This is a genomic window from Nocardia asteroides, assembly GCA_019930625.1.
Classification (GTDB): domain Bacteria; phylum Actinomycetota; class Actinomycetes; order Mycobacteriales; family Mycobacteriaceae; genus Nocardia; species Nocardia sputi.
On the sequence record CP082844.1, the window covers coordinates 5,343,660 to 5,401,330 of the forward strand.

51 protein-coding genes and 5 pseudogenes (2 of these 56 cut by a window edge) are annotated in these 57,671 nt (G+C 67.0%); 28 read left to right on the forward strand and 28 right to left on the reverse strand.

What is annotated here, in order from left to right; translation table 11 throughout:
- From K8O92_24520 to K8O92_24535, 4 genes are all read right to left on the reverse strand, one after another.
- Positions 1-432: the 5' portion of a TIGR03943 family protein gene (locus tag K8O92_24520; protein UAK31000.1), read on the reverse strand. It extends 330 nt beyond the left edge of the window; 432 of the gene's 762 nt are visible here — the first part of the coding sequence; it begins with the start codon at positions 430-432; its stop codon lies beyond the left edge, outside the window.
- Positions 429-1,343: a permease gene (locus tag K8O92_24525; GenBank protein ID UAK35927.1), complete on the reverse strand. Its 915-nt coding sequence runs from the start codon at positions 1,341-1,343 to the stop codon at positions 429-431. Before K8O92_24525 ends, K8O92_24520 begins: the two co-directional genes overlap by 4 nt.
- 279 nt (positions 1,344-1,622) lie before the next feature.
- Positions 1,623-2,237, reverse strand: coding sequence for a class I SAM-dependent methyltransferase (locus K8O92_24530; GenBank protein ID UAK31001.1), 615 nt, complete (start codon positions 2,235-2,237; stop codon positions 1,623-1,625).
- A gap of 32 nt (positions 2,238-2,269) precedes the next feature.
- The gene (locus K8O92_24535) at positions 2,270-3,355 is read right to left on the reverse strand and encodes an aldo/keto reductase (GenBank protein ID UAK31002.1); all 1,086 of its coding nucleotides are present in this window, start codon (positions 3,353-3,355) and stop codon (positions 2,270-2,272) included.
- 46 nt (positions 3,356-3,401) lie between these two features.
- Between K8O92_24535 and K8O92_24540 the strand changes: the two genes are divergently transcribed.
- The 9 genes from K8O92_24540 (at position 3,402) to K8O92_24580 (ending at position 21,943) form a co-directional block, all read left to right on the forward strand.
- Positions 3,402-7,319 carry an amino acid adenylation domain-containing protein gene (locus tag K8O92_24540; GenBank protein ID UAK31003.1) on the forward strand — a complete coding sequence of 1,306 codons (3,918 nt, stop codon included), beginning with the start codon at positions 3,402-3,404 and terminating at the stop codon, positions 7,317-7,319.
- Positions 7,306-7,803 carry an OsmC family protein gene (locus tag K8O92_24545; protein ID UAK31004.1) on the forward strand — a complete coding sequence of 166 codons (498 nt, stop codon included), beginning with the start codon at positions 7,306-7,308 and terminating at the stop codon, positions 7,801-7,803. The genes K8O92_24540 and K8O92_24545 overlap by 14 nt, the downstream gene beginning before the upstream one ends.
- Positions 7,800-15,098 (forward strand): acyltransferase domain-containing protein, encoded by a 7,299-nt coding sequence (locus tag K8O92_24550; protein UAK31005.1) that lies wholly within the window; start codon positions 7,800-7,802, stop codon positions 15,096-15,098. Before K8O92_24545 ends, K8O92_24550 begins: the two co-directional genes overlap by 4 nt.
- Positions 15,095-15,817, forward strand: coding sequence for a class I SAM-dependent methyltransferase (locus K8O92_24555; GenBank protein ID UAK31006.1), 723 nt, complete (start codon positions 15,095-15,097; stop codon positions 15,815-15,817). The genes K8O92_24550 and K8O92_24555 overlap by 4 nt, the downstream gene beginning before the upstream one ends.
- A gap of 73 nt (positions 15,818-15,890) precedes the next feature.
- Positions 15,891-17,096: a flavin-dependent monooxygenase gene (locus K8O92_24560; GenBank protein ID UAK31007.1), complete on the forward strand. Its 1,206-nt coding sequence runs from the start codon at positions 15,891-15,893 to the stop codon at positions 17,094-17,096.
- A complete protein-coding gene (locus tag K8O92_24565; protein UAK31008.1) occupies positions 17,093-18,436 on the forward strand; it encodes a class I SAM-dependent methyltransferase in 1,344 nt (447 codons plus the stop codon). Before K8O92_24560 ends, K8O92_24565 begins: the two co-directional genes overlap by 4 nt.
- A complete protein-coding gene (locus K8O92_24570) occupies positions 18,433-19,824 on the forward strand; it encodes an FAD-binding oxidoreductase (GenBank protein ID UAK31009.1) in 1,392 nt (463 codons plus the stop codon). The genes K8O92_24565 and K8O92_24570 overlap by 4 nt, the downstream gene beginning before the upstream one ends.
- A complete protein-coding gene (locus K8O92_24575) occupies positions 19,821-20,942 on the forward strand; it encodes a class I SAM-dependent methyltransferase (GenBank protein ID UAK31010.1) in 1,122 nt (373 codons plus the stop codon). Before K8O92_24570 ends, K8O92_24575 begins: the two co-directional genes overlap by 4 nt.
- A 17-nt stretch (positions 20,943-20,959) precedes the next feature.
- Positions 20,960-21,943 (forward strand): MaoC family dehydratase N-terminal domain-containing protein, encoded by a 984-nt coding sequence (locus tag K8O92_24580; protein ID UAK31011.1) that lies wholly within the window; start codon positions 20,960-20,962, stop codon positions 21,941-21,943.
- A gap of 560 nt (positions 21,944-22,503) precedes the next feature.
- On the opposite strand, the gene K8O92_24585 is transcribed toward K8O92_24580, so the two are convergent.
- Positions 22,504-22,824 (reverse strand): hypothetical protein, encoded by a 321-nt coding sequence (locus K8O92_24585; protein UAK31012.1) that lies wholly within the window; start codon positions 22,822-22,824, stop codon positions 22,504-22,506.
- 1,086 nt (positions 22,825-23,910) lie between these two features.
- Complete coding sequence (locus K8O92_24590; GenBank protein UAK31013.1) at positions 23,911-24,723, reverse strand: alpha/beta fold hydrolase; 813 nt, start codon at positions 24,721-24,723, stop codon at positions 23,911-23,913.
- Between K8O92_24590 and K8O92_24595 the strand changes: the two genes are divergently transcribed.
- The 3 genes and pseudogenes from K8O92_24595 (at position 24,722) to K8O92_24605 (ending at position 27,093) form a co-directional block, all read left to right on the forward strand.
- Positions 24,722-25,186 (forward strand): hypothetical protein, encoded by a 465-nt coding sequence (locus tag K8O92_24595; GenBank protein UAK31014.1) that lies wholly within the window; start codon positions 24,722-24,724, stop codon positions 25,184-25,186. The genes K8O92_24590 and K8O92_24595 overlap by 2 nt on opposite strands.
- A 524-nt stretch (positions 25,187-25,710) precedes the next feature.
- Positions 25,711-26,295 (forward strand): H-type lectin domain-containing protein, encoded by a 585-nt coding sequence (locus tag K8O92_24600; protein ID UAK31015.1) that lies wholly within the window; start codon positions 25,711-25,713, stop codon positions 26,293-26,295.
- Between the two features lie 211 nt (positions 26,296-26,506).
- Positions 26,507-27,093, forward strand: a pseudogene (locus K8O92_24605) (aldehyde dehydrogenase family protein).
- Between the two features lie 422 nt (positions 27,094-27,515).
- On the opposite strand, the gene K8O92_24610 reads toward K8O92_24605, so the two are convergent.
- The 3 genes from K8O92_24610 to K8O92_24620 form a co-directional block, all read right to left on the reverse strand.
- A complete protein-coding gene (locus K8O92_24610) occupies positions 27,516-28,346 on the reverse strand; it encodes an LLM class F420-dependent oxidoreductase (protein ID UAK31016.1) in 831 nt (276 codons plus the stop codon).
- Positions 28,347-28,684: 338 nt separating this feature from the next.
- On the reverse strand, positions 28,685-30,013 hold the full coding sequence (locus tag K8O92_24615; GenBank protein ID UAK31017.1) for a cytochrome P450: 1,329 nt from the start codon (positions 30,011-30,013) through the stop codon (positions 28,685-28,687).
- Between the two features lie 176 nt (positions 30,014-30,189).
- Positions 30,190-30,618, reverse strand: coding sequence for a DUF4345 domain-containing protein (locus K8O92_24620; GenBank protein ID UAK31018.1), 429 nt, complete (start codon positions 30,616-30,618; stop codon positions 30,190-30,192).
- 145 nt (positions 30,619-30,763) lie between these two features.
- Between K8O92_24620 and K8O92_24625 the strand changes: the two genes are divergently transcribed.
- The 3 genes from K8O92_24625 to K8O92_24635 are packed head-to-tail and all read left to right on the forward strand — an operon-like array spanning position 30,764 to position 32,261.
- Complete coding sequence (locus K8O92_24625) at positions 30,764-31,417, forward strand: TetR/AcrR family transcriptional regulator (GenBank protein ID UAK31019.1); 654 nt, start codon at positions 30,764-30,766, stop codon at positions 31,415-31,417.
- On the forward strand, positions 31,326-32,003 hold the full coding sequence (locus K8O92_24630) for a phosphotransferase family protein (protein UAK35928.1): 678 nt from the start codon (positions 31,326-31,328) through the stop codon (positions 32,001-32,003). Before K8O92_24625 ends, K8O92_24630 begins: the two co-directional genes overlap by 92 nt.
- Before the next feature lie 54 nt (positions 32,004-32,057).
- Positions 32,058-32,261, forward strand: a complete 204-nt coding sequence (locus K8O92_24635; GenBank protein UAK31020.1) for a cold-shock protein — start codon at positions 32,058-32,060, stop codon at positions 32,259-32,261.
- Positions 32,262-32,422: 161 nt separating this feature from the next.
- Here the strand turns inward: K8O92_24635 and K8O92_24640 are convergent, their stop codons facing one another.
- Together K8O92_24640 and K8O92_24645 are read right to left on the reverse strand one after the other, a co-directional pair.
- The gene (locus K8O92_24640) at positions 32,423-32,788 is read right to left on the reverse strand and encodes a hypothetical protein (GenBank protein UAK31021.1); all 366 of its coding nucleotides are present in this window, start codon (positions 32,786-32,788) and stop codon (positions 32,423-32,425) included.
- A gap of 3 nt (positions 32,789-32,791) precedes the next feature.
- Positions 32,792-33,445, reverse strand: a complete 654-nt coding sequence (locus tag K8O92_24645) for a hypothetical protein (GenBank protein UAK31022.1) — start codon at positions 33,443-33,445, stop codon at positions 32,792-32,794.
- A 308-nt stretch (positions 33,446-33,753) separates the two neighbouring features.
- Here K8O92_24645 and K8O92_24650 point away from each other — a divergent pair, with 308 nt between their 5' ends.
- Complete coding sequence (locus K8O92_24650) at positions 33,754-34,155, forward strand: nuclear transport factor 2 family protein (GenBank protein ID UAK31023.1); 402 nt, start codon at positions 33,754-33,756, stop codon at positions 34,153-34,155.
- Positions 34,156-34,354: 199 nt separating this feature from the next.
- On the opposite strand, the gene K8O92_24655 is transcribed toward K8O92_24650, so the two are convergent.
- Complete coding sequence (locus K8O92_24655) at positions 34,355-35,716, reverse strand: FAD-dependent oxidoreductase (protein UAK31024.1); 1,362 nt, start codon at positions 35,714-35,716, stop codon at positions 34,355-34,357.
- Between the two features lie 55 nt (positions 35,717-35,771).
- Here K8O92_24655 and K8O92_24660 point away from each other — a divergent pair, with 55 nt between their 5' ends.
- Positions 35,772-36,371: a TetR family transcriptional regulator gene (locus tag K8O92_24660; protein UAK31025.1), complete on the forward strand. Its 600-nt coding sequence runs from the start codon at positions 35,772-35,774 to the stop codon at positions 36,369-36,371.
- 62 nt (positions 36,372-36,433) lie between these two features.
- On the opposite strand, the pseudogene K8O92_24665 reads toward K8O92_24660, so the two are convergent.
- A pseudogene (locus tag K8O92_24665) lies at positions 36,434-36,838 on the reverse strand (VOC family protein).
- A 68-nt stretch (positions 36,839-36,906) separates the two neighbouring features.
- Here K8O92_24665 and K8O92_24670 point away from each other — a divergent pair.
- On the forward strand, positions 36,907-37,185 hold the full coding sequence (locus tag K8O92_24670) for a hypothetical protein (GenBank protein ID UAK31026.1): 279 nt from the start codon (positions 36,907-36,909) through the stop codon (positions 37,183-37,185).
- Positions 37,186-37,402: 217 nt separating this feature from the next.
- Here the strand turns inward: K8O92_24670 and K8O92_24675 are convergent, their stop codons facing one another.
- Positions 37,403-37,633 (reverse strand): DUF6400 family protein, encoded by a 231-nt coding sequence (locus tag K8O92_24675; protein ID UAK31027.1) that lies wholly within the window; start codon positions 37,631-37,633, stop codon positions 37,403-37,405.
- 102 nt (positions 37,634-37,735) lie between these two features.
- Positions 37,736-37,933 carry a hypothetical protein gene (locus tag K8O92_24680; GenBank protein ID UAK31028.1) on the reverse strand — a complete coding sequence of 66 codons (198 nt, stop codon included), beginning with the start codon at positions 37,931-37,933 and terminating at the stop codon, positions 37,736-37,738.
- Here K8O92_24680 and K8O92_24685 point away from each other — a divergent pair.
- Positions 37,926-38,162 carry a hypothetical protein gene (locus K8O92_24685; GenBank protein UAK31029.1) on the forward strand — a complete coding sequence of 79 codons (237 nt, stop codon included), beginning with the start codon at positions 37,926-37,928 and terminating at the stop codon, positions 38,160-38,162. The two genes, K8O92_24680 and K8O92_24685, sit on opposite strands and share 8 nt — an antisense overlap.
- Positions 38,163-38,180: 18 nt before the next feature.
- On the opposite strand, the gene K8O92_24690 is transcribed toward K8O92_24685, so the two are convergent.
- Positions 38,181-38,873, reverse strand: coding sequence for a TetR/AcrR family transcriptional regulator (locus tag K8O92_24690; GenBank protein ID UAK31030.1), 693 nt, complete (start codon positions 38,871-38,873; stop codon positions 38,181-38,183).
- Between the two features lie 83 nt (positions 38,874-38,956).
- Between K8O92_24690 and K8O92_24695 the strand changes: the two genes are divergently transcribed.
- On the forward strand, positions 38,957-39,883 hold the full coding sequence (locus K8O92_24695) for an alpha/beta fold hydrolase (protein ID UAK31031.1): 927 nt from the start codon (positions 38,957-38,959) through the stop codon (positions 39,881-39,883).
- 19 nt (positions 39,884-39,902) lie between these two features.
- Here the strand turns inward: K8O92_24695 and K8O92_24700 are convergent, their stop codons facing one another.
- The gene (locus K8O92_24700) at positions 39,903-40,307 is read right to left on the reverse strand and encodes a DUF6463 family protein (protein UAK31032.1); all 405 of its coding nucleotides are present in this window, start codon (positions 40,305-40,307) and stop codon (positions 39,903-39,905) included.
- A gap of 182 nt (positions 40,308-40,489) precedes the next feature.
- Between K8O92_24700 and K8O92_24705 the strand changes: the two genes are divergently transcribed.
- The gene (locus K8O92_24705; protein UAK31033.1) at positions 40,490-41,080 is read left to right on the forward strand and encodes a TetR/AcrR family transcriptional regulator; all 591 of its coding nucleotides are present in this window, start codon (positions 40,490-40,492) and stop codon (positions 41,078-41,080) included.
- Positions 41,081-41,252: 172 nt separating this feature from the next.
- On the opposite strand, the pseudogene K8O92_24710 reads toward K8O92_24705, so the two are convergent.
- A pseudogene (locus K8O92_24710) lies at positions 41,253-41,354 on the reverse strand (XRE family transcriptional regulator).
- A 72-nt stretch (positions 41,355-41,426) separates the two neighbouring features.
- Between K8O92_24710 and K8O92_24715 the strand changes: the two are divergent.
- From K8O92_24715 to K8O92_24740, 6 genes and pseudogenes are all read left to right on the forward strand, one after another.
- Complete coding sequence (locus tag K8O92_24715; GenBank protein UAK31034.1) at positions 41,427-42,458, forward strand: NADP-dependent oxidoreductase; 1,032 nt, start codon at positions 41,427-41,429, stop codon at positions 42,456-42,458.
- Between the two features lie 331 nt (positions 42,459-42,789).
- A complete protein-coding gene (locus tag K8O92_24720) occupies positions 42,790-43,173 on the forward strand; it encodes a DUF488 family protein (protein ID UAK35929.1) in 384 nt (127 codons plus the stop codon).
- A gap of 151 nt (positions 43,174-43,324) precedes the next feature.
- Entirely contained in the window at positions 43,325-44,848 is a 1,524-nt protein-coding gene (locus K8O92_24725) for a helix-turn-helix domain-containing protein (protein ID UAK31035.1), read from the forward strand.
- 220 nt (positions 44,849-45,068) lie between these two features.
- Positions 45,069-45,611, forward strand: a complete 543-nt coding sequence (locus tag K8O92_24730; GenBank protein UAK31036.1) for a CBS domain-containing protein — start codon at positions 45,069-45,071, stop codon at positions 45,609-45,611.
- 271 nt (positions 45,612-45,882) lie between these two features.
- Positions 45,883-46,338 (forward strand): hypothetical protein, encoded by a 456-nt coding sequence (locus K8O92_24735; protein UAK31037.1) that lies wholly within the window; start codon positions 45,883-45,885, stop codon positions 46,336-46,338.
- A 6-nt stretch (positions 46,339-46,344) separates the two neighbouring features.
- Positions 46,345-46,857: pseudogene (locus K8O92_24740) on the forward strand (peptidase S15).
- Positions 46,858-46,871: 14 nt separating this feature from the next.
- On the opposite strand, the gene K8O92_24745 reads toward K8O92_24740, so the two are convergent.
- The 3 genes from K8O92_24745 to K8O92_24755 all read right to left on the reverse strand — a co-directional run bounded on the left by K8O92_24745 (position 46,872) and on the right by K8O92_24755 (position 49,134).
- The gene (locus K8O92_24745; GenBank protein UAK31038.1) at positions 46,872-47,573 is read right to left on the reverse strand and encodes an alpha/beta hydrolase; all 702 of its coding nucleotides are present in this window, start codon (positions 47,571-47,573) and stop codon (positions 46,872-46,874) included.
- A gap of 109 nt (positions 47,574-47,682) precedes the next feature.
- A complete protein-coding gene (locus tag K8O92_24750; GenBank protein UAK31039.1) occupies positions 47,683-48,309 on the reverse strand; it encodes a hypothetical protein in 627 nt (208 codons plus the stop codon).
- A gap of 357 nt (positions 48,310-48,666) precedes the next feature.
- Positions 48,667-49,134, reverse strand: a complete 468-nt coding sequence (locus tag K8O92_24755) for a VOC family protein (GenBank protein UAK31040.1) — start codon at positions 49,132-49,134, stop codon at positions 48,667-48,669.
- A 111-nt stretch (positions 49,135-49,245) separates the two neighbouring features.
- Here K8O92_24755 and K8O92_24760 point away from each other — a divergent pair, with 111 nt between their 5' ends.
- Positions 49,246-50,244: a WYL domain-containing protein gene (locus K8O92_24760; GenBank protein ID UAK31041.1), complete on the forward strand. Its 999-nt coding sequence runs from the start codon at positions 49,246-49,248 to the stop codon at positions 50,242-50,244.
- 26 nt (positions 50,245-50,270) lie between these two features.
- Here K8O92_24760 and K8O92_24765 read toward each other — a convergent pair whose 3' ends face one another.
- The 7 genes and pseudogenes from K8O92_24765 to K8O92_24795 form a co-directional block, all read right to left on the reverse strand.
- Positions 50,271-50,633, reverse strand: a complete 363-nt coding sequence (locus K8O92_24765; GenBank protein ID UAK31042.1) for a methyltransferase domain-containing protein — start codon at positions 50,631-50,633, stop codon at positions 50,271-50,273.
- Between the two features lie 80 nt (positions 50,634-50,713).
- Positions 50,714-52,003 (reverse strand): cytochrome P450, encoded by a 1,290-nt coding sequence (locus tag K8O92_24770; protein ID UAK31043.1) that lies wholly within the window; start codon positions 52,001-52,003, stop codon positions 50,714-50,716.
- Positions 52,004-52,448: 445 nt separating this feature from the next.
- A pseudogene (locus K8O92_24775) lies at positions 52,449-53,331 on the reverse strand (IS5 family transposase).
- A 72-nt stretch (positions 53,332-53,403) separates the two neighbouring features.
- A complete protein-coding gene (locus tag K8O92_24780; GenBank protein ID UAK31044.1) occupies positions 53,404-54,051 on the reverse strand; it encodes a hypothetical protein in 648 nt (215 codons plus the stop codon).
- A 54-nt stretch (positions 54,052-54,105) separates the two neighbouring features.
- A complete protein-coding gene (locus K8O92_24785) occupies positions 54,106-55,596 on the reverse strand; it encodes an FAD-dependent oxidoreductase (protein ID UAK31045.1) in 1,491 nt (496 codons plus the stop codon).
- A gap of 382 nt (positions 55,597-55,978) precedes the next feature.
- Positions 55,979-57,088 carry a hypothetical protein gene (locus K8O92_24790; GenBank protein UAK31046.1) on the reverse strand — a complete coding sequence of 370 codons (1,110 nt, stop codon included), beginning with the start codon at positions 57,086-57,088 and terminating at the stop codon, positions 55,979-55,981.
- Between the two features lie 561 nt (positions 57,089-57,649).
- Positions 57,650-57,671: the 3' end of a hypothetical protein gene (locus K8O92_24795; GenBank protein UAK31047.1), read on the reverse strand. The gene runs 221 nt beyond the window's last position; 22 of the gene's 243 nt are visible here — the last part of the coding sequence; its start codon lies off the right edge, out of view — the gene reads right to left on this strand; the stop codon is at positions 57,650-57,652.

Sequence of the window (57,671 nt, forward strand, 5' to 3'; positions counted from 1 at the left end):
CGCCCGATCCACCAGATCGACAACCCGCAACGTCGGTGCGGAATCCGTCGGCAGGGGCGGAAACGGCCATCGCTCCGGTTGCGCCGAGGGCGAATCGCCTGCCACGACCTGTACCCGAGGGCTCGTCACGGCGGCGTCGGCGCCCAGCGCGGGCGGGGCGATCAGCAGCAGTGCGGCGGCCGGAAGCAGCAGGAGCCAATGGGCCCGGCCGGTGCCGTGCCCATGGTCGTGCTCGTCGCTCGAGGTGGCCGCGCCGCGCCGGATGTCGCGCACGATCGCGATCAGCCCGAGCAGAATGAAACCCGCGCCGCTGATCAGCAGGAACGGATAGAGGCCGGGTTTCACGTAGCGCAGGTAGGAGCCATCGAGCGCGATCCACAAGACCGCGCCGCCGATCAGCAGCAACAGCAGATTCTGGGTCTCCCGTCTCACCGGGCACCTCCGAGAAAGACATATCCGGCGAGGGTGCCGCACACCACGGCCACCACGAACGTCACCGGCGCGAATCGCATCGCGAACGCTCGTCCGAACGTACCCGCCTGCATGGCGAACAGTTTCACATCGACTGCGGGCCCGACCACCAGGAACACCAGCCGCGGCAGCAACGGCAGCGTCGACATGCTCGCAGCGACGAACGCGTCGGCCTCCGAGCACAGCGCCAGCACGATCGCCAAGACGGCCAGAACAACGATGGCTATCACCATCTGGCCGGCCAGATGTTCAAACCAGGAGGACGGGACCAGCACATGGAGCGCGGCGGCCGCCCCCGCGCCGAGTACGAGAAAAGCGCTGGCCTGTAATAGATCGTGGCGCGCGGCCTCGGTGAAGACCTCCCAGCGGGTGCGGCCCGCCACGCAGTGACCATGCCCGGCCCTCGGCAACAGCCACGCCGGACGGCCGAACATCGACCAGATGAAGCCCATCGCGACCGCGGTGGCCAGCGAACCGGTGAACCGCGCCGCGACCATACCCGGCTCGCCGGGAAAAGCCACCGCGGTGGAGATCAGCACGACCGGGTTGGTCGCGGGCGCGGACAGCATGAAAGCCAGCGCTACCGAGCCCGGCGCGCCCTGATCGGTCAACCGTCGCGCCACCGGCACGACACCGCACTCACATCCAGGCAACGCCATGCCCGCCAGCCCGGCTACGCCGATCGCCGCGGACTCGTTGCGCGGCAGCACCTTTCGCAGCACGGCAGGGGAGACGAACGCCGCGATGCAACCACTGACCAGTACGCCGAGTACCAGAAAGGGCACCGCCTGCACGAAGACGCCGGAGAATATCGTCACCGCGGTCTGCAACCGTGCCGACGCATCGACCGCGCGCACCAGCGGCGCCTGCATGACCAGCCCGAGGGCGATCAGCGCGACCAGTGCGTACGTCGAGGGCACTTTCGTCCGAATCGAGGTCGGAGTGTTCTGCGCGAGCACGCTCACATCCTGTCAGCACGAGCCGCCGAACCCGTCGACCGACCCTGATCGATGAGGAACGGCTTCGTTCCCGTGACCGTCATCCGAACAGGATCGCGGTCGTCGCTTCCAATAGAACCCGCGTGTGGGGCGGCGGAGGAGGTCCGCAGGGGCGGGGCGTACGCGTCCATGGTGCGCGCCCGCCCGTGCCGATCAGGCCGGCCGCGTGGCGGTGGCTATTTGGAACACGCTGTCTACCCGTCGGATTTTCGGCTCACGCAGGCCGGCTTCTTCGAGCATGGCGACGAGTTCGGCGTCGGAGTGGAAGCGGGCGCGCTTGGCGACCGGCGGTGGCATGAGCGACCGTGGGGGATCGGGCGCGACGGTGTGCAGGACCAGGCGACCGTTCGGTGCGAGGACTCGGTGCAGTTCGGACAGCATGGCGGGCGCCTCGACGAAGAACAGGATGTTCATCGCGGTCGCGCTGCTGAAGCGTCCGTCCGGCAGGGGCAATGCTTCCGCCGCGGCCTCGATGACCTTGAGCCTGCCCTCTCGGACGGCGGTTTCGTTTCTCGACCTGGTGAGCGCCACCATATCGGCGCTGTGATCCACGGCTGTTACGCGGCAACCGGTTTCCAGCGCACTGGCGGCGAAAGTGCCGCCTCCGCAGCCCACCTCGAGGAGGTGGTCGTTGTCGGTGAGGTGAAGCTCTGCCAGCGTGTCGCGGAAGATCGGGTGGTGGGATTTCATGTCCCGCCACATCAACCGTGCCAGCGGTCCGCGAGGTCTGCGCAGCAGTCGGTCGGTGAACAGATCGAAAAGAGCCAAGGCGAATTCCTGTCGTGATCGTCCGAAGGTGGTCAGCTGTGGGAGCTCAGCTGAATCCGCATGTCTCCGTGCACGCTGCGGTGAGCCAATGGGCGAGCGAGTACGGTGTGCGGATATCCCGGCGTGATGGCGGACGCACTGCTGAGGCGCTCGAGATGGTGGCCGTCGAAGGCGAGGTCCAAGGCGTCGAGGTTGTCCTCGAGCTGCGCGCGTGTTCGGGCACCGAGAACGGGTGCGGTAAGGCCGGGTTGGCGCAGCAGCCAGGCGAGGGCCACCTGCGCCGGCGACCGGCCGAGTTGCCGGGCCACCTGGCGTACGGTCTCGGCGATGGTCAGCGACCGTTCGGTGAGACCGTCGTTGGCGACGATCAGGTCTTTGCGGGTGGTTCCCACCACCGGACGCCGCGCATCCGACGGGAGATCCGCATCGGTGTACTTACCGGCGAGCACGCCTCCCGCCAGTGGCGACCAGGCAACCACGCCGAGGCCCATTTCGCGGGCCATCGGCAGCATGTCGTGTTCGGCCGTGCGTTCGGTCAGGTTGTACTCCAGTTGAACCGCGATGAGCGGCGTCCATCCCCGCAAGTCGGCCATCGTCTGCATGCGTGCGATCTGCCAGACGGGGGTGTTCGAAATGCCCAGGTACAGCACTTTGCCCGCGCGCACCAGATCGTCCATCGCGCGCAGGATCTCTTCGGGCGGCGTGAGGCCGTCCCACATGTGCAGGTACAGCAGGTCGAGATAGTCGGTGCCCAGGCGGCGTAGGCTCGCCTCGACCGAGGCGACCATGTTCTTGCGATGGTTGCCGCCGGAATTCGGATCGGTGAGCCGTCGCAGCAGGGTGTACTTGGTGGACAGGACCAGAGCCTCGCGGTCGGCCGCGGCGAACTCGCCGAGCCATTTCTCGGCGTTGCCGTTGGTGTAATTGCCTGCCGTGTCGAGGAAGTTGCCGCCGCGTGTGACGTAGGCGTCGAAGATGCGCCGAGCCTCGTTCTTGTCGGCGCCCCATCCCCAGTCGGTTCCGAAGGTCATGGTGCCCAAGGCCATCGGTGATACACGCAGGCCCGACCGTCCAAGCAGCCGGTAGCAGTCCAGGGCATTGTTGAAAAACGTTGTCATTATCGTCTAGTGTAGGCCCACTGAGTTTGCCGAGCAAGGGCTGGAGATGGCGACAATCGATACAGAAGTTCGGCGTTGCGCCGCAACGGTTCTCGGAATCGATGCGGGCGGGATCGACGCACGGCGCCCCTTGCAGGAACACGGGCTGGATTCCTTTCTCGCCGCCCGTCTGCACCTGCGTCTGGCCGAACGCACCGGGGTGCGCGTGCCACTGGAAGCCTTCGTCGGAGCCACGCTCGACTCGTTGGTCGCGGAGATCGAAAAGCGCAGGGAATCAGTCGATTCGACGCGTCGAGAGACCGTCTCGCCGACGCCGCCCGTCGCGGCGTCCGAGATCGTCGTCGAAGAAGAACTGACCCCCATCCAGGCGTCCTACTGGGTGGGCCGCGAGGCCGGCATGCCGCTCGGGGGGGTGGCCACGTTCTACTACTTCGAATTCGACCGCGATCCGGAACGATTCGTGGCAGCCGACGCGCGGGCCGAAGTCGGCGCGCTGGAGACGGCGTGGAACACGGTGGTTGCCCGCCACGACATGCTGCGGGCCATCGTAACCGACGACGGCCGTCAACGGGTGCTGCCGCCGGGGCGGCGCTACCGCATCGAGGTCACCGACCTGCGGGATCCCGCAGGCGATGCCGCCGCGGCCTTGGCGCGGCTGCGCCACGAGAAGTCACATCAGGTGCGCGATACCGCGACAGGACCGTTGTTCGACATCCACGCCGCGCTTCTGCCGTCCGGCGCGCTGCGGCTGTTCGTCGGATTCGACATCATCGTGCTGGATATGGCTAGCTGGATTCAGCTCATGCGGGAGTGGGGTGAGTTGGTCGCCGATCCGGACGCGGCGCTGCCACCGCCGCCGACCTCGTTCCTCAGTATCGTGCGCGCCCGCCGGGCGGCCGAGGCGGGCCGCCGGGAACGGGATCGCGCCTACTGGCAGGAGCGGCTGGCCGGCCTGCCGCCCGGCCCTCGGCTGCCCTATGCGGTCGCACCCGAAACGATTCGCACCGCCCGATTCCGGCGCCACGAGGCGCGGCTCGCACCGGAACACTGGACGGCTCTCGGCTCTCGCGCCGCGCAGCGTGGCCTCAGCCCTACCGCGGTGCTGCTCGCGGCTTTCGGACTCACCTTGTCACGGTGGGGAGCCACCGACGCGTTCTGCCTCAACGCCACCCTGTTCGACCGATCCGACGAAGGCGGGGACAACGAGGGCGTCGTCGGGGATTTCAGCACCACCGCGCTGGTCGAGATGCCGGCCCCGAACCCGGGCGATTGGCTCGGGTTCGCCGACTACGCTCGCCGCGTCAACACGCGGTTCTGGGCCGACCTGGAACACCGCTCCTACAGCGGCGTCGAGGTGCAGCGCGAGCAGACCGCCGACCTCGCGCCGCGTTACCCGGTGGTGTTCACCAGCGGGGTCGGTCTCGGCCAGGCCGACGGCCCGGCCGCGGGCTGGTTGGGCGACGAGGTGTTCGGAGTCTCGCAGACACCGCAGGTGACCCTCGACCACATCGTCTGGGACGAGGCCGGGGGATTACGGCTGGCGTGGGATGCCGTCGAGGAAGTCTTCCCGCCCGAGTTCGTGGATCGGATGCTCGCCGCCCACGCCCGCCTGCTGCGGCGGCTGGCCCAGGACGAGACCGCCTGGGACACCGCGGAACTGGGTTGGAACCCGTATTTCGAGACGGTGCGACCGCTTCCATCCGGACTCGGTGCCGGGTTGCTCACGGACCTGCAGCGCCACCAGGTGGCCGAGCGGCCGGAGTCCGCGGCTGTGCTCTCCACCGCAGGACTGCTCACGCACAGCGAGGTGTCTACACGGGCGCGCGCGATCGCCGGGCGGCTGATCGCGGCCGGTGTCCGACCGCGCGATCGAGTGGCGGTGCTCGCTCCCAAATCTGCGGATCAGATCGTCGCCGTCTACGGGATTCTCTGGGCTGGAGCGACATTCGTCCCGATCGAGCCGGAATGGCCCGCCTCCCGCATTGCCTCGGTCTGTCGCCGCGCCGGGATCGGACATGCTCTCGCCGTACCCGGTGTGGAGCTGCCGGAAAACGTCATCGCGCACCCGCTCGACGCTCCTGGCGGTGCCGTCAGCGTCGGCGAGCCGATCGCCACCGCGGACGACGACCTGGCCTACGTCATCTTCACCTCCGGATCGACCGGTGAACCCAAGGGGGTGGCCGTCGAGCACCGCGCCGCCCGCACCACGATCGACGACATCAACGATCGCTTCGGCATCGGTCCGGGCGATCGGGTGCTCGCGCTGTCGGCGCTGAGTTTCGATCTGTCCGTCTACGACATCTTCGGCGTGCTCGGCGCGGGAGGGGCGCTGGTACTCCCGGACGCCGACCGGTTGCGCGATCCGGGCCACTGGTGCGAACTCGTCGCCGCTCACCGGGTGACGGTGTGGAACACGGCCCCCGCGCTCGCGGAGATGCTCGTCGAATACGCCGAGGCCGACCCGGCGGCGGCCGCGCGGCTGCGGTCGCTGCGCGTGCTGCTGCTGTCGGGTGACTGGATTCCGCTGTCGCTGCCCGGTCGGCTGCGCGCGGTGATCGGTGAGCAGGTGCGGGTGATCAGTCTGGGCGGCGCGACCGAAGCCGCCATCTGGTCGATCTGCCATCCCGTTCAGGAAGTGCGGCCCGAGTGGACCAGCATCCCGTACGGCAGGGCGCTGCGCGAGCAGTTCTTCCTCGTGCTCGACGAGGACGGCCTGCCCTGTCCGGTCGGCGTACCGGGTGAACTGCACATCGGAGGGGCTGGTCTGGCACGCGGGTATGTCGGGGACGACGAGCAGACCGCCCGACGTTTCATCCGGCACGACCGGCTGGGAGAGCGGCTGTACCGCACCGGTGACCTGGGCAAGTGGCGGCCCGACGGCGCCATCGAGTTCCTCGGCCGCGTCGACCGGCAAGTCAAGGTCCGCGGCCACCGCATCGAGCTCGGGGAGATCGAGGCCGTACTCCACCGGCATCCGGCCGTGCGCCGGTGTGTGGCGGCGGCGGTACCGGGGGCGGACGACCGGCCGCAGCTCGTGGTCTACGTGGTGGCCGGTGACTCACCGGCGGACACCGCGGAACTCACCACCCACGCGGCGCGTCACCTGCCGCAGTACATGGTGCCGTCCCGGTGGGTGCTTCTGGACGCCGTGCCGTTGACATCCAACGGCAAGGTCGACCATTCCCGATTGCCGAACCCGTTCCGTCGCGAGGAAGCCGAGACGGGAACCACCGCACCGGCCGAATACAGCCCGGCGATCAATGGACTTCCGACCGAAAACGGACGACCGGATCCCGGCCGAATCGCCCCGGTGGCCGCTCCAGCGCCCGCCCGGGGGACGGCCGCCACAGCCGGCGATCTCGCCGCGACATCGGTTGCGGCGGAGGAACAGGCGAGCACACCGGCCGACGACTGGCTGCTGCACGCGGCGCGACAAGCCGAGGCGCTGGGACTGACGTTGACACTGCGTGCGCAACCCCTCGACGGCGTCACCGGGAACAACGCCGCCGAGTGGGTCGGTCGTCTGCATACGGCGGCCACGGCCCGCGGCCTCGTCGCCGAGGCGCACTACGGCGACGCGGCCGAGCTCGTCCTCACCGCTGCGATGCCGACCATCACGGCCACCCGCGCGCGAATCGAATCCGCGGTCGTCGAGGTCTTCACCGACCTGCTCGGCCCAGGTTTCGCGGCGACCACCCCGTTCAACGATCTCGGCGCGACCTCCCTGACCCTGGTGCGGGCCCATCGCAAGCTGCGGCACCTCACTTCGGTGCTCACCGTGCCGGACATCTTCCGGCTCGGCACCGTCCGGCGGTTGACGGACTGGATCGTCGACCACACCGATCAGGAGACCTCGACCCGCGAATCCGGCGCCGTGTCGATCGATCTCACCGACGCCATAGCGCGCGGCCACCGTCGACGCGCCCACCGATCGAAAGCGAGGCTCGCGGATGTCGTTCGCTGACACCGTGTTCCGGCTGCGCACCGCCGCGAGCCGCGCGGCCGACCGCAGACAGCGGTTCACCGTCCGTGCCGAACACCGTCCGGATACACCCACCGAGATGCGGGTGCGCATCGGCAAGCACACCCTCGTGGTCGACGAACCCGTGGCCGCGGGCGGCGGCGACGCCGGTCCCGACCCGATCGGGATGGCGCTGGCCGCACTGGGCACCTGTCAGGCGGTCACGTACCGCTTCCACGCGGCACGGCTGGGTATCGCTGTCCATTCGCTGTCGGTGGACGTCGACGCCGACGTGGACCTCGGGCCCGTCTTCGGGCTCGCCGAGCCGGTGCAACCGGGTCGTATCCGGGTCCGTGCCCGGGTGGGCGGCCCGCACGAAGCGGCCCGGTATCGCGAGCTGCACCAGCTCGTGGAGGCGTCCTGTCCGGTGCTGGCCATGATGCGGGGCCACCTGGCGGTGGACTCGGAATTGGAGATCGAATCGTGAACGACGACAATGCCGTCGCCATCGTCGGGATGGCCTGTAGATTCCCGGGCGCACCGGACCTGGCCGCCTACTGGGACCTGATCGCCTCGGGCCGGGAAGGTCTGACCCGGTTCGACGACGCGGAGCTCGCCGCGAGCGGGGTACCCGCCGAACTGCGCGAGCACCGCAACTATGTGCCGGTCGGGGCGGTCATCGACGGACAGGACCGATTCGACCCGGAGCATTTCAGCATCGTCGCACGCGATGCCGCCCTGATGGATCCGCAGCTGCGGCTGCTGCTGGAATGCGCGTGGGACGCCCTCGGCGACGCCGGGCACCGCGGTGGCACCGGACTGGACGCGGTCGGCGTGTTCACCGGGGCCTCGCACAGCGACTATCTGGAGCACAACCTCATCGCCTACCGCCAAGGCGCGCAGCGGGATCCGCTCGGTCGGCTGCAGGCGGAAACGGGCACGCTCACCGACTACTTCCCCCAGCAGATCGCCTACCGGCTCGACCTCACCGGCCCCGCGGTAGCGGTGCAGGCCGCCTGCGCCACCTCGCTGGTCGCGGTACACCTGGCCGCGCAGGCACTCCTGTCGGAGGAGTGCGATGCGGCGCTGGCAGGCGGTGCGTCACTGATCGTCCCGCAGGGCCGCGGCTACCTGCACGTGCCCGATGCGATCTTCTCCGCCGACGGGCATACCCGGTCGTTCGGGGCGGACGCGACCGGCATGGTGCACAGCCAGGGCGTGGGCATGGTGGTCCTGCGGCGGCTCGCGGACGCGCTGGCCGACGGCGACCCGATCTACGCGGTGCTGCGCGGCAGCGCGCTGAACCACGACGGTGGCGGTAAGGCCGGTTTCACCGCCCCATCGGCGGCCGGGCACGCGCGTGCGATCAGCGAGGCGCTCGCCGTGGCCGATATCGGGATCGACGCCGTCGACCTGATCGAGGCACACGGCACGGCGACCGCCCTCGGCGACCAGATCGAACTGTCGGCGCTGACCGCGGTCTTCGCCGACCGCACGGCGCCCGAGCCGATCGCCTTGGGCTCGGTGAAGAGCAATATCGGCCACACCAACAGCGCGGCCGGGATCGCGTCGCTGATCAAGACCGCACTCGCCCTGTGGCATCGCCGCATCCCCGCAACCCTGCACGCGCGTCCCGCCCATCCCGATCTGGAACGCAGGCGCGGGCTGTTCGAGGCCGTCGAGCACACCCGGGACTGGCCGGAGCGCGACGGCACCAGGATCGCCGGGGTGAGCTCGATCGGCATCGGCGGCACCAACTGCCACGTGCTGCTCGAACAGGCGCCCCCGCACGGTGAGTCGAACGACCCCGATCCCGACCTGCGCGCACAACTGCTGTTGATCTCGGCCGCAGCGGAGTCCGGATGCCGAGACCAACTCGCGCAGGCCGCGACCGTCGTGACGGCCGACGCGAGGGCCGACTACGCCTACACCGTCTCGAGCGGCCGGCATTCGGACTCCGGATGGCGTGCCACCGCACTATTGACCGCTCAGGACCCGGGCCCGCGCCCGATCGCCCTCGCACAGGTACCGCCGAGGCGATCGGACATCGTCTTCGCCTTCCCGGGAGCGGGTGCGCAGTATTCGGGGATGGGTGCCGGGCTCTACCGCGACGAGCCGGTGTTCACAGCCTGCATCGACGACTGCGCCGATGCGCTGAACCCCCTACTCGACTACGACATCCGCGAAATCGTCACCGGCCACGCCCCGCAGCAGGACGTCGACGACGTGCGCTACGGGCAGCCTGCCCTGTTCGCGGTGTCGCTCGCCACCGCGGCGACTCTGCGCGGCTACGGCATCGAACCCGACGGTGTCATCGGCCACAGCCTCGGCGAGTACGCGGCCGCGGTGGTCGCGGGAGTACTCAGCCTGCCCGACGCCGCGCGCCTGGTGGCGGTTCGATCGGCGGCGCTGGCCGATGCCGCGCCTGGCGCGATGCTGGCGGTCCCACTCGCCGAGGAGGACGCGCGCGCGGCGCTGGCACGCTACCCGGAGATAGCGTTGGCAGCGGTCAACGGCCCGGATGCCTGTGTGGTCTCCGGACCCGCCACGGCTGTCGAGGCGTTCGCGGCCGCCCTCGGTCGAGCCGGAATCCGCTCGAGCAGGCTGCACGTCGCAGCGGCCCTGCACTCGCCTGCCGTGGCGGCCGCGGTCCCGCCGCTGCGCGCCGCGGCGGCGAGCGTCCCGGTCGCACCGGCTGCTCTGCCGCTCTACAGCACTCTCACCGGCCGCAGGACCCGATCCCTGGACGCCGAGCACTGGGCGCGGCACCTGCGTGAACCGGTACTCTTCGCCTCTGCCTTGCGGACCGCGACGGCGGCGGCCCCGACCACCCTCGTCCAGGTAGGGCCGGGCAGCACCCTCGCCACGCTCGCGCGCCGCAACGCACCCGAGGGCCTCACCGCCGCGCTGAGCACCCTGCCCGAGGCCGAGGAGCGGACGGAGGGCGCCACCGCCGACCGTGCCGCGCTGCTCACCGCCGTAGGCCACCTCTGGTGCGGCGGTGCGGATATCGATGTGGCCGCCCTGCACCGCCGTCGCCGGCGTGTCCGCCTGCCCGTCCACCCCTTCCAGCGCCGCCGGATCTGGATCGATCCGCCTGCCGTCGGCGAAGTGCCACCGGCCGAATCGGATCTCGTGGTATCCGATCGCGTTGCGGAGACGAACGGGTTCGCGACCGTCGTCGAACCAGAGGTGCGTTCCGAGCTCGTACCAGAGGTGCGACCGGAGCTCGTATCGGTGGTGAGCGCACCGACCGAGTCCCCGGCGGCGGTCTTCGAGCCGGTCGCGTCGTTCGCCGCACCCGCGCTGTCCAACGGTGCTCTCGTTGCTACGGCGCCGAACGACATTACGGAACGTCCCGACGAACCCCCGCGGTTCACCGTTCCGGAAGAGGAGACGATCGCCGCCCTCTGGGCGGACACGCTGGGCGAGCAGGTCGACGACGCCGAAGCCGACTTCTTCGCGCTCGGCGGAACCTCCATGCTGGCGACGCGCATGTTGGACATCCTCAACGAGCGGGAACGCACCGATATCCGCATGCGCGAGCTGCTCTCGCACTCCACCGTGGCCGCCTTCGCCACACTGCTGCGAGATCGCCGCCCGCCGATGCCCGCGGCGAGCGTCGATTCATCCGCGTCTCCCGCCGCCGACATCCAACCCGTTCGTCGGGACGAGATACCGGTCGTAGAGGCGGATCCCGCCGTATTCCCGCTGACCCGGGTACAGCACGCGTACTGGGTGGGCCGATCGGGCGCGTTCGGCCTGAGCGACGTGTCCTGTCACATCTATCTCGAATACGATTGCGACAAACTGGATCTGGAACGCTACGAGCAGGCGTGGAACCTGGCGATCCGGCGACACGAGATGCTGCGCGCCGTCATCACCGAGGACGGACGCAACCAGATCCTCGCCGAGGTGCCGGAGTTCCGGATTCGTCGCCACGACCTCACCACCTCCGCAGGCCAGGCGCGCGAGGACACCCTCACCGAGTTGCGGCGGCGGCTGTCTCATCGGGTGCACCGTCCCGACCGCTGGCCGCTGTTCGATGTGCGTGCCGCGGTACTGGACGACACCACCACCCGGCTGTTCCTCGGAATCGACGCCCTCATCTGTGACGCCGGGAGTTTCCTGGTCCTCGACCGCGACCTGCGTCTGCTCTACACCGACCCGACGGCCGAATTGCCGCCGCTGCCGACCCGGTTCGCCGACTACGTGGCATACACCGAGTCCCGCTCGGACTCCGCGGCCCGGCGGCGGGCGATCGACTATTGGCACAGCCGGATGGAGGACCTGGCCGGTCCGCCCGACCTGCCTACACACACCCGAACCCAGGCCCAGCCGTGGTTCGGCCGCCGCGATGCCCGGCTCGCACCCGAGGAATGGCAGCAGCTGCGGCGGTTGGCCGCCGATCACGGTGTCACACCCTCGGCGGTCCTGCTCACCGCCTATGCGGACGTGCTCGCCGCCTGGTCCGGCGACGACCGGTTCACCCTGTCGCTGACCCTGGTCGACCGGCCGGTGGCCCTGCCAGGCATAGACTCCGCGATCGGCGATTTCACCACGCTGCTCGCCCATGAGGTGGACCGCACCGCCGGAGGAACCTTCGCTGAACGGGCCGCACAGACCCAACGGCGCCTCTTCGATGACATCGACCACCGCGAGTACTCCGCGCTGGATCTGCTCGCCGAACTGTCCACCCGCACCGGGCAGCGCAGGCTGCTGCCGGTGGTGTTCACCAGTGCGCTCGATGTCGCCCAACTGGTCGGCGGCGCCCCGGACCTGGAGTGGGCGGGCCCGATCGTGCACGGGGTGAGCCAGACCCCGCAGGTGTGGCTCGACCACCAGGCATTCGTCCACGCCGGTGGTCTGCAACTGCAGTGGGATGTCCTCGAAACCGTCCTCGATTCCGCGGCCGCGGATACGGCGTTCACCTCCTATGTGGCGTGGCTGCGCCGCCTCGCCGCGGCTCCGGAGGCGTGGACCGCCCCGGACGCCGCGATGAGCCGGGCAGAGGGGGACGAGGACGTCACCGACGCCGTGGCCGCCATCTGGACCCAGGTGCTCAACCTCGACGCCGGTGTCGTACGGCCCGACTCCACATTCGTGGGCCTGGGCGGCGATTCGGTGCTGGCGGTGCGCATGGCAACCATGGTGCGCCAGCGACTAGGCGTCGCTGTGCCCGTGGCGGAACTGGTAGGGGATCTCTCGTTCGCCGACCTCATCGCGCTGATCGACGAACGTCGCACCGGTATCGCGGTAACCGCCGTCGAACTGACACGGCAGGCCGACCCCACCGCACCGTTCCCGCTCACTCCGCTGCAGCAGGCGTATTGGGTGGGACAGCAGCACGGATACGCACTGAGCTACGACTCAGCGCACAACTATGTCGACTTCCGGCTCACGGGCATCGACCCCACGGTTCTCGACACGGTGGTGCGGCGGCAGGTGGAACGCCAACCCATGCTGCGGGCGATCTTCCTGCCGGACGGCACCCAGCAGGTGCTGCTCGCCGACGACCCCCGATTGGCCACTCTCCCCATCACCCACCTCGACCTGCGGAGCGCCGACGCCGGTGAGATCGATCGGCGGCTCGCCGCCATCCGCGCCGAACTACAGCGCACCGGCCCGCGAATGGATCCGTGGCCGTTCACCATCACCGCCGCCCGGCTTCCGGGCGACGCAGTGAGCCTGCATATCGTGTGCAGTCTGCTCGTGGCCGACGGATGGTCCGTCCAGTTGATGTTCACCGAGCTGTTCACCTACCTCGACGACCCGAATACCGTGTTGCCGGCGCTCACCGCCCACTTCGGCGACTACGTGGAGACCGTCTCCCGGCAGCGTGACGAACCCGAATGGCAGGCACAGCGAGACTGGTGGTGGGAACGGATCGACGATCTGCCGCCCGCCCCGGCGCTGCCCTTGGCGATGCCGTTCGACCAAGTGCGCCCCGACACTCTGGAGCGTCGCGAATTCCGGGTGACCGGCGAGCGCATGGCGGTTCTACGCGATCGCTGTGCCGAGTACAACATCACCCCGACCGCCGCGTTCGCCACCTGCTGGGCATTGGCGCTGGCCCGGTTGGCCGGGCACCGCCGGTTCCTGCTGAATGTGCTGTATCTCAACCGGTTACACCTGCCTCGCGATCTCGATCACGCCATCGGCCCCTACGCGGGCACGGTGCTGCTCGATATCGCCCTGCCCGTCCGGCCGACGTTCCTGACCGCCGCACGGCATGTGCAGGAGGCTACCGCCACCATGCTCGACCACGGACAGGTCACCGGCGTGGAGGTGGTGCGGGAATTGGCCCGGCGCCGGCGCGACACCGCCCCTCAGGCCCCGGTCGTCTTCCACAGCACCCTCGGGTTGCATCCGCCGGGCGGCACCCCCGACACGGTCGGAGTACGCGACTTCTACCAGCGCGTGCGCACGCCGCAGGTGGCCCTGGACATGCAGGTGTTCCAGTGGGACTGGGACGATTCGGTGGCGGTGAATCTGGACGCCGTCGCGGAACTGTTCCCGCCGGGCGTGCTCGACACCCTGTTCGCGGAGGTGTGCGATACCGTCACCGCGCTCGTGGACCGGCCCGAGACCTGGACGGCGCCGGTCGAGTTGCCCGACACCGAGAAGCCCGCGCCCACGGCAGGTGCGCCGAGTCCCGCCACGGTGAGCGGCCCGCCCGCCACCGCCACCGAGCGCGCCATCGCTGAACTGTGGGAGCGGATGGTGGACGCCCCGCTCGATATCGACCGTGGTACCGACTTCTTCACCGCCGGGGGAGATTCCGTCCTCGCCATCAGGATGCTCAACCGCCTGCGCGGGGAACTCGGCCTGGTGGTGACGCCGCGGGAGTTCCTCGCCGACCCGACCCTGGCCGCGGTCGCCACCGCCGCGCGCCAGGAGGCTCCGGAACAGCCGCTTCCACGCGACTGCCTGGTCCCGCTGCGCGACGGCACCGGCCGACCACTGTTCCTGATCCACCCGACCGGTGGCGACGTACTCTGTTACGTCGATCTGGCCCGGACACTCGATACCCGCGCACCGATCATCGGCATCCAGGACCCGGAACTGGTCGGCGCGCCCGGTCCGGAGACGATCGCCGAACTGGCACGGGTGTACGAGGGCGTGGTGCGGGCTCACCAGCCCGCCGGTCCGTACCGCATCGGCGGCTGGTCGATGGGCGGGATCATCGCACACGAGGTGGCCCGGCGGCTGCGCGCGGCCGGTGAGACCGTGGAGGCGCTGGTCCTGCTCGACTCGAATATCGCCGACCGCATTCACCATGTCGACGGGCGCGGGTTCTGGACGCGTTATCTCGGATCGCTGGCGGCGTTCCTCGAATTGGATATCGACACCGGCATGTTCGGACCCGACTTCGACCGGGCGCCGGATGACCTGCAGCGCGCCGAGGTCCGGCGTCGACTCGCGGACGCTGGCCTCGTCGAACGCGGCGCTCCCGCCGATCAGCGGCTCAAGGAGGACGTCTTCCGACGTCATCTGCGAGCGCTCGGCGCGCACCAGACCGGTGATCTCGACGGTGCTGGACTCGACATGCTGTTGGTGCGGGCCGAGCTGCCCGCGCCGCACAATTCCGGGGTCGGCATGGGAGTCGACGACTGCGGCGATCTCTCGGACCTCGGATGGGCCGCGCATACCGACGTCGTAATCGATTCCCGGCCCGTCGCCGCGCATCACTACGCCCTGCTGCGACCGCCCGCGGTCGCCACGGTCGCTCATCTGGTGTCGGAACTGCTTGCGAGCCTGGAAGAATCGGAGAAGCCGTGACCGACGACTACGCCGCCGCGGCGGAGTTCTACGACCTCATGGCCACACCGTATGTGGCCGGAGTGGAACCGGTGCTGACGAAGCTGCTCGCCGGGGTGGACACCATCGCCGGACCGGTCGCCGATATCGGGGCGGGCACCGGACTGTCCACCATGCTGGTCGCCGACGCGCTACCCGACGCGCGGATCGTGGCGGTGGAACCGGCCGCCGCGATGCGCGCGGTACTGCTGTCGAGACTGGCGGCCCGCAAGGACCTGCGTGAGCGAATCACCGTACTGCCTACGGGTTTCCTGGATACCCGACTGCCCGCGCGGTGTGCGGCGGTGGTCGCTCTCGGGGTGATCGGGCACTTCGACGCCGCCACCCGTCCGCGGGTGTGGGCGGCCATCGCGGACGCACTGGTCCCGGGCGGTGACGCCGTGGTGGAAGTGCAGCGTCCCGGTCGCGTCGAACCCTCAGCGGAACGGCGCTACACCACCGCCCGCGCCGGTGACCTGCGTTACGAGGGCTGGAGCCGGGCCGACCCGGTGGACGCGGACTCCCTGATATGGCGGATGACCTATCGCACCTACCAGGGCGACCGGCTGGTGCAGGAGGTACGCACCGAACACCATGTCTGGCCTGCCGACGCCGACCGGCTCACGGCCGAGGCCCGTGCGGCCGGGCTGCGGCCTGCCGACGCCGACCCGGCGACCGGGCTGTTGCGCTTCACCCGCTGACGATTCACCGCAGCCGCTGGTGCGGCCGACGCCCGCTTCCTGGACCACCCGACCCGCTATGGAGGACAACGCAATGACCGACGACGCCACCACCGCGGTACTCGCCGCGGTCGGTGAACTGCTGCCGACGCTGAGCAAACGTGCCCCGGACACCGAACACGCTCGGCGGATCCCGGTGGAGTCCCTCACCGAACTCACCGCCACGGGGTTCTTCGGCCTGCTGCGCCCGCGGCGCTACGGCGGACACGAAGCACACCCCGCCGTCTTCTACACGGCGGTAGCCGAGCTGTCCTCGGCGTGCGGCTCCACCGGATGGGTCGCGTCCGTGCTCGGCGTCTCCCCCTGGAATATCGCGCTGTTCGACAGCCGCGCCCAGGACGAAGTGTGGGGTACCGACACCGACACTTTCATCTGCTCCTCGTACGCCATGACCGGCACCGCCGTTCCCGTCGATGGCGGCTATCGGCTCAGCGGCGCCTGGGGATTCGCCTCCGGCTGCGACCACGCCCGCTGGGCGTTACTGGGCGCGAAGGTCGTCGTCGACGGCGAACCGGTCGATTCGTGCACCTTCCTGGTTCCGGCCGACGACTACACGGTCACCGACGTGTGGCAGGCGATCGGTCTGCGCGGCACCGGAAGCAACGATATCCATGTCGACGAGGTGTTCGTGCCCGCGCACCGGGTGCTCGGCGCCGACGCGGTGACCGCCTGCCGCACACCAGGTCAGCAGGTCAACGACGGCGCGCTGTACCGGATTCCGTTCGGTTGCCTGCACACCAGCGCCATCACCGCCGCCATCGTCGGCATGGCGCGCGGCGGCTACCGCGCACACCTCGAACAGCAACGCGACCGCGTGCGCGCCGCCCTACCCGGCGACGCCCGCAAAGACACCGGCTACAGCGGCGACGCGTTCCGCTACGATCCGGCCACACTGGAGCGGATCGCCGTGGCCGCCACGGAGATCGATGCGGCGTGGCGGCAGCTCACGCACAATATCGACGAACTGTACGTGCTGGCGGAGGCCGAGAAACCCATCGGACCGCGCGACCGGTTGCGGCTGCGTCGCGACCAGGTGCGCGGTACCGAGCGCGCCGTGGCCGCCATGGACCGGCTGTTCGAGAACTCCGGCGGTCGCGCCTTGCGGCCGGACAGTGCCATACAGCGTTTCTGGCGTGATGTGCACGGCGGGCGAGCGCACGCGGCCAACGACCCGGAACGCGTGTACCGCATGTTCGCCGCGGCCGAGCTCGCCGCGGTATCGGAGGCGCGGAACCCGTGACCGATCAGCTGGTCTCCATGCTCGACCGGCACCCGTGGGTGGACTCGGCACGACGGGACGGGCACCGCGACGTGGTCGTGGTGCGGCCCGCCGCCGCGGCCGTCACGGTGCGGCCCGTTCCCGGGGAACTGCTCACCGAGTATCTCGAGCACTGGCGGCACGTATACGAGTACGTGTACTCGTCGGAAGAACTGCGCCACGGCGATGATCTCGACCTTTCCGGTTGGCGCGCCTCCGATACCGGTGCGGCGTTCCCCCGCGAGCACATGCTGGAGTGGATCGACCACGCTGTCGGACTGGTGCGGCGCGCCCGCCCCGGAATCGTTCTCGAAGTCGGTTGCGGCAGTGGTCTTCTCGTCCACCGCCTGCACTCGTCGACACGCGGCTACCTCGGGCTCGATCCGGCCGAACCCGTAGTGGAGAGGCTGCGCGCACGCGGGCTTCCGAGAGTGGCGGTACTGCGGGCCGCCGCACACGAACTCGCCGGCGACCGGGTGCGGACGGCGTTGCGCCGACTCGAGCCGACCGGGCGACCGGACTGCGTGGTGCTCAACAGCGTGACGCAGTGCTTTCCGGACGAGCGCTATCTCACCGCCGTACTCGATGACGCACTCGACATGGTCGCACCCGGGGGCACCGTCGTCGTCGGAGACATCCGCAACCTCGCCAACGCTCAGGACTTCGCTCTCTGGTTGGAACAGGCCCGCACTCCGGGGCTGAACGCCGACGACCTGGCGCGACGGGCGGCCGCACGGCTGGACGCCGACGAAGAGCTCCTGTGCGATCCCCGGGTTTTCGCTCGAATCGCTCGGCGGCACCCCCGATCGGTGCGGGTCGCCTGCTACGCGAAGCCGATGCGGGCCGACACCGAGCTGACCCGCTACCGCTACGACGTGGTGCTGACCGTCGACGCGCCCGCACCCGGCCCCAGCCGCATCGTCCCATGGCGTGATCTGCCCGCTCGCGACACCACCGACCGGATTGCCGCGCTCGCCGAGACGGTACGGCAGGACGCGACCGTGGTCGCCGGTATCCCGAACGCGCTGTTCGATCGCGACGCCACGGACGCCGTCACCCCCGCTGCGCTCGCGGCCGCACTGCCGCCGGAGTGCGCGGTCCTGCTCGACTCGGCGGACGGCCGGTTCCTCGCGGTCGGCCGCCCGGAACATCAGATGGACCTGGAGGCCGTACGCGCCGACCCGCCGCGCGCCGCCTGCAACGACCCGTTCACCCGCTACCTGCGCCGCCGGATGCCGGAGGTCCTGACCGACTACCTCGAACTGCTGTCCGCCACGGCACACCCTCCCATCGTCGTCTCCGAGGAGTTCGCCGCCGTATGACCACCACACGACCGACCACCGACTACCTCGCCGACTTGCGCACGGCATGCCGGGGCGCCGTCCTGGCGCCGGGCGATCCAGGCTACGACCGGGCCCGGCAGCGCTGGAATACGGCTGTCGACCAACGTCCGGTGGCCGTCGTGCGGTGCGCCCGGGTGCCCGATGTGCGGGCCGCCGTGACGACGGCGCAGCGGCACCAGCTGGCCGTATCGGTGCGCGGCGGCGGACACGAAGTCGCGCGGCATGCGGCGGCCGACGGCTCCCTGCTGCTCGATCTGTCGGGACTGCGGACGATCACCGTCGACCCCATCGCCCGCCGCGCCACTGTCGGAGCGGGCGTCACCTGGGCGGAATTCGACCGTGCCTGTCATCGGCACGGTTTGGCCGTGACCGGAGCGGACGTGTCGACCGTCGGCGTGATCGGGTCCACTCTGTGCGGCGGCAGCGGCTGGTTGCAGCGTATGGCCGGGTTCACCTGCGACAGTGTGCGCTCCGCGCAGGTCGTGCTGGCCGACGGCCGGCTGGTGCACGCCACTCCCGACCATCACCCCGACCTGCTGTGGGCGCTGCGCGGCGGTGGCGGCAATTTCGGGATCGTCGTGGCCCTGGAGTTCGAGCTGCATCCGATCGGCTCGATGCACGCGGGCACACTGCTGTTCCGGCTCGAGGAGGGGCGCAGAGTCTTCCGCGAGTTCCGCGAGCTCTGTGCCGAATCCCCGGACGAGTTGGCGCTGCGCGCCACCTTGCTGCACTGGCCCCCCACCGCCCCCGAAGGACCGCCGATGGCGGCGGTCACCGTCGCCTATTTCGGGCCGCGCGACCGTGCTCGGACGGAATTGGCGAGGCTGAAGCGCCTGGGCGAACCCGAGCTCGACCTCATCCGTCCGCTGGAATACCCCGAGCTGCAACGCAATACAGAGCAGGCCTTTCACGAAGGCCACGGCACTGCCACCGGCACCGAGTGGCTGCGCGCGTTCGATGACGACGCCATCGAGGCACTCATCGATCTCGCGGGGCGGATGCCGACCCCGTATTCGCTCGTCTCGGTCCATCAACTCGGCGGCGCGCTTCGGCGCGTGCCGGTGGACGCGACCGCGTTCGGCTACCACGACGCAGCCTACCACGCCGTTATGTTCTCCGGCGGTCCCGCCGGAACCGACCTGGATCCTTCACGCCGGTGGATCGCCGAGGTCGTGGCCGCGCTCCAGGGTTGTTCCGCGGGCGGGCCCTATATCGGCATCCTCGACGACACCGCGTCCGCGGAACGGGTGCGCCGCGCCTATCATCCCGATTCCTACCCGCGGCTGCAGCGGCTCAAGGCCACCTATGATCCCGACAACCAGTTCCGCTGCAATCACAACATCCCGCCGCTGGACGGTCCGCGATGACCACCGACGAGACGTTCGAAATCGCCGCACGCGCCTCGAACGCCGTCGCGGACTTCGATGCGCGGCAGTGCCTGTCCGCGCGCGATGACCTCGATCTGTTCGGGTTGCGGGCCATGGCCGCGGCGCTGCGACCGGCTTTGTACGGTGGTGTGGCGCGTTCCGAGGACGACCTCGCGTCCACGCTCGAAGTCGCGCCGCGGCATCGCTGGCTGCTGCGTCGCTGGCTCGGCCTGCTCACCTCGCGCGGAGTGCTGAAATACGACGCGGATCAGAAGTTTTCATCGCTTCAGGCGGCTGCCACACCGGTGCGCGCAGATCTCGACCAGGTCTGCGCCGATCTCGGGTTCTCCGGACAACTCGCGCGGTTCTTCACGGCCGCCAACCGGCAAGCCCTCGAGCTGTTACAGGACAAGGTGCTCGCTCAGGAACTGCTGTTTCCGGACGGGGACCTGCTCACCGCCGAGGCCGCATACCGAGACAATCCGGTCAACCGGTACCTGAACGCCGCCGCCGGTGCGATCGTCACCCGCGCGGTGGACGCATTGGCCATCGACCGCCACCCCGTGCGCATCCTGGAACTGGGCGCCGGCGTCGGCGGCACCACCGCCGACCTGCTACCGATGCTGGACGGAATGCCCGTCGAATATCACTTCACCGATGTGTCGTCGTTCTTCCTCGACGCCGCCCGAACCCGCTTCTCGCACTATCCCTGGCTGCGGTTCGACCTGGTCGACCTGAATGCCGAGCTTCCGCCGCCACAGTCGGTCGACATCATCCTGGCCGCGAATGTGCTGCACAATGCCCACCGCTGCGGCGTGGCGTTGCGGCGGCTGCGCGAGCTGCTGCGCCCGGGCGGCCGGCTCGTCGTCATCGAGTCGTGTCGTGAACACTTCCAGTTGCTGACGTCCATGCACTTCCTGATGTCTCCCCGACCTGGCGGCGTCCGACCCGGCCACGACGATGTGCGGGCGGGAACCGACCGCATCTTCTTGACGGAGTCCCAATGGCGGTCCGAACTCGTCGCGGCGGATCTGCCTCCGTGGCTGGTGCTGCCCGGTCCGGATCAGCCGTTGGCCGCGCACGGGCAACGGATCTTCGCCGCGCGGACATCCCGTTGACCCGAGGAGGCTTCGCCATGCACCCGCACCCCAGCGTCGGCCGTCGATACACCGCCGCCGACCACTACGAGGTCGGGCGGGAGAAAATTCGGGACTTCGCCCGCGCTGTCCAGGATTTCCATCCCGCCCACTGGGACGACGGCGCGGCCCGCGAACTCGGCTACTCCGGACTGCTCGCCCCGATCACCTTCGCCTCCGCGGTTGGCTCCCTCGCGCAACGGGCGCTCATGCGCGCCGCACTCAACGGCTACGATCCGGCGCATCTGCTTCACGTAGAGCAGGACATCCACTGCCATCGCCCGGTGGCCGCCGGCGATCGGCTGACACACGAGATCACCGTGGACTCCCGCCGACCCACGCCGGGCGGCGACCTGATCGCCGTCACCATGATCATTCGCGATCAGACGGATGCCGTGGTGCAGACCGTGCACACCACTCTCGCCGGCCGCCACCACGACACCTCGCCGACCGTGGAAGCGCTCGCCATGCTGGACCTGATCGACCGCGTGCCGACGTCATCACAGGCGGAGATTTCAGAGTGGATCGCCGAGCCGCTCGCGGCGCGGCCCGACCGGCACATCGCCGTTCCGGAGCTTACGGTGGGGCAGCGCTTCCCGCCTCGCACGGCGAGGCTCTCCCGGGGCGAACTCGTTCACTACGCCGGTGTCTCCGGCGACATCAACCCCATCCACTGGCACGACGCCGCAGCCCGGCACGCAAGCCTGGACGCGGTCGCTGCCCATGGGATGCTGACGATGGGACTCGGTGCGGCCTGCTTGACCGAATGGCTCGGTGTCCCCGACAGCGTCATCAACTATTACGTACAGTTCGCCACGCCGGTTCTCATCGCCGCCCATCGGCCCGCCGAGATCACGTTCGACGGCGCGGTCCGATCTGTCGATCCGGCCACCCGGCGGGCCGCGATATCTCTGACCGCCCGCAGCGCCGACACCTCCGTCTTCGGCCTCGCCTCGGCGACCGTGCACGCTGATACGCGCTGACCGAATGGTCCAGCGACCATGCGGTACTCGACACGGTCGCCGAGCTGCCTCTAGAGGGAGCTGGACGCGGAATCGGTTCGAAGGAGAACGCCGGCAGCGCGCCGGTCGCGCCGATCCGGATCATGCCGGGGTTCGACCCCGCCGTGTCAGGGATTCGCCGCGATACTCCCGCCGATCGGCGGCCGACGCCCCCACCGAAACTATCTCCTGCAGTGCTGGTCCTCGTGCTCGCACGGCAGCGGCGTGGTCGCGCTGGTGCGCGCGTCGGCTGCCGCCGACTCGGCGGACTCCGGGTACTGCTGTCAAGACGTCGCGGTGAGGGCGGCGGCGCGCCGGCACTTGCCATCCATGGCTCAGTTCCGGCTGAGGGCCGAATTCGATTGCCGCCGGTTACAGATGAGGATTGACTTCGGGTTGCGCCAGTGTCGTGATGTTGTCGGGTAATCCGAAGCCGTTGATGTCAGAGCTCATCCGCATCGGTTACTTCAATAATGTGTTCTGAGTTTCGATTCTGGCAAATCCGCTGCAATAGCGTAGATGCGAGGCTCTACGAGTCCGAATCAGGCGGCGGGCTGAGGCTGGGTGAGATCTCTGACGCCGGTGATCGCATCGATGATGTTGACGATGGCGGAGGTGCCGCCGTCGACGGCCGAGCTTCCGGAGTCGAGCATGGCGGAACCGGAAGACGAGCCGGCCGAACCCGTGGAGGAGCCGCCATCGGCCGAACCCGAGGCCAGGCCTGCGGAGCCAGTGGTGGCAGAGCCGGTGGCAGCGGAGCCCGCGGCGGCGGAGCCGGTGGCGGAGGCCACCGCGACCGGGCCGAAGAACAGGGCGGCGGCGGAGACGGCGCCGGCGGCGACCAGGATCTTACGAGAGAACATGTACGGAGCTTCCTTTCCACAGATGGATAACAGCGCCATCACGGCGCGCACCAGCAACGTTAAGAAAAAGAAACCAGCAAATCTACTTCTCTTATTGTGTCAATAATCACCGTTAATAATGGGCTAACAAAATATTGTGCCCAGGTAACACAATTTGATCTTCATTCCGGACTCGGATTGACCTATCTAATTCGGTTGATTCTTCGATGACTCGCGTATCGGCGTGGGGTGTAGGGGATCTCGGACCCGAGTTTCCTCTCGGCAAGGCGCGACCCGAGCCGCCGACCGCGCTGGGTGTCCTCTGGAACGACGGCGATCCGGCGGTCATGTCGGGTGCTGTCCCGCGCCGTCGCTCCGATACCGGCGTGGTATCGGCGTCATCGCGGCCACCGGCCATCAGAACCCGATCGCCGATGTGTGAGCGCGCGGAGGCGGGAGGAACAAACAGTCGTGCGCCGCGACCGATGACCCGCTTTCGGCGGTGGATCCGATCCGCAGCAGTTCCGGGCTGGGTCCGTTCGATTACCGGTTGACCAGCAGCTCCGCTCAGTCTATCCGACTGGGGACACGATGATGTCGACTGTCTGGCATGTCGAACCCGAATACCCCTGTACCGCAGCCCGCTCCGCCTCGGCAGCAGGCGAATGCGACGAGATCCCGGTCCGGCTACGGCCTGTTGGCGACCGCGATCCTGGCCGCCGGTATCGGGGGAGGCATGCCGGCGTGGCATCCATGGGATGAGAACACAGGGCCGGCGCCGTCAGAAGACCCGCAGCAGATCACAATCCAGCACATCGGTGACCAGCGTGAATCGGGAGGGGCCCAGAATCGACACGACCGGTCTACTGCATGACCAACGAGACCGGCGGCCTGTACTGCATAGTGATGCCCAACCGCTACAGCGGTATTCACGAACCCACCGTTGAGCGGACGCATGTCGAATTCTCCGTGACTGCGCTGCGCCAGTAGTGGCCGACAGTGACGATTCGTTGTCGGGTCTGCGAGCTCAGCCGCGACGATCAGCCGCTGTCCGCCGCGACTGCAACTCGCGTAACCCGCTGGTGCGGTGGGAGGCTCGAGCAGACGTCACTCCGATGTATGCGCGAGGATGGCGGCGGCCAGCTCCTCGTGCACTTCCGGCGGCAGCGTGTGGCCCATGCCCGCCACGATCATCAGCCGCGCCCCCGGGATCTGCTCGGCGATGATCGCGCCATGCCCGGGCTTGGCCGGTTCGTGGCTGCCCTCGATGACCAGCGTGGGCGCCTTCACCTGGTGCAGCACGCCCACCGGCTCGAAGTCCGGGTCGGCCGCCGCGGCCAGTCGGTGGTTGGCCACCGTGGACAGGTCGCGGGCGCGGTCGTAGATCCGTTCCTGGAGCCGACGCGCCGCGTCCTCGTCGAACGGCAGTCCCGTGCCGTGCAGCAAGCGCTGCTCGGCGATCATGCCGTTGATCCGGGCGCGCCGGTCCTCCGGCGGTGGGCCGGCTATCAGCGCTCGGTAGAAGGACGCGAACTCCGGCGTGGGCTCGGGCAGGCTCCCCTCTGGCTGTGGCTGCCCGGTCAGGGCCCGCATGAGCACCTTACCTTCGCCGCCGCCGAGTGGTGAGGAGCCGATGACGGTCAGCGAGCGCACGCGCTCCGGCCGCTCCACCGCGACGAACTGGGCGAGTAGTCCGCCCGCCGAGTGGGCTACCAGGTGCGCGCTCTCCAGACCGTGCGCGTCCATGACGCGGTACACGTCGTTTTTGATGTCGTCCCACGTGTACGGCTGCGCCGCGAAGTCGACGGCGTCCGACATACCGGTGTCACGGTGGTCGTACCGGATCACCCGGCGTCCTCCGGCGACGAGGCGATCGACGAACTCGTCCGGCCACAGGATGCCCTGGGACATCGATCCCATGATCAACAGGATCGGCGCATCCGTCACGGCGCCGAACTCTTCACTCCAGATGTTCACGTCAGGCATCTCAGACCATGTCTTCCCGGCCGGGGTCCCGGCCTCGTCGAAATATTTCATGGCACGACTGGGCCTTGCCGGATCCCAGGGCCAACTTGTTCGGCGGGACAATTCCCTTCCCGCTGCGATCCATTTCGTGTCGCCGGGCCCGGATCACCGGGGTGCGGTGGGCTGTCCCGCCGAGGCGCTACCTGGCTCCGCGCCTGCCGTGCCGGGGCCATCCATTCTGGGCGGTGGCGGCACCCCGCGGAGGCACGGGGCGAGCCACGAAACGCTGCTGATTGTTTCGAATCGGGTGGGTGCCGTGCTGCTTTCGCATGTCGGTCGTGCCTTTCGTGAACCGGTGGAGACCCTGGCCTGCGGTGAGGCAGAAGCTGAGTTCGAACATCTGCCGCCCCAGTCGTAGTACTTCAACTGAAGTGATCTCACCGTAGTGCTACAGATGGAGTGGTGTCAAGTGTCCGGCGAAGCTGCACGGCTCAGTGTTGTCGCGAGGTGGTCACCGAACTCATTGACCGCAGCCACCGCGCGCGTCACGGGTTCCCTCCCTCTTCTCGCGCTCTCGAACTCCGGCTGGAAGCCGCTCGTCCAACCGTGGGCGGCCGCTCGGCCGCCGGCCCACGGTGGGCGTGCGTTTCCTTCCCGGAGCCGGAGGGTGATAGGCGTTTCGGCGATATTGTGAAACCTGCTGTGCGGCAGCGATGTTCGCGCTATTCTTGTAGCCGGGGATTCCTCCACCGAAGTCGGTGGCCACTCGAGTGCTGGTTCGGCTTTTCTTTGTTGCACGCATGATCCAGGTTCTACAAGCGTTTTGATGACTACGCATTCCCTCGCCGGGGGATATGCGGGTATACAGTCGCGTTCAGGGGAGTAGGAACCATGCAAATCACGCCTGTGGTAAATAACGCCCAGTCTTCTTTCAGTCAGACGATGACCAGTAACGGGGGGACTCTCTACATACAGTTCGCGGGCTCGGGATGGCGCGGTAGCGCCGGAAAAGTCAGCGTCGATTTGCTGATGGACGGGACTGTCATCGCCACCGCGTCGGTCTTCACGAACGAAGCCAGCTCACACAAGTCGCTGGTCCCGGTCGCGGTCCTCATCCCGGCGGCCGCCGGGCAGCACACCTTCACCGTGGCGCCTACGCCGGGTAGCGGCACGAACATCGACCAGAACGATTATTTCACTGTCACGGTGAACGAGACCACCCCCAACCAATTCGAAAGTGGTAGATCCTATGTGGGTTACCTGGTCTCGTCGGGATGGGGCCTCACGAGCGGCACCGGATGGCGTGAATGGCGAGAGCCCATCACATTCGCCAAATCATTCATCGCGCCACCGGAAGTCACGGTGGGGCTTTCTATGGTCGACATAGGAAACGGCGCCAATTCTCGGGTGACGGTCGAAGCGGAAAACGTTACGGGCCAGGGTTTCGACCTGGTCGTCAAGGCGTGGGGCGACACCGTCCTGTACAGCGTAAATGTCGATTGGCTGGCGTTCGGCGACGCGCAGTAGCCTGCCTCTGCCCGCGGGCAGGTAGTCGATCGGAGTGAGTTCGATACGCGACAGTCCACGGAGTGCCTCCGTGGACTGTTCGCGTTCTTGCCTTTGCGGACACGATGTTCTGCCACCCGACAGCGGGTGATCGCGGATCGATTCGGACCGGCCACGCTCACCATGAGGATGCGCGGTCTGCTTCGGTCATCGGAAACCGAATGCCTACCTCATGGCCGAACTGTTGCAGCACACCGGTATCCCGCCGGGAGTGGTCAGCATCCTGCCCGGCGACCGCGACATCGGTGCGTACCTCGTCGCTCACCCAGGTGTGGACAAAGTGTCATGAACGGTGGTCAGGCCTGCGTCGTGCAGGCCCGGATCCTGCTGCCACGCAGCCGGTATGACGAGTACGTCCAGGCACTCGGCGAGATGGTGCGGGCCCTGCGCGTGGGTGACCCCTTCGACGAGACGACCGACATCGGCCCGCTGGTGTCCCGGAGCCAGCAGGCCCGGGTGCGCGACTACATCGACACCGGAATCCGCGAAGGCGCGCATCCGGCCGTCGGCGGCACGGACATGCCGACCGGCTGTGACGGCACTTCCGTCGGTACGGATTGCGCTATCGCCTGCTGGTGGTCGGCGGCTCCGCCGCGGAGGTCGTGCGTCACACCGGTGGCTGGCTGTTCGACGTCCGCGGCATGGGATGGGATGTGGTGGTGTCGATTCCGGATCCCAGTGGCATGCGCGGAGGGGAAGTCCTCGGCGCGGTCGTCCTCGAACCGGGCAGCGAACCCGCCACGATCATCCGTGAGGTGAACCCGCACGTGCTGGCATCCAACGCTTCGGAACACCTCACTGTGGCCCAGGGCGGTCGCGCGCGCGACTACCCGCACGCCGACGGATCGGCGACGGTGTACTGGGGCCCGCACCCGCCGGACGCGGCCGACCACCTGCACCCGGCCCAGCACCAATCAGTCTGGCGGGCGCGGCATTCAAGGAACGCGCGATGCTCGCGATCGATCCCGACGCCGGCCCAGCCCCGACCACGGAGACGTTTCGAACCGTCATGCGGCCGCGTCATGAAGAGCTGCACCGGATTCTGGGCCTCACCTCCCCGCACGACCTCCGCGCGTAGCAGCGGCGAGTCGAAGTGACCTCTTCCGGTGGCGGAACCGGCGGCGCTCGAACATATCGCCTTACGCAGCGTCGAAGGGCGTACCGACGCACCCCGCGGTGATTCAGTCGGTCGCCGTCAACAGCGGCGCGAGTTGGCGCAGGGATCCGAGATAGTCCTCGCCCAACGCCTGCAACGCGACGTGGTCGGCACCCGCCTTCAGATGCTCGACAAGGTGCCCGGTGACCTCGACCGGGCTGCCGTGCACTGTGAGCACATCGATGAGACGGTCACTGCCCGGTTTGGTCACGTCCTCTTCGGAGAAGCCGAGACGCCGCAGGTTCGAGACGTAGTTGCGCAGGCCCAGGTACATATCCACCATCTGCCTGCCGACCTCGCGTGCCCGCTGCGGGTCGTCGTCGAGCACGAGTTTCTGCTCGGCGACCAGCAGGGCGGATCCCAGGATCCGGCGCGCCTGCGCGGTGTGCTCCGGCGTGGTCAGATACGGCAGCGCGCCCGCGGTGCGCGTGCGCGAGAGTTCCAGCACCTTCGGCCCGAGGGCGGCCAGCGCCATCCGGTCCTTCGGGACTCCGGACCCGTCGAGTTCGTCGAGGTATTGCACCAGCGCCTCGTAGGGTTTCCGGTACGGCTTGTTGGCTTCCGGATGACCCGCGCCGATACCGAGCAGGAAACGACCGGGGAAGCGCTGGTCGATCCGGTGGAACGATTCGGCGACCGCGTTCGCCGGGGCCGTCCAGATATTCACGATGCTGGTGGCGACGACGAGCGTCTCCGTCGCCTCGAGCAAGGATTCGACCACCGGCAGGTCAGCGGGCGGCGACCCACCGAGCCACAGCGCGCTGTATCCGAGCTTCTCCAGTTCAGCGGCCTCCTCGGGAGTGAATCCCAGGTAACCGCGCCATACTCCGTACCGTCCGAGACCATCGATCGCCATAAACGTGCGAACCTTTCTGTTGCCGTTGTCTGTCCGGATACCGCTGCTGATTCCACTGTGCCAGCCCGGTTGATCACAGCGACGCCGCGGCGTAGCGGCACGCCGACGGTTTCGGGCCCGGCCAGCGGCGATCCCCATTGGTGGCAGCGATCACGTGCGGGATGACACCGCTGTCCGCAGCGAGCAAGCACCCATTCCAGCGGCGTCGAGAAGCGTGGCGGCGGTCGAGGCAGCCGAACCGGGGTGGGATTCGCAGCTCTTGGACCATTAGGCCCTTCAGGCCCGCTTATTCTCTCCGAACCATCGGCGACGGCGAATCCTGCTGCCGCGTGCGTGTGTCAGCGAGGAAGTAGGGTGATCCGGGCGTTGTGGGCGGGGCTGAGGCCGGTGTGATAGCGACGGGGAGGTTCGACGGGACCGGTGGCCGCGCCGATGCGGCGATGCTCGAGGATGGTGCGGAAGAGGATGCGTGCTTCCGCCAGGGCGAATTGGGCTCCCAGGCAGCGATGGGCGCCGGCGCCGAAGGTCAGCCAGGTGCGGCCGTTGGGTGGCTTGTCGAGGAAGCGTTCGGGGCGGAAGAGCATCGGGTCCGGGTAGTGCCGGGGTGATTCGTGGATGAGCAGAATCGGGACTATGACGATGGCGCCCTTGGGGACGTGGACACCGTTGACCACGGTGTCGCGCAGTGCGCGCCGTCCGGTGAACGGTGACACCGGGCGGATCCGCATCGTCTCGGCGACCACGGCGTCGAGGTATGTGTCGAGCCGGGTGCCGTCGCCGGCGTCGACGGCTGCGTCGAGCTCGGCCCGGGCCGCCGGGTGAACGGCCAGCATGGCGGCGATCCAGCCGAGCGTGATCGCGGTGGTCTCGTAGGCGCCCAGCAGGATGCCACGCATGTTGCGGGCCAACGCGGCGTCGTCGTGCTGGTCGAGTTCGGTGCCGACATACCGGGACAGCACATCCTTCCGGCCGTCCTTGTCTCCGGACGTGGCCCGGCGCGCGGCGATTTCCTCGATGATGACGGCGTCGACCTCGGACTGGCGGCGGCTGAGCGGCGGGTAGGGCAGCGTATAGCCACCGACCAGCGGGGTGAGCAAGGTGACGGCGAGAAAACCGCGACTCTCGATTTCCCCGAACCACCGGCTCACCGCCTGCTTCAGCCGGTCCTTGCGGGGCGCGGCCACGTCACCGAAGACGACGCCGAGCAGCACGCCGATGGCCAGGTCGTAACCGACCTTGAGGAACTCGAACGGTTCACCGACCGGCCAGGTCGGCAGTTCCCGCTGGACCACCTCCACCATGAGATCTTCGTACGACCGGAGTGCCTTGCTCTGGAACGGCGGCGCGAACAGCTGACGTTCGCGGCGATGTTCGTCACCGTCGAGGAAGATCAACGTCTGTTTGCCGAACATCAAGTCGTGGCTGGAGAAGCGGCTGAGCACCTGCCCGACCGAGAAGTCGTCATGGTTGGCGAACAGTTCGCGCACATCATCCATGTCGTAGGTGACCAGCATGGCCGGAAATCCTGGCGGCGAGACGACGAACCGTTCGCCGAATTCGAGCAACGGAGAACGGTGCGTGCCGGGGCGCATCAGTCCACCGATCTGCGCGATGTGGCGGGTGCGTAGCCGGGGGAGTTCACGCAGGGATATCGGGGCATGCGACATGTGGCCATCCTCGACCCGTCCCTCGGCGACTCGCAAACCTGAAATCCCGGCAGTGGCAATAGGCGACGAGCGCCTGCCACCGCCTGGCACAGGAGAACCGGTCGACGTGCCGGTAACGAGCTTGCGCGCGAGCGATCGGAAGCATCACCGCGCGAATGCTGGTTTCCTTACTTCGTTCAGGACCTCGCTGCCGGTTCGAGGCAGGGGTGCAGTTGTGACGTTGACGCCGTGCGCTTTTCGTCGGCCGTGGCCAGCCAGAAGTACACGGGGGGCAGGACTACTTCGATGGCGGTGAGCACGATTTGAAACCAGTGCGGCCAGCCGTAGACGGCTACGGAGATGAAGCGGCCGACGGCGCCGAGTAGGAAGATGCCCGCAAGCCAGCGGATGACGACCGCGGAGATCGGAGATCGGCGGGCAGCCCAGATCCAGCCGACGCCATAGCCGAGGAAGATCGCGCCGAAGAAGCGGCTGAGGCTGTCGGTGGTGACACCGGAGTGCTCCATGTCCGGGACGGCGTGGATGCCGAGGGCGAGATGAAGGATGCCGATCGCGACGCAGGCGACCCCCATCATCATAGACAGCCATTTGAGTGCCGTAGCCATGTTGTTCCTCCCGCAGAGCGTGACGAATGAGGCAGGGGGCCAACTACTTTCATGCTCTGACCGCCGACCGCAAGCTTAGTAGACGTGTGTCTACTAAGCTAGCCTACGGTGCTTGGTAGACGTGCGTCAACTAAAGTGTCGGGGTATGAGCACCCGCCGCCGACTGTCTCCCGATGAGCGCCGTCAGGTGTTGGTCGACGCCGGTGCGCGTCTGTTCGCCGAACGTCCTTACGATGCGGTACTGATGGAAGACGTCGCAGCGGCGGCTGGGGTGTCGCGGGCGCTGCTCTACCGTCATTTTCCGAGCAAACGCGACCTCTTCGTCGGCGTTTACCAGCAGGCTGTAGACCAACTGCTGGTCGCAACGCGCCTCGATACCGAAGGTCCGCTCACCGAGCAATTGGCCGCCGCGCTGGATACTCACTTCGACTATTTCGAGGCGAACGCCAATGGCGTGCTCGCGGCCAATCGCGTACTCGGTCGTGATCCGACCATCCAAGCCCTCATCGCGGGTGAACTCGCCGAAGTGCGTCGTCGACTACTGGATACGCTGGGTGTCGAAGGAACCGTCCGAGCGCAGATATCGTCGATCCTCACGAGCTGGCTCACCTTCGTCCGCGTGCTGACCGTCGAATGGTTGGAGAACCAGCACTACACTCGCGCCGAAATGCTCGAGATCAGCGTCGGCGCGCTACTGGGCGCGCTGCATCCCATTCTCGGTCCGGACTTCCCCCTCTCAGCGCCGAGCTCACGTGTTCACGCTCGTCGAAACACGTCCAGGGGTGGGGATTTCTCATGACGGGCGGTGTGGCGTGATCCGGCCGGCAGCGACCCCGCGGGCCAAAGCTGAACTCGCCTATCAGCTCGTCGAAGGAATCGCCCTCTGGTCGAAAGTCGACTGGCGGGCGCGCGGACTGCACGACCTCGGCAAGCCGGACGGCTTCCACGACCGGCGGGTGCGACGCTGGACCGCCATGTTCGAGCGCGTCAAGGGCTGGGACGTCGAGGGCATGGACACCGCCACCGGATGGCTGCGCGCCCATCGGCCCCTGGATTTCGTACCCGGCGTGATGCACGGGGACTACCAGTGGGCGAACGTCATGTATCGCCACGGCACTCCGGCGCGGCTCGCGGCGATCGTGGACGGGGAAATGGGCACGATCGGCGATCCCGAACCCGACCTCGCCTGGGCGCTCGAGGGCTGGCCCGAGGATACCCACGCCCCGGGAGCAGGCGGCAGGTCACAGGCCCTTGAAGCGACGAATTCGCCGTCGAGCCCGGATGGCGGGATCGACCACTACCGCCGACCTTCGGTGGCGTCGCCGGCGTGTGCTGCCTCACCCCAGATATTGATGGGTCGTGGGATGTGGCATGCTTGTCGGTGAGCACGGGCTGTTGAAGTGATCGCTCGGCTTACTACAGAAAGTAACGCAAAGTACATGACGCAAGGCAGTGTGAAGTGGTTTAACGGCGAAAAGGGCTTCGGGTTCATCGCGCAAGACGGTGGCGGTCCCGACGTTTTCGTCCACTACTCCGAGATTTCCGGCTCCGGGTTCAAGTCCCTCGACGAGGGTCAGCGTGTCGAGTTCGAGATCGGGCAGGGCCAGAAGGGCCCGCAGGCTCAGAGCGTCCGCGCCATCTAGGAGCTGACAAACCGGAAACCCGCGCCACGGCGCGGGTTTTCTTGTTTTCCCGGCCGGACCCGCGTCCTCGCGTTCACCTGCGCCTGGCCGGGCGTGCTGGGTCGTCTTCGGTCAGGGGAGAGCGCCGATACCAGCGCGGGACACTTCACGCCAGGGGCGGTTCAATATTCGATCGGACCGACGGGTGACTGCGTGGCCGGATCGGGTCGTGACCGTCTCCAGAGTTTGGTCAGCAACACCAGCGTGGTCAGCAATACGGCGTGTGCTCCGAAGAGTGCCAGCATCGGCAGCGCGAAGCCCTCGTCGGTGATCGCGCCGCGTTCCCCCACGCAGTACAGGGTGTAATTGACCGACGTGCCCTCCGAATCGTGCGTGGTGTCCGAGACGACCATCGGCTCCGTCACGGGCGAACAGAAAAGGGGTGCGGTCAAGGTGGCTTCGCCGGGCCAGATCGCTACCGGGACCACCATGGTGAGGGCGCCGGCGGCGACACCGGTCGAGGCTGCGGCTACCAGGAGTCGGACCACCGCCTACACCTGCCGCATTCGCAGAAAGCTTCCGGCGCTGTCGAACTCGGCAAGCATCTCCGACCGTGGCGACACCACATTGGTGACTATCCGTATCTCGCTGCCGAAACGGCTCACCACAATCACGTTCACCTGCCCGTCGGGTAGTCCGCTCCGGGTGCGGGCGGTGTCGACGATGTCCTCGATCTGCGATAGACCGGTCACCTCGCTGAGGTTGAAAGCCTCGCTGTCGAGGTCGTCGAATGCCGAAACCCGCACCGGCTGTGCGGGACCGAGTGCGCCGAGGGTGAACGAATAGTCGTCGAGTTGCCCGGCCCGGCCCGGATGGCGGATCCGCAGGCGAAGAGTTGGTTCGCGTGTGGCCAGGTCGTCGCGTTCGGTGAGCAACCGTGTCACTTGATTCGGCTGATTGTGCAGGACCAGCCGGAACTGGGTCGAGTTCGGTGCGGTGAGGAGGATGACGTTCGCTTGCGGGTCAACGGTGCCCAGTCGCTCGGTGAGTGCGGCGATGGCATCGCGGGTCAGTGTGTTGACGAGTCCGCCTCCGCGTGCGCGTATCCGCTGCTCGAAGTCCGCGCGATCAACCGCGCCGAGACATCCGCTGGTGCCGAGCACGGCCAGGCATATCAGGATCGGAAGCCAGCGGCTATGGCGCATACCCCGAATGCTAGAGACTGGGCTCGCGAACTGCTCACCACAGCGCAGGGGCCGGTGACCGAAGCGGAATCCCAGCGGCTCGCCAACCGTGGCGAGTAGCAACCCCTCGTTTTGTACTAATCTATCCAAAATATGTCAACGTGACGATGTGGCACGACCGCTGCCCATCGACGAAGGGTCGGGAGCGAGAGAGCTACACAGGCCTGTCGGTGGGCTCTTGTCCGGCAGTGCATCAGCTCATGCACGCGGCTATCCACCCCGGCGAGACAGGCGGCAAGCACAAGCGAGTTACCGATAGGAGTGCGACCGTGAGTGAGACTCGGGCGGTCATCGAAGAGTTCTTCCGGTGTGCCCGCGCCGGTGAGTTCGATCGGCTCGGCGAGATGTTCGCCGATCAGGTCGACTGGAGCATCTATGGCGCCGACGAGGTGCCGTGGACCGGGCGCCGCAGCACCCGGGAGGAAGCCGCTGCATTCTTCCGTGACCTGCCGGGGTACCTGGAGGCAGAGCAATTGACGGTGAACCGGATCATCGTCGAGGGGGCCGATGCCGTCGCGCTGGGTCACATGCGTCAGCGCGTACGGGCCACCGGGGAAATGTTCGTATCACCGTTCGCCTTTCACATGACGGTCCTCGATGGCCGAATCACCCGATACATTCCCTACGAGGACAGTCTCGCGCTGGCCCGGGCATGCAGGATCGTGAATTAGGACCGCGACTGAGCGTCGAGAGGCGCCATCCGCCTGCCTCAATTGTCGCGCGAACATCGCCCTGCCTGCCGCAGTCCGGGCCAGCCGCTGCAGCAGCGTGCGATGTGCGGCAGCCGGTACCGCCGCCTCAACGGTGTCGAACTTCGGCGTAACCAGCTCCAGACAGGTCGCCGGCATGCCTTAGTGGATTGTCGACCCTTCAGCGGAGATTGGTCGGCGTGAGGATTTCACGCGCCGCGCGTTGTCCGGATTCGACCGCCCCGTCGATGTATCCGGCCCAGCGAGTCGCGGTTTCGGTGCCGGCCCAGTGCAGCGATCCGGTCGGGCGGCGCAATTCCGGTCCGAAGCGGGTCAACGTCGATGGGGTCGCGAAGGCGCCGTAACAACCGCGGCTGTAGGTTTCCGCGGCCCAGTCCTGTTCGATGTAGTGGGCCGGATGGCGCGCTTTCGGGCCGAAATATGCTGCCAGGTCGTCGAGTACCGCGTCGCGGCGTTCTTTCGGCGCCAGGCGAGCCGCGGCTTGGGCATGGGTGGCTTCGAGGAAGCCGACCAAGACCGCAGGGGCGGCGCTGGGCGGACTGGCATCGAAGACCGTGCCGAGTGCGAGCCGGTCGCTGTTGGCCTGGCCGGACAGGCCTCGTGCGCGCCAGAACGGCTCGTCGTAGACGACGTTGACCTTGATCGTCCAGCCCATCGGCAGACGTTGCAGCAGTTGGGCGCGAGCGGCGGGCAGATCCGGCGTGAAACGGATCCGGTGCACCAGCGGCGGCGGGACCGCGATGATCCCGTGCCGGGCCCGCCACTGCCGCCGCCCGGCCCGCACCCGCACCTCGTCGTCGCTCCAGTCGATCTCGGTCACCGCGGCATCGAGAACGATCCGGTCACCCAGCTCCTCGGCAATGGCGATCGACAGTCGCTGGGTGCCGCCGACGACCCGGTCCTGCTGCGCACCGCCGGTCGTATTGATCAAAGAGTCGACGCCGCCGCCCGAATGAATGTAGAACTGCGCCCACAGCGCCGACATCTCTTCCGGTTCGGCGCACCAGACCGCCTCGGTCACCAGCCGGAAGAACGCGCGCCCGGTGGCGGTGTGCGAGTGCTTGCGCAACCAGGTGTCGAAGGTCTGACCGTCCAGTTCGCGCGCATGAGGCGCCGTCCACGGTGCTTGCAGGGGTACTCGTCGAGCCGAACGATCCAGTCGTAGTTGGGTGAGTCCGATGTCGGCGAGCACCAGTGGATTCAGCCGGGGTATCCGGCCCCGGTAGCGGTGGACGCGACCGCCGAAGTCGCCGATGTTCGCGCCGTGATCGTGCGTCGGGTATGTGGCGAACCCGAGTTCGCTCAGCAATGCCAGCACCCGATCCTGGCCGGGGCCGACCCACATCCCGCCGACTTCCACGTACGTGTCGCTGTCCGGTATGTCCACGTTGCGGGTTCGTCCGCCTACGCGCTCGCGGGCCTCCAACGCCACGACATCGCGTCCGGCCGCCGTGAGGGCGCGGGCCGCTGTCAGCCCGGCCGCCCCGGCCCCCACCACGATCACATCTTTGAGATCCGACATTTGCATACACCTAACATCTAAGATACATGATGTATGTGAAGGTAGTCTTGTTGCCGTGACTGTCAAGGGACGACGTGCGGAATACGCCGAAGCCACTCGATCCGCCCTGCTGGAGGCGGGCCGCAGGCTGTTCATCGAACGGCGGTACGCGGAACTGTCCGCCGACGAGATCGCACGGGCCGCCCGACTGACTCGCGGGGCCGTATACCACCACTTCAGCGGTAAGCAGGGCCTGTTCGAGGCAGTGTTCGAGCAGGTCGAACAAGAGCTGACCGAACGTTTGACGAAGGCGCTCGGTGCGCCCGGCGACCCCTGGGACACTGCGGTTCGCGCCCTGACAGTGTTTCTCGACGAATGCGCCGATGTGTCCTATCAGCGCATCGTGCTGCAGGAAGGGCCGTTCGCCCTGGGCTGGGATCGATGGCGCGAACTCGATGAGCGGTACATGGTCGGCCTGATCCGCGGCCTGGTCGACGAGCTGATCCGAGCCGGCGTCTTCGCACCTCGATCGCCCGAACTCACGGTCCGCGCCATCTACGGTCTGCTCACCGAACTGGCCTGGAGCCTCGCCGAAACCACCGACGATCAGGTGCGCCGTGACGCGGGCGAGATCGCCCTCGGCATGATCGGCTCGCTACGTCGCGCGGCCGAATAACGAAAGATTCCGGTGTTTCGTCCGGCGGCAATGTTCGTGTGCCGGAAGCGAACTGCGCGGCATCACCGTGGGTTGGGGTGGCTCTCCACTGCCTCGACCCGGCGCCGGAGCAAGCAGAATTCGTTCCCCTCCGGGTCGGCCAGTACGTACCACGTTGCGGCGCCGGGCTAGCCGATGTCTACCTTCCGCGCACCCGCGGCGAGCAGCCGCTCCAGTTCCGCGTCCTGATCGCGGTCGATGGGGCTCACGTCGAGGTGCAGCGGCAGTTTCCCGCGTTTCGGTTCGGTGCTGCGACCGAACACCAGTGTGGGCTGCGGCCCGCCGAAGCCGGTTCCGGGCGGGCCGATCTCCAGGTGGTCTTCGCCCTCCCAGCCGAGTTCGACATAGCCGAGCACTCCGCACCAGAAGTCTGCCAGCCGTTGTGGGTCGGCACAGTCGATGACCAGTTCGGTGATCCTGCAGGACATGCGCGCGAGACTACGCGTGCGCGTCTGTTCCGAACAGCGGTTTCCCTGGTTGACACGGCCAAGCGGTCATGGGGATCGACAACCTCTGGCGCACTGGTGATCTGCACCCCGAAGGGGTGACAGGCCGATTGCCGGAGGCTTGTAACGGGCGGCGTCCGGGCGCTCTAGTCAATCGCCACATCGTCGCGGGTGCACTGCTGGCCGGGGCGGTGCTGATGTCCGTCGCTCCCGCGCAGGCTGAGGCCCCGGTCGAGCCCCATGCGATCGGCAACAGCGAGATTTCCAGCGGTTCGGCCGCTCTGAACCGTTTCTTCTGCGGCACGATCTGGCGTCCTATCTGCGTCTGATCACCCGGCGCGCGGAACGACGAAACCCACGGCAATATCTCGCGCCGTGAGTTTCGATTCGAAATCACCTCTGCGGCTCCGCCGCCAGCTCGCCTTCGACATCGACATCGACGTCCCGCAGTCCGGTCGCCGACTGCTACAAGCGCGATCTACAACTCAGCCGCCAGATAGTCATCGTGTATTCGGCAGAGCGGATGGTTCGTGCTCGGCGGTGAGATCAGTCGGCAACACAACCTGTCGCCCGATCCGGCAGGATCCCGGCCCGGACGAGTTCCTCGTAGATCCGCTGCTGCTCATCGTCGAGATTCGAGTACAGCATGTCGTACGCGAGATTTTCCTCGGCGAGCGCCGCCACCGGATCCCAGTCGTCACCGAGCGCCGCGACGACGGCGCTGCGCCGTCGTACCTCGTCCAGAGTGAGGTCGTAAGCAAAATCGAGGTCGGCCATTCGGGCATCTCCAGCCAGGTTCTTTCCAAAACGAACTGACGACGATGCCCAACCACGCCTCCGCGGGCAATGACGTACATCACGTTCCACGGTCGGACTTCGTCACAATGCCTCAGCGTGATGGCGCTCGAGCCTTCTCCTGCTGGTGCCGTCATTGCGGCCTTTCAGGAAGCCGATGTAGGCCTGGGCGCGGCGGGCTTCGAGGGGTTTGGCGGGGGAAAGGTCATGGTGAGCCCTGATCGCGCGCGCCCAGGATGCCGGACGGCTCAGCCGCGAGCTCACCGACCAGGACATGGTCATGCTGCTCATGGCCAACGCCGGCGTCATCGCCGCCACCGGCGACGCAGCGCCCGACACCTGGCAACGACTTGTCGCCTACATGCTGCGCGCATTCAGCACTCCCGGCACCGAACCGCCGCCACTGCCCCCGGCGCCCAGCCATGGCGCGCTCTACCGCGCCATGGTCCGTCTCGGCCGCCCTGCCCCGGTTGCCGACGCGGCCGCGCGCTATAGCGCTGAAACGAGGTGATCTCTCGATGCGGTGACTTCAGGCAGGTGGGGAATCACATTCGGGCGAGATATCGCACGCGATGCGGGTTGCGGCCGCAGAGCTCTCGTCATCGCCGAGAGTGGCCGCTGCAGTCGGGCCCAGTACATGGTCGAGGAGGTGGTCGACGAGTCCGGTCGCGGACTGAGCGGTGCTGTAGCCCTGGAGCATGCTTTGGGCGAGTCCACTGATTGCCATGAGGATGAGTTCGGCGTCGAGATCCGCGCGGCAGGGGCCTACGCCGTGGCCGTCTTGGGCTCGACAGAGCTGGTCGGCGACGATCGTGACCAGTGCGCGAGGCGCGGCGAAGGTTTCTTCCGCGGTGATGCCACCGCCGGTGATCGCCGCGGTGCCGAAAGCGCCGAGCACGATGGCTTCTTCCCGGCGTTGCCCGTCCAGGGGTAGCAGTTCGGTCAGGACCGCGCGGATCGCTTCGCGGGGTGCGGCGTCCTGGCCGAGCGTGGACCACCGTTGCGTGAATCGGGCGCCGGCGTCTTCCATCACCGATCGGTGGGTCGCCAGCAGGAATTCGCTCTTGCTTCCGAAGTAGTACTGCACCAGCCGTATCGAGAATCCGGCCTCGGCGGCGACCGATTGGAAGGTCACCGCTTCGAGGCCGCCGCCGACGATTACTCGGCGTACGGCGTCGGTGATCTGGCGTCTCCGCACTTCATGGTCGACCAGTCGCGGCACGAGACCTACGCCTTCCTCTTGTATCCGATGACCCCGAATTTGATGGTATGAGCATACCGCATATGTGTTATGATCATACCATCATGATGGTACGGTCGTACCGTATAAGTGGACCGAAGGGGAGGCTCATGCCGAGGATCGGGCGATTCACCAGCGAGGAAGCGAGAGCGACCTTCCTACGCGCCTATGACACCGTGGCTGCGAAATGGCCTGTGCCCTCGACCGATATCGACGTGGAAACATCTTTCGGCACCACGCGAGTACGCAAATCCGGAAACGGGGACGGTGCACCGATCATGCTGCTGCCGGGCATCGGGGGTAACGGGCAGATATGGCTCAACTTCATCGAGGATCTGGCGCGCGAGCGCGTCGTGTACACCCCGGACGTGATCGGGTGGGCGGGACGCTGTGTGCAGACCGCACCCGTGCGCGACACGGCAGATATCGCGACCTGGATGGTCGAGGTGCTCGACGGACTCGGTGAGGATCGGATCCATCTGGCCGGGAACTCCCTGGGCGCCTGGCTGGCCGGTGCCATCGCCGCGCACCGTTGCGATCGCCTGGCCAGTCTGACCATGTTCGAGCCCAGTGGTGCGACCTTCGCCAAGCCGCGCTGGAGTCTGCTGTTCAAATTCCTTGTGGTGGGTGCGCGGCCGACTCCTGAGCGGATGCGCAAGTTCAACAAGTGGCTGATGCCGGGCCTGAACTTCACCGACGAGCAGTTCGCACTCGTCATGGCAACGGTGAAGTTCAGGTCCGGCATGCCGTGGGACCGCCCGTTCACCGACGAACAGCTTGCCGCCGTCACCGCACCGAGCCTGGTGCTCTTCGGCGCCGACACCGTCGTCAGCGACCCGCAGCTAGGGGCGGCGCGCGCCCGCAACCACATGCCGTCGGCCGAAGCCGAAATCTACCCGGGCATCGGACACGATCTGCTGTGGGCCGATCCCGAGCAGATAATTCCCCGCTTCCTCGACTTCGTCGCCCACCACGACCAAATCCGAGCATGAACCCCCAGCCATGCCTGCCTCACGACGCTGTCATCACCTGGGGCGCGGGGCCGACGCGGCGGGCGCCGACCAGTAGCAGGACGGACGCGATCAGGAGGAGCAGCAGGGGTGAGGGCCCGGAGAGAACGGCGGTGATCAGGGTCCAGCACGCAACGCTCCACGCGATGAACAGTGGCGGGGTGATCCTATGGCGGTTGAGCCACATCACGATCAGGCCGATCATGATGAGTGGCGGGCCGAAACTGAAGGCCGAGTACCAGAACGCGGCGGTAGTGTGGCTCATCGCGATCGGGTCGTTGTTCTGCTTCTCCCACAATGCCCAGCTGAACCAGTCCCCGGCGTAGTGGGGGACAGTCTGCGCCAGTGCGCCCAACGTGTGTCCGACTCCGCACAAGGTGATAAGCCAACCAGCCCACTTGATCATGGGATCTCTCCGCTCTCTTCTGGAGTCGCGTGGCATGCGGGTTCATCCGCGCGACAGTGTCTCGATCTGGACGAAGCCCGCATCACGGTCTCAGGTCGGCTCCTCAGGTTATACAGTGGTGTATAACTCGAGATTAGACACGTTATGCAGTACTGCACAACCCCTGGGAGGAGAGACACGGAATGGGCGCGTTGCGCACGCCGCGTGAGAAATGGGTCGAAGAGGGCTTGCGAGCACTCGCCGAGGGCGGGGTGGAAGCCGTGCGGGTCGACGCCCTGGCCAAGCGGCTCGGCGTGACCAGGGGCGGCTTTTACGGCTACTTCACCGATCGGGAGGTGCTGCTGGAGGAGATGCTGGACACCTGGGAGCGTCAGAGCGTCGACGCGGAGATCGACCGGGTGGAGCAAGAGGGTGGCGCGCGCGACAAGGCTTGGCTGGTCGACAGGTTTCTGCAGTCGGCTGACCAGGTGCGCTCGGTCGACTTGGCGCTGCGCGACTGGGCCCGGCGGGACCAAGCTATCGCTGAGCGTATGCGCCGCGTGGACAACAAGCGCATGCGGCTGGCACGAGAGATGATCGGTACCTTCTGCTCCGACCCCGACGAGGTCGAGGCCCGCGCCCTGCTCGCCTTCTGCCTGGCGATCGGGAGCGCCTTCCTCGCCGCCGACCACCCCGACCGCAGCCGCGCCCAGGTCATCGCCGACGCCGCCGAACTCGTCCTCGCCCACCAGCCGGAGGTGCTCGCCCCGTCGGCGGGGCACGCTCATCAGTGACGTCAGATCTCGCCGATGAATCTCGGCCTCACCGGCCGCCGTCGTAGTTCACCGATAGCCGACGCCCAGGTCGAGATCAGAGTGGGCGGGTTCGGACGTGCGAAGGGACTCGCTGCAGGAAGTCGGTCGGTTCACCGGTCGGGGTCGGCGCGTACGTGCGAGCGCACTCCCTTTCGGCCGCCTCACCGGGTGGCAACGTCAGGTCGCGCTCGCCGAGCACGAGCCGCAACCGACCGTTGAGCACGTACAGCCATTCGAAGCCTTCGTGCGTCTGCGGTGTCGGTTCCAGCGGTTCCGATCGCGCGGGAATGATCATCTTGAACGCGTGGACTGGCACACTCGGATCATGGCTTCCTCCGTCGACATCGAACTCGACAACCGCCAATGGGTACTGCGCCGCCGACCCGTAGGCATGGTGGGCGACAACGACTTCGAGCTGCTGCGATCACCTGTTCCCGAGCTCGGCCCATCGGACGCGCTCGTGCGGGTCCATTGGCTCGGCATCGACCCGACGCAGCGGAGCTGGCTCAACGACGGCGAGAATTACATCGATCCCGTGCCGCTCGACACGGTGATGCGCGGCAGCGGCGTAGGCGAGGTCGTCGCGTCGAACAACCCGGACTACCCGGTCGGGACCTGGGTCGCGGGGATGGTCGGCTGGCAGAACTACGTTCTGGCCTCGGAACAAGGGCTCTTCGGGTTGAACATCGTGCCCGACGGCGTCGATCCCAAGCTGATGTTGAGCCTGTTCGGGGTGAACGGATTGACCGCCTACTTCGGCATGATCGATATCGGCCGTGCAGGCGAGGGCGACACGGTGGTGGTCACAGCCGCAGCGGGCGCCACCGGCTCCGTCGCCGGCCAGATCGCGAAAGCATTGGGCTGCAGGGTGATCGGAATCGCGGGCGGGCCGGACAAGTGCGCGTGGCTCACCGAACAGGCAGGCCTCGACGTCGCCATCGACTACAAAAACGAGGACGTGCGCGTACGCCTGGCGGCGGCCGCTCCCGAAGGAATCGATGTGTTCTTCGACAGCGTGGGTGGCCCCATCCTGGATGACGGGCTGATGAATCTCGCGATGAACGCTCGCGTGGTGCTGTGCGGTGGTATCGCCACGGGTTACACCGCGCACCTTCCCGCGACCGGACCATGTAATTACCTTGCGCTGACGGTGAAGCGTGCTCGCATGGAAGGGTTCATCTTCCTCGACTACCTCGATCGCTTTCCCGAGGCATTCGGCAAGCTGTCCGGCTGGCACGCCGAGGGCAAGATCGTCATCGCCGAGAGTGTCGTCGAGGGCCTCGAATCCGCACCGTCGGCCCTGCGTGGCCTGTTTCAGGGAACCAACATCGGCAAGCAACTCGTGCGGGTCCGGTGACACCGGAGAACGGGCGGTCATCGCCCGCCCGCCGCCGGGCGACTCAGCCCGACATCGCGGACAGCAGGATCGCGATCCCGTAGGCAGCGCCCATGCCGAATCCGAGGCGGGCCCGGCGGGAGAACATGTTCGTAATGGCCGAAGCTCCGCCGACCGGCCAAGCGTCCACCTTCAGCTCCCACAGGTTTCCGCTCGTCGGTTGACACAGTCGAATACGCGATCTCACCGGTCCAGGTCCCACATCAGGCGTAGCGTTCGACATGTGGCAAGGCCCCGGACCGGCCGCGGGGCTGTCCCACGCAGGAAAGCAGCGATGAACCGGGAGTCGATGATGACGACTCGACGCACTGTGCAAATCCGCAGAATCTATGACGACCCAACCGCGCAGGACGGCACGCGCGTGCTCGTGGACCGGCTCTGGCCCCGCGGTGTCAGCAAAACCAGAGCCCATCTCGACGAGTGGTGTAAACAGATCGCTCCCTCCACCGAACTGCGCAGGTGGTACGGCCACGAGGCGGAACGCTTCGATGAATTCGCCCGCCGCTACCGCGACGAACTGACCCAACCCGACCGCGCCGCCGCTCTCACACACCTGCGCGAACTGGCCGACCAAAGCAAACTCACGCTGCTCACAGGCACCAAGAACACCGACATCAGCGAAGCGGCCGTACTCGCCGAACTCGTCGAACAACCGAACAGATCGCCCGAAAAGTGACCCACCACTACAAAAGCCGCCGACACCGGCTCGCGCCGGTGTTCATCCCGACGCACCGGTCGGCCGGTCCGGTTTCCTCGTCCACGACCTGCTGCCGACCGCGTCGGGCGCTCGATCGCGCTGCGCCCGCGGTTCCGCATCGGAGCGGCTCATGGTGACATTGGACCGGTTGGCCAACATACTGGGTGGTTATGGAATTCGCCTGCGATTGGGTTCGGTTCCCCGGTCCACCCCATTGCGCAGCGTGGTGATCCACGGCGCCGATCACGACCCCACGGAAATCGGCGATGTGCTGTTGGGCATCGGAGCCCGCTCGATGTCGGAGGTGGTGGCCTGGGCAGTGTCGGCGCGGGCTGTTGTCGCGCTCATCCGTGGGGGTGAGGAGGCCGAGGCCGAGCCGGAGATCAACGGTGTGGCGGTGATGGTGGTCGACCCTGCGGTGGACTGGAGCGAGGTGGCTGCGGTGGTCTACGGGTTGGTGCTGGAAGGACGCGAGACCGAGGCCGGTCGCGGCCCGACCGATTTGTTCGCCTTGGCCGACAGTCTCGCCGACGCCGTCGGAGGTGCGGTCACGATCGAGGATCGCCTGTCTCGGGTGCTGGCATATTCCAGGCCGCAGCAGCACCTCGACCCGGCACGGGTAGAGACGATTCTGGGCCGGGAGATGCCGTCGTGGTTACGGTCGGTGTTCGATGCGCGCGGTGTCTTCGTACATTTGGCGACCTCGGAGGAACCGTTGTTCGTCCCCGCGCAGGCAGAGCGTGGGGTGACGGGGCGGATGGTCGTGGCCGTGCGTGTGGGACGGCAACTGCTGGGGTCGGTCTGGGTGTCGTGCCCGGCACCGTTGCACGGGGCTCGACGCAGGGCCTTGGCCGACGGCGCGCGGACGGTGGCCCTGCACCTGTTGCGGTCGCGGGCCAGCGCGGACCTGGAACGTCAGGTGGAATCCGACCTCGTGATCCGTTTGCTGGAGGGCGACGCGGACGCGACGACAGTGGCCAGCAGGCTGGGGTTGGCGCCGGAGGGTTTGCGGGTGATCGCGCTGCGGGCTCGGATCGCGGAGGAACAGCACGCCGCGCTGCTGTTGATCTTCGAGCGAGCGACAACCGGATTCGGCTGGTCCCGGTCCAGCCGCAGCGCCCTGGTCGGCGACACCATCTACACCGTGCTGCCCGCCGACCAGGCGGACACGGTACGCCACTGGATAAGCGAGCTGCAGGTTGCACTGCCGGCGCAGATGACGGTGTCGGCCGGAATCAGCGGTGTCGCCCGCGCCACGGAGTTGGCGTCGGCGCGTCAAGAGGCCGACGAATGCCTGGCGCTGCACGAGACCCACTCTGCGGCTGCGACACCTCCTGCCTATGACGAGTCGTGGGACGAAATTCTGCTCCAACGGCTGCGCACCGCAGGGCTTTCTGGACGGACCCCCGCACGGGGGCCGGTGTCGGAGTTGCGGCGCCATGACAGCACGAACTCCACCCAGTATGTGCCAACGCTGCGCGCGTGGTTGCAGGCGCAGGGCGACCCCACCGAGGCGGGCGCGCACCTCGGGGTGCACGAGAACACCGTCCGTAACCGGCTGCGCAAGATGGCAGAGGTGACCAATCTCGACTTGGACGACCCCCGCAAACGACTCGCCATGATGATCGAGCTCGCCGTCACCGACAACGACTGACCGGGCTGTGCCATCGCCACAAATCCCGACGCCTCGATTGTCGAATCCGCTCAACCGATCGCCGCGACAGTCACGTCATCATGGAGTTGCCCAGAAATCGCAGGTAGGAGCAGTGAGACAAGGACAGGCCAGCGAAGGATCTGCCCTCTTGCGTCGATCCGGTACCTAGTTAGTTGAACGGAGCGGAACCGAAGTGAGGAACACGCAGGTATGCGAGGTCATGCAAAGACCCATCATCACCGTCCGGCACGACAACACCGCATGCGAGGCGGCGCTGCTGCTCGCCGAACTGGGCTACGCGGCGCTGCCCGTTCTCGACCAAGACGATCGCCTCACCGGGGTACTCACCAGCGGTGACCTCCTGCGGGCCGGTGAACTCGACGACACGGTCGATGAAGTCATGACCACACCAGCGGTCTCGGTCCCCGCCACCGCGGCACTGGCCGAGGTCATGAGCAGGCTTGTCACGCGCGGACTGCGCAGTCTGCCCGTCATCGATGCCGACGGCCGCGTGGTCGGTATGTTCAGCCGTGGCGACGCGTTGCGAATCATGCTCACCCCCGACGACGCACTCACGGCCGGTGCACAGAACCTCCTCGATCAATACACCGGCGCACGACGGTGGCATGTCACCGTCCACGGAGGCGACGCCAGCATCTCCGGCCGGTTCGCCGACGAACCCGAACGGCGCATCGCCATCGCCCTGACCCGCACTGTCCCCGGCACCCGCACCGCGACCATCGCGACCACGCCTGTGCACTGATCGAGTCGACCGCAATCCACGGGCTGTCGCACTTACCTGCTGGTGTACTGGCGAAACGCCCGAGTAAACGAGTGGGGAAATCGGACAAGTAGCACAGCCAGGATTGTCTCAGACGGACAAGCGCGGCTGTTCCACGTAAACGATCCTGGCCTTGTCGGCGATTATTCGGATGGCATGGAGGTGGTCGTACAGGGGCCGCTGGCAGGGCGGCCCATCCCTTCTCACCTGACCGCATCTCGAACCATTCCAACCACCAACCCTGGAGATCAGGATGACCCGTGCACACCCCGTCTCACCCGCACGCCTTACCGACCACCTACCCGCACTACGAGCCGCACTGAACCAGCAACGCCGCTTCCGCCTGCAGCAGCTGGCCGAACTCGAAGCCGAAATCGACCGCGCCGCCACGCCCACCAACGCGGCTGATACGGCCAGGCATGAGGTCACTACCGAATTGGCCGCGGCTGCACGACAAGCTTTGGCCGATATCGATGAAACCCTTACGCTCATCGCCACAGGCCGTTACGGTCGCTGCCGCGGCTGCCACGCCGAGATCCCGATCCACCTGCTGCAGACCATCCCCACTTCACAGTGGTGCCTGAATTGCCGACAGCATCTGCCTGCCTTCGCCGGTTCTCGCCCGATGCGCGGACAGCGGCCTCGCGCAGCCTCCCGAACACCGCGACGCGACCTGTCGGCCGAACGGGAAACCATCGCAGGCGGTTGACATGACCTGCTGACCATTACGACCGGTCGCAGCGCGTTGACCTTGCCGCACCGGCCGCCGCCCCGCGAGGACGATGACCGGCTGCGCCCGTTCGATCCGCCCGAAGCCGCGCCCGAGGCGCCCGCCACGCATATCGAACCCGGTAAACACCACTGGAAGGTCGAACGGGATCTGGCGAGCGGTGTATCGACCCTCGAGATCGAGAACGACCAGGGCACCATCTCGCTCGACGACACCGGCACCATCGTGCGTCGCGCCACTACCGAATGGTTCAGCTTCCGTGGCAACGACGTCACCTCGGTCCGGGGCGAGACCCGCACGCTACGCAGGCTGGAGCGCGACGATTGGCGCACCGAAGTCACCACCCATACCGTATTACGTTGCACCCCTGAAGAATTCGTGCTCGACGCCCAGCTCGACGCGTACGAACTCGAATATCCGCAGGCCGACCCCCGGACGGTTCGCAAGCGGGTGTACTCCCAGAACTGGCAGCGACGGAGTCCTCGAGACTTCGTCTGATGCGGTGCGTGGCTTCACATATCCTCTCTGCGGGTGTGCGACGAGCGCCGATTACGAGGCACTGGAAGAACCTGCACCAGATAGTCGGCCAGCTCGTCCGGGCGCGACAACATCACCATGTGGCTACCGGGCATCTCGTCCGGGGTGATGCCCAGCCGCTCCTTCACGTGGCGGCGCGCGAAGTCGGGGGTGAAGAAACGGTCGTCGCGGCAGAGCAGGTATCTCGTCGGAATGTCCGGCCAGGCGGACAACGGCCATGGCTCTCGCCCCGCTCGGTCCATGCTGATCTTCTCCGCGAGCGCGCCGTCGTGGGTCAGGACCCGCTGGGCCAGTTCGCGAGGGACATCGTGAAAGTAGAGCTCGTAGTCGTCATCGCTGCCGGACGATGGTTTGCCGCTGCGTTCCCACCAGGCGTCCGGCATCTCGCCCGGGCTCGGAATCATGGCGGTCACCAGCACAAGCGCGGCGGCTCCGGCGCGCACGCCGACCAGGGGACCGACGAAACCGCCCCAGGAGTGGGCCACCACCACGAGAGGCCGGCGTCCGCCGGTTACCTGGACGACGGCGTCGGCGTAGTCCCAGAGCCCGGCCTGGGGGTCGGACATCGGCAGATCCACCGCGACCGCGTCGTGCCCGCGGTTGCGGAGTTCTGCTTCGAGCAGATGCCAGTCGAAAGCGCTCCCGCCGGCACCGTGGATGAGAGCGAAAGCTGTCATGACGGTTATGACTGCCGGAAGCGCGGGAACTCGTCGGTGCGCGCAGGCACCCCGTGAGCGAGCAGAGCGAGGACCTGTTGCGCCCGGGACGGGTTTGTTCAGCCGCCGTCTAACCTGGGCTTGTTCGGCCACGACCCCGCTGCGGCATCGGCCCGGGTTTCTCGAGTCCTGGCGCGTCGGCTATGCGGCGCTGACTGTCTGTTACGGCGGCGGCTCTAGCATCGGCTTCGCGTCGCGTGAAGGCGATATCGCGGGCGCTACGCACCGACAATCGGCCGAGTGAGGTCGCCGCGAAGAACAGGATCAGCGCACCGAGACCGTGGAAATAGGTCAGTTGGAGTACGGCGCGCTTCAGGTCGGAGGTGGCGACAGGGTCACCGACATCCCCGATGCGCAGCGGCTCAGCAAGGACGGGCCCGATCACGAACCACACGCCCGCCGCCACTGCCAGCCACCCGCCGAAACTCGCCACGATACGGTTGCGGCTTACCAACATGAGCAATCCGCCGATGATCGCGGCGACGCCAGGCAGTACTTGGAGCCACCCTCGCGCCGACGTCCACACCCATGGCTCGTCCGGAGTGAACGCGAAATCGAAGTAGGGGCCGAGGAACGGGATCAGCGCACCCCAGACGCCCAGGAGCAGCACCGCGAGCCCGCCGAGGGCTCCCCGGCTACGTGGAATTCGGACCGGGTGGCCGCGGCCTGCGGAAACATTGTCGTCGACGTCCCTCATGACGCCTCCATTCGTCGAAGTAGGTGCTTATACCGCCTACCCTTTGTCCACCGCGATACGCACGAAAGCGCGCAGGGGTCCACAGCTGGCCTCCGGTGATCGGAGGTGGTGCGGGCGCGGAAGAACGCCTGGGTCGAATTGATCCTGCGCATCCGGCCGCATTCTGTGGTGACCGTGCCGCTGTCGGCGTTTCATTCGATACACCTGTGTTCGAACGTCATCCGGCGGCCGCCGAACACTTCATTTCCGTCGAGGTGAGAAATTCGCTGGCCATCACAGGGCACTCTCTTCACAACGGGATGAGGGGCACGGTGCGACCGGATTCGGTCGCACCGCGGAGAAGTCGGTGAGGGGGAGTCAGGCCTGCGCGTACTCAGCCGTGACGTCGAGGATCCAGGTGATACCGAAGCGATCGCGCAGCATCCCGAAGGCGGGTGCCCACTGGGCCGGGCCGAACTCCTCGATAACCGTGGCGCCGTCCGCAAGGCGTTCCCACAGTGCGCCGACCTCCTCGACGGTCTCGCCGCGAACGGACAGGAAGAACGGCTCCTCGGTGATGGTGGTGCCGTTCTCGCGGCGGGTGGCGGGCACGCCGAGGGCGGTTGGAGCGTGCTCGCCGGGCACGTCGTAGGCCATGACCCGGAAGCCGTTGTCGGCGACGACCTGGCCGAAGACCACTTTGCCTGCGTCGGGCGAGTCGGTGGGCATCCCGAAGTCCGCATAAGTGGCGAGAGTGGTCTGCCCGCCGAACACCGACTGGTAGAACTCCAGAGCAGCACGGGCCAGCCCGTGGAAGTTCAGGTGGGCAACAGCGTTTACCGACATGGTGATCCGTCCTTCGCAAGGGATTCCGTCACCGGCGACTTCCGGCGACGAGAGCAACGTTGTCACCAGTACCGGCCAGGGAACGTCCGCTATTCATGGCAGTCTGGCCACATGCCGACCGCCTCCTCGACGGTGACCTCCCGCCGCCTGCTCTCGCTGCTGTCTTTGCTCCAGGTCCGCCGCGATTGGCCGGGCAGTCTGCTGGCCGAGAGGCTGGGCGTCAGTGAACGTACGGTGCGTCGCGATGTCGATCGCTTGCGCGAGATCGGTTACCCCGTCCGGGCGGTCAAGGGGCCCGACGGTGGTTACCGTCTCGCGGCGGGCAGCGAACTGCCGCCGCTATTGTTCGACGACGAGCAAGCGGTCGCGCTCGCCGTGGCGTTGCGCAACGCGGCCGCGACCGGCGCGGGCATCGAAGAGGCAGCCGCACGAGCGCTGGCGACCGTACGCCAGCTGCTGCCTTCCCGCTTGCGGCAGCGCGTCGATGCCCTCGAGATCACGGTGGGCGAATCGGCCGGGCCCGCGGCCGCTCCCCGGGTCGACACCCAGGTGCTGCTCGCGTTGAGTGCCGCTGTCCGCTCCCGAGAGGAGGTGCGGTTCGACTACCGGTCACCGACACAGCCGGATGACACCGGTCCGCGGGCCCCCCGCCGAATCCAACCACACCACCTGGTGGTCCGCAGTCTGCGCTGGTACCTCATCGGATGGGCCTCAGAACGTGGGGAGTGGCGGGTCTACCGCGTCGACCGGATGACACTTCGGGTGCCCAACGGGCCGCGGTTCGCGCCCCGGCCGGTGCCCGGCGGCGATATCGCCGCGTTCTTGTCCGCGCGGTTCAAAGGCTCCGACAGTGCGAATACCTGGCCATGCCGCGGCGAGGTTGTCCTCGACCTCCCCATCGCACAGGTGGCCCCGTTCGCCGGCGACGGTGTCGTCGAGGAACTCGGCCCTGCCCGAACCAGGCTGCTGCTCGGTTCCTGGTCCTGGCCCGCGCTCGCGGCGACAGTAGCGCGCTTCGGCACCGAGATCGAGGTCGTCGGCCCGGATCGACTGCGTGACGCATTCACCGATCTATCCCGTCGCGCAGGCCGTGCCGCAGGTCTGGGCTGACTCTACGTGAGCCTGCCCGGTTCTACTCATCGGTCCGGCACCGGGGCCGTCCCGGTGCCGCAGAGAACGCGTGACCGAGGGTGTCCAGGTCGTGTGCGCCGGGTGGTGACATGATCTTCCAAGCCACGGTGCTTGGCCGCGGCGCGTGCTTCGGCGAGGGACCGGTCGGAGGTGTCGGCGATCGTGACGTGATGTCCCTGGGCGGCGAGTTCGAGCGCGTCGAGGCCGTTGCCGCCGCCCGCGTCGAGGATCTCCAGCGCGCCAGCGGGTAGATGGGCGGTCAGGTTGACGGCTGCGGTTGTATACCGCAGCCGACCCCACGGACTAACTTGCCACCGCTGGAACTCGCCGAACTTGTCGTCGAACAGATGCGAATGTGACTCACTCACCACGCCCCACCTGGCCTTGACGCACTCTTGTACGGGTGCTCGAGCGCGCACTCCATGCCAACCATGCGGTTCGACACTTCCTACACATAGGTCAGCGGCGGGGACTTCGGGAAAACGACCGGCATTGCCGTCATCGCGCGGTGGAACGGACCCGGCCGCCAGACCAGCTGGTCGGCAGGCACCGCGAGTTCCATTTCGGGGAGGGCGTCGAGCAGTTGGTCGATAGCGTTCTGGACAGTCGGGTAGGCGATGGATTTAGCAGGGCAGGCGTGCGGGCCGGTACTCCATGCCAGATGCGAGCGATTGCCGATGCGGCTGCTGCCGGGCTCGTCGGTCCCGTGGATGTCGGGGTCGTTGTTGCACGCGGCGAGACTGATGACGACCGGCTGGTCTGCCGGCAGCCAGACATCGTCGATCATGATCGGCTGCCGCGGGTAGGTGGTGCAGAAGTTCGCCATCGGCGGGTCGTTGAACAGGACCTCGTCGAGGGCGTCGGTGGTGGACAGGTTTCGGCCGAGGACGTCGCCGAAGCGGAACCGGTCGTCGGTGATCATCAGCAGCAGGGTGTTGGTGATCAGGTTGCGCTGCGCTTCGAAGCCCGCGCCGTAGAAGCTCATCAGTTGGGCGAAGATCTCCACGTCGTTGAGGTCGGCCGGATGATGTGCCAGCCGCGAGGTGGCGTCGTCGCCGGGCTGGCGCCGTTTGAGCTGTATCAGCTCCATCAGGGCCTCTTTGACCATCTTCATGCCCTGGGCGGGGTTGACCGTATCGAAGCGCGCGGCCATGCCGGTCGCGACCCGCTGCCCGATCTCGGTGGGGCAGCCGACCATGTCGTTGAGGATCCCGAGGACGAGGGGAAAAGCGTATTGGGACACCAGGTCGGCGGAACCGGCCTCGCAGAAGGTGTTGATCAGCGGGATGGCGAGTTTCTCGACAGTGGGACGCAGCCCGTGGGTGTCGATCCCGTCGATGCTCGAGACGGATGCCTGCCGATAGCGGATATGCGCGTCTCCGGTGTTGTATCGCGCTGCCGGGTACCACTCCATCATCGGCCGGACCGGAGAGTTGTCCGGAATGGTTTTCTGCCAGGTTCGTGGATCAGCGGGAAAGTGATCCGGGTCGTTGAGGATCCGCACCGCCGTCCGATACGCGATCACCAACGTCGCGGGCACACCCGGTGCCAGCTCGACGGGAACGAGCGAACCGTACTGACGACGCATCTGGCGGTAAGCGCGATGCGGGTCGGCGACGAACTGCGGGGTATACAGCGGAACTCGGCGGTCATCGCTGCCGGCGGAGCCGTGCTGGACGGGGCACGTTCCGGTCGATGCGGTATGCGGTGCGGATGTCGGGAACTGTGGTGTGGTCAAAGACGTGACTCCAGATGATGGACAGGATTTCGACGAGAGTGATCGATGAGCGCGGACTCGTGCCTCGATGAGGTGTAACGAGGAAGGTCAGAGTGTGCCGGGTGCCAGGTCTGGCGCCGTGCCCCACCAGACCGCTCCAGGGTTCCGTCGTAGGCGACTGTTCGTACGCCGGTGTGTCGGCGGCCGACCGGTACTGTTTCGAGTAGCCCACGGCAGACCGCGACGGCGCTGAGCGCTGTGCTGGGTCAGAACCATGAAAACACCACGGCGGTACCTTGATTCATCAGTCCTCTTGTCGTTGACGGGTTCGAAGCTACTACAGCCTTCCGCTACCTGCCGTCCAGCACCGGGCGACTCGCGCGCTGACCACGTTGCGCCGAGGATCGACTCTGCCGGGCCAGGGGAGCCCTGTGGCAGAGCCGGAGTGAGCCGCTAGGAAGTGTCCTCAAAGCCATATGAGCAGGGTGGCCAGGTCGAGCATGCCGCGGTAAGAGGTTGCGGTTTTGTCGTATCGGGTGGCGATGGCCCGATATTGCTTGAGCCGGTTGAAGCAACGCTCGACCACGTTGCGGCGCCGGTAAGCGACCGGGTCGAAACTCGGCGGGCGACCACCAGCCGGGCCGCGACGACGGCGGTGGGCCTGCTGATCGGCACGTTCGGGAATCGTCGCAGCGATCCCGCGTCTGCGCAGATGCTCCCGGATCGCTCGTGAAGAGTAGCCCTTGTCGGCCAGCACCCGACGTGGCCGTGTCCACGGCCGGCCCCGCCCGGGGCGTGGCATACGGATACCGGCCAGCACTCGAGTGAACACGGTGCAGTCGTTGATGTTGCCGCCGGTCAGCACGACCGACAACGGCCGCCCCAGCCCGTCACAGGCCAGGTGGATCTTCGTCGTCGGTCCACCACGGGAACGGCCGATCGCGTGGTCAGCGGGCTCGTCGCCTGCCTCGGGGTAGAACCCGGTCTCCGCCGGTATGGACCACCCGACCGCGGCGGGCACCGGCGGCGTGCTGATGCGCGCGCACGATCGTCGAGTCCACCGACACCTCCCGATCCAGCTCGGCGACCGCTTCGGCGACCACCCGAACCCGCGCCACCAGCAGCGCCAAGGTCCCGTTGCGCGACCACCGCCAGAACCGGTTGTAGACGGTCTTCCACGGCCCGTACCGCTGCGGCAGGTCCCGCCAAGCGATCCCGGTCTTGGCCTTGTACAACATGCCGTTGACCACCCGCCGGTCATCCACCCTGGGGCGGCCCCTGGCCCCCGACACCGGCAGCAACCCCGCCACGACCTGCCACTGCTCATCAGTCAACTCATGCCTGCGCACCACAACGCGACATCAAAACAGAACACCACCGGCCACAAAGCAGATCCGCCGCAGCAACTTTGAGGACACCCCCTAGTCGCGCTGCCGGAGGTCGGTAGGTTCGGATTCCACGCGTTCCGGCTCGTCGGCCCACCGCAGATCGCTGTCGGTGGTGTAGGAGTGGTCGGGTGGGATCACGTTGGGGTTGAACGATTCTCGTATGTAGCAGAGCGGCCGATCGGCCGTCACGATGGCGTATGCCTTCGCTGCACAGAGGCGGCCGTCCGGCCATCTCGTCAAGCCCGCCCGTAGTAGGTGACGCCGCTGGGGTATTCCACGAGAAATCAGGGCGTAACCGATCGGCGTGCGGACATCGCCAACTCCGTAGGCAGCCGCGGGCCCAGGGACGATCACGACATGGTTGGCGGATACGGCCACCATGTCGGAGTCGATCAGGCGCGAGCGGCGGACGATGACGCGGTCGGTCCCGGACACCTGCAATGCATCGGTGACGGTGGTGGGCAGCCTACTGGCCGCCATAGCCTCTTGACGGAGCACATGAACCTGGAGGTCCGTCCTGAGTATCGCCTCGAGGACCGGCATCGTGGAGCCGTCGCTGGCCAGCAGCATCCTGGTGAGCGGATGGCCGAACCGTCCGATCTCGGCCCTGTTGGTCCGGAAGCCCGAACCACCGGCCGTTGCATCGCCCGGTGGGTCGGGGAGGGATCGAATGATCGTCACAATCGTCGGCTCCGCGCAGCGATTCTCACTGGAGATCCGTGTCGAGAGCCGGGACTAAACCGGGGTGACGTCGGTGTCCTTCGGTGGAGTGAATGGGCGAGCTATGGCCTCCTGCTCCGCGGCGGTGCGGGGTTTGCTGGTCAATCCGAGTACCGGTTCGGTCGTGATACGCACCTCACCCATGACGGTGTCGGCCCCGAGCGGATCGCGCCAGATATTCCACACCGGAGACATATCCAAATGGCCCATGTATTTGATGTTCACCGCGGCTGCCTCGTCGTCGAGATGTTCGGCCTCGGTGACGATGGTGTCGGTATCGGTGCGTTGCTGTTCTCCCGCCGACTCGTCGACATCGGTGAGTCCGGCGATGATCCTGGTGAACGACTCCTGCGGGGTGTCGCCATCGTGCGCCTCGGTGAGGCTGCTGGCATGTGTGAAATATTCTTCGGACCCGACGTACTGCTCGTACATTCGCGAAACCAGGATCAGGAAGCGCCAGTACGCCCGGCGATAGGTGTAGTCGAAGAATCCGAGTGCCTCGGATTCGCTCATTTCCCCCCGCAAGGTGGTCGCAATGGCCGCGGATGCGGTCAGCGCTCCGTAGGTCGCCAAATGCACGCCGGTGGACAACAACGGATCGAGGAAGCACGCCGCGTCACCGACAATGGCGTAACCCGGACCGCAGAAGCGATCGGCGACGTAGGAGTAGTCTTGCTCCGCCCGGACGCTGTCGACCTGCTGGGCTCCCTCGAGCAACTCGCTGAGCTGGGCACTACCTCCGATGACATCGAGGTAGTACGACTCCAGTGATTCGTGTTCACGCCGCTTCTCAACGAACTGGCGCTTGGAAATCACATAGCCCACGCTGAAACGGCCGTCCGACAAAGGTATGTGCCAGATCCAGCCACCCTCGGGGGTGGATACGACGTTGATCGCGCCTTCCGGGCTGTCCGGATGCAGGCGGGCGCCGGTCCAGTAGGACCAGATCGCGGTGTTTCGGAATGCCTTGTGCTGCTTGCGCATATCGAAGTGCCGCTTGGCCAGCAAACCCGCTCGACCGGAGGCGTCGACGAGAAAATCGAATTCGGTTGTGCGGGTCTGGTCGTCATCGGGCCCGGTCCATTCGACGGCTGTCGGGCGGTCGCCGTCGAACAGGACGTTTGTCACAGTGGCCTGCTCGATTACCTCGGCGCCCTGTTTTGCCGCGTTGCGCAGCAGGATGTCGTCGAATGCCGCGCGGTCGACCTGCCATGACCAAGCGTCCGCGTCCACGAGCCTGGACCAGTCCAATAGCCAGGTATCGTTCTGCCACAGAAAGACTCCGCCCCGCTTCACCTGGAAACCGTGCGCGGCGACCTCGTCATAGGCGCCGGAAAGGCGCAGTGTCGACAAGCACGACGCAAGAAGGGACTCTCCGATGTGATACCGCGGGAAGCTCTCCTTTTCCAGAAGGGTTACGCGAATGCCAGCTCGCGCGAGCAGGGCTGCCGTGGTCGAACCGGCAGGGCCTCCACCTATTACCAGAACATGCGGATTGTACCCCATAGCAAACTCCCTGGAACTGCTGAGAACGGATAATGCGCCCGCGTCGGGAACTGGACCGACTCCGGGGGCCACGGCCGTAGGCAAACCCGGAGTAAGTGTTGCCGCTGGTTAGCCAGACCGGAGCGGAACACGATGTTTACTGTAGCAAAGGAGGTCGGGTCATGCGGTATGGAACGTGAAAACCGTTGTCAGCCGGGGCCTATGGTGCACGTGGGACGGCTTCCATCGCTCGCCCCACCATCGCGATGGTCAGAAGTTGCGATGGACGGGCGTCGAATACCGGTCTCGCGCAGGGTTTCGGGGCTCGGATGCGCTGGACTGATCGCTGCCGGAAGCGGGCGGGCTATCGAATGCGTTCCGCTGCATCCTATTCGAGCAACTTCTAGCGATGCATGTCGTCGGTGTCGGCTATCGCGACGGTGGTCGCGGCTGCCTTGTGCGCGGAGTCGACACTGCAACGGCCGAGCCCACAGGCGGTGGCGACACCGTAAGCGGTCCTCGCCGCGGCCTTCTCGAAGAGAGCAAGCGCGCCGGCGCTGTTCTCGGCGGAGTCCGGCGAAACGACACCGGCGATCAACCGCCAGGCCGGGTCGAGCTTGCGCAAGGGTGCGTAGAAGCGGGGGTCCAGCGGTGCCGGTTCGGCGCCGTATGCGCACGGAATGTGCACCGGGGGCAGTGGCGTCCCCTGTTTGCTAGATAGTCGCGCGGTCTGATTGAGCAGCTTCACCGCCGGTGCCAGCGTGCGCGGGCTCAACAGGCTTTTGTGCTGGTAGTCGCCGTAACACAGGTGCACGATGGTATCCGCCCCGATCTGGTGCATCCGGCCGAGGAAGCTGGCGAGCTGCCGCGCGACGAGCCAGCCGAGTGACCACTGCGCATGCATTTGCTCGGCTTTGACCATGCTCAACAGCGCGATGGGCGACTCCAGTTGCCAGAGAACATGCTCGCCGTGCCGTTCGATGACTTCGGTCATCTCTTGCAGCACCGCTTCGGTGAACACCGGCAGATGACGGAGCGCGTCGACGACGAGAGTGGAGCGCCGCAGAGCCTTCCCGACGGGCAACCCGGCGGACACGGCCGCGCCCGCGAATACGAACAAGGCGAGGTCCAGCGGGTTCGGCTGGCTTATCTGTACTTTCGTCGCGGCCAACTCCGGTCGGTCACGCTGCATCGATTCGAAAGCGGAGACGACTTCACCGATCCGCCCGACCCGGTCCATCGACACATGTCGCGGCTCCAACGTGTGGCCGGAACGTAGGCCATAGCTGGGGAAGTCGCTGTAGTCGGTGTAGTCACCCGAGTGGACGACTTCGAAGACCTCATGTTTCCCGCGCGCAATCAGATACTCGAGGATCCAGTCCGGGTCGAGGTCACAGGGCACCGCGGTGACGGGCCGGTCCTCGCTCCGGTCGGCGAACCATTGCAGCACGGCGCGATCGCCGGTCATCAGTTCCGCGGGCAGGCTGCCGACATAATGCGCGTATCTGGTCATCCGTGGCCCTTCCGATCACTGTCCGATAGTTGTGCAGCCTACCCAACCAGCCACGGTCGCCATGCCCAAAGCTGATGCCACGCAGCGTGTCTCGATCAACGCCCTGCGGCAATGCTGCGGCATCTGATGGGCGCGGTCGGTCAGCAGGGTGCGGAGCCCGAGGAACCGGACGGTTCGAAGTTGCCTAGCGCCGCGTCCAGGATGCTGAACCGTGGTGGGGCTGATGCTCGGCATCCAGTCGCTTCCGCTTCTATATCTCCGCCGCAGAAAAAGTCGCCTTTCCACTCATCGGCGCACTCGTCACGGTGACCCTTCTCACGGCAACAGCCCTCGGCACGAACAGGTCGGCCCGCCGCGCACGGCTCGGATTCGGCATGGGCGCACTCGTGTACGGGATTCGCGATCCTGCTGTCCGCGATGTTGGGCTGAGCCACCCGGCTGCTGTGGAGCGATAACCGCTGCGCACGATCTGTCGAAGGAAGTTTCGGGCGTCTTCCTGCCTTGTTTTCGTACGAGGTCGACACGAGCCGAGGGATCCTGGCCGCGGACCAGTGCCTATATTTACCGATCGAAGCGATTTTCG

What these genes read in the sequence shown, in the direction of transcription:
- K8O92_24525 (UAK35927.1), bottom strand. Translation starts at nt 1,343, where the DNA reads ATGCAGGCGCCGCTGGTGCGCGCGGTCGATGCGTCGGCACGGTTGCAG.
- K8O92_24535 (UAK31002.1), bottom strand. Translation starts at nt 3,355, where the DNA reads ATGACAACGTTTTTCAACAATGCCCTGGACTGCTACCGGCTGCTTGGA.
- K8O92_24540 (UAK31003.1), top strand. Translation starts at nt 3,402, where the DNA reads ATGGCGACAATCGATACAGAAGTTCGGCGTTGCGCCGCAACGGTTCTC.
- K8O92_24545 (UAK31004.1), top strand. Translation starts at nt 7,306, where the DNA reads ATGTCGTTCGCTGACACCGTGTTCCGGCTGCGCACCGCCGCGAGCCGC.
- K8O92_24560 (UAK31007.1), top strand. Translation starts at nt 15,891, where the DNA reads ATGACCGACGACGCCACCACCGCGGTACTCGCCGCGGTCGGTGAACTG.
- K8O92_24570 (UAK31009.1), top strand. Translation starts at nt 18,433, where the DNA reads ATGACCACCACACGACCGACCACCGACTACCTCGCCGACTTGCGCACG.
- K8O92_24575 (UAK31010.1), top strand. Translation starts at nt 19,821, where the DNA reads ATGACCACCGACGAGACGTTCGAAATCGCCGCACGCGCCTCGAACGCC.
- K8O92_24580 (UAK31011.1), top strand. Translation starts at nt 20,960, where the DNA reads ATGCACCCGCACCCCAGCGTCGGCCGTCGATACACCGCCGCCGACCAC.
- K8O92_24585 (UAK31012.1), bottom strand. Translation starts at nt 22,824, where the DNA reads ATGTTCTCTCGTAAGATCCTGGTCGCCGCCGGCGCCGTCTCCGCCGCC.
- K8O92_24595 (UAK31014.1), top strand. Translation starts at nt 24,722, where the DNA reads ATGATCAACAGGATCGGCGCATCCGTCACGGCGCCGAACTCTTCACTC.
- K8O92_24590 (UAK31013.1), bottom strand. Translation starts at nt 24,723, where the DNA reads ATGGGATCGATGTCCCAGGGCATCCTGTGGCCGGACGAGTTCGTCGAT.
- K8O92_24600 (UAK31015.1), top strand. Translation starts at nt 25,711, where the DNA reads ATGACCAGTAACGGGGGGACTCTCTACATACAGTTCGCGGGCTCGGGA.
- K8O92_24610 (UAK31016.1), bottom strand. Translation starts at nt 28,346, where the DNA reads ATGGCGATCGATGGTCTCGGACGGTACGGAGTATGGCGCGGTTACCTG.
- K8O92_24615 (UAK31017.1), bottom strand. Translation starts at nt 30,013, where the DNA reads ATGTCGCATGCCCCGATATCCCTGCGTGAACTCCCCCGGCTACGCACC.
- K8O92_24620 (UAK31018.1), bottom strand. Translation starts at nt 30,618, where the DNA reads ATGGCTACGGCACTCAAATGGCTGTCTATGATGATGGGGGTCGCCTGC.
- K8O92_24625 (UAK31019.1), top strand. Translation starts at nt 30,764, where the DNA reads ATGAGCACCCGCCGCCGACTGTCTCCCGATGAGCGCCGTCAGGTGTTG.
- K8O92_24635 (UAK31020.1), top strand. Translation starts at nt 32,058, where the DNA reads ATGACGCAAGGCAGTGTGAAGTGGTTTAACGGCGAAAAGGGCTTCGGG.
- K8O92_24645 (UAK31022.1), bottom strand. Translation starts at nt 33,445, where the DNA reads ATGCGCCATAGCCGCTGGCTTCCGATCCTGATATGCCTGGCCGTGCTC.
- K8O92_24655 (UAK31024.1), bottom strand. Translation starts at nt 35,716, where the DNA reads ATGTCGGATCTCAAAGATGTGATCGTGGTGGGGGCCGGGGCGGCCGGG.
- K8O92_24670 (UAK31026.1), top strand. Translation starts at nt 36,907, where the DNA reads ATGGGGATCGACAACCTCTGGCGCACTGGTGATCTGCACCCCGAAGGG.
- K8O92_24675 (UAK31027.1), bottom strand. Translation starts at nt 37,633, where the DNA reads ATGGCCGACCTCGATTTTGCTTACGACCTCACTCTGGACGAGGTACGA.
- K8O92_24685 (UAK31029.1), top strand. Translation starts at nt 37,926, where the DNA reads ATGGTCATGCTGCTCATGGCCAACGCCGGCGTCATCGCCGCCACCGGC.
- K8O92_24680 (UAK31028.1), bottom strand. Translation starts at nt 37,933, where the DNA reads ATGACCATGTCCTGGTCGGTGAGCTCGCGGCTGAGCCGTCCGGCATCC.
- K8O92_24695 (UAK31031.1), top strand. Translation starts at nt 38,957, where the DNA reads ATGATGGTACGGTCGTACCGTATAAGTGGACCGAAGGGGAGGCTCATG.
- K8O92_24700 (UAK31032.1), bottom strand. Translation starts at nt 40,307, where the DNA reads ATGATCAAGTGGGCTGGTTGGCTTATCACCTTGTGCGGAGTCGGACAC.
- K8O92_24705 (UAK31033.1), top strand. Translation starts at nt 40,490, where the DNA reads ATGGGCGCGTTGCGCACGCCGCGTGAGAAATGGGTCGAAGAGGGCTTG.
- K8O92_24715 (UAK31034.1), top strand. Translation starts at nt 41,427, where the DNA reads ATGGCTTCCTCCGTCGACATCGAACTCGACAACCGCCAATGGGTACTG.
- K8O92_24720 (UAK35929.1), top strand. Translation starts at nt 42,790, where the DNA reads ATGACGACTCGACGCACTGTGCAAATCCGCAGAATCTATGACGACCCA.
- K8O92_24725 (UAK31035.1), top strand. Translation starts at nt 43,325, where the DNA reads ATGGTGACATTGGACCGGTTGGCCAACATACTGGGTGGTTATGGAATT.
- K8O92_24730 (UAK31036.1), top strand. Translation starts at nt 45,069, where the DNA reads ATGCAAAGACCCATCATCACCGTCCGGCACGACAACACCGCATGCGAG.
- K8O92_24735 (UAK31037.1), top strand. Translation starts at nt 45,883, where the DNA reads ATGACCCGTGCACACCCCGTCTCACCCGCACGCCTTACCGACCACCTA.
- K8O92_24745 (UAK31038.1), bottom strand. Translation starts at nt 47,573, where the DNA reads ATGACAGCTTTCGCTCTCATCCACGGTGCCGGCGGGAGCGCTTTCGAC.
- K8O92_24750 (UAK31039.1), bottom strand. Translation starts at nt 48,309, where the DNA reads ATGAGGGACGTCGACGACAATGTTTCCGCAGGCCGCGGCCACCCGGTC.
- K8O92_24755 (UAK31040.1), bottom strand. Translation starts at nt 49,134, where the DNA reads ATGTCGGTAAACGCTGTTGCCCACCTGAACTTCCACGGGCTGGCCCGT.
- K8O92_24760 (UAK31041.1), top strand. Translation starts at nt 49,246, where the DNA reads ATGCCGACCGCCTCCTCGACGGTGACCTCCCGCCGCCTGCTCTCGCTG.
- K8O92_24785 (UAK31045.1), bottom strand. Translation starts at nt 55,596, where the DNA reads ATGGGGTACAATCCGCATGTTCTGGTAATAGGTGGAGGCCCTGCCGGT.
- K8O92_24790 (UAK31046.1), bottom strand. Translation starts at nt 57,088, where the DNA reads ATGACCAGATACGCGCATTATGTCGGCAGCCTGCCCGCGGAACTGATG.